Below are 41,225 nucleotides of genomic sequence, written 5' to 3'. Positions count from 1 at the left end.
TGGCCTATTACGATGGCCGCCTTCATTTGTACACCTTAGATATAAAATCATATTTTTTCAGGCAAACGTAAGCACTTTGTTCCGTTTGCCTACTGCACTCGAAGAGGACACGCTGCCTTATCACCGTGTAGTGAACGAGTAAGGGATTGGCAACATGAAACAAGTTGGACCGAAATATGTTTGTGAGGGAATTGATACATACAGCCGGACACCCGCCTGCAAGTTCGGATGTATCCCGATGGTTAAAAAAAGCCGCTGTACTAAAAAATGATTAGTACAACGGCTTTCCTAACAATTAAGTTAGTGTATGAGTCTTTTAATCTGGTTAATTTCTGATCAGGTAATCGAATGCACCGAGAGCAGCGGTTGCTCCTGACCCCATTGAAATGATGATTTGTTTATAGGGACTGTTGGTGCAATCACCTGCGGCATACAATCCGGGAACACTGGTTGCGCCGTACTTATCGACAATGATCTCGCCGACGCGTGTACGCTCAACAGTTCCTTCTAACCAATCGGTATTTGGTACAAGACCGATTTGAACAAATACGCCTTGTAATTCGATATGTGTTTCATCTTGGGTTGCGCGATCAACACAGGTAATGCCGGTTACTTTATCGGTACCGTTGATTTCTTTTGTTTGAACGTTCTTTAAGACGGTAACATTAGGGAGGCTGTAAAGACGTTTCTGCAGCACTTCATCAGCTTTGAGCTCTGGCATGAATTCAAGAACGGTCACATGTTTTACAATACCTGCTAGGTCAATAGCGGCTTCAATGCCGGAATTACCACCGCCGATAACGGCTACGTCTTTTCCTTCAAATAAAGGACCGTCACAATGTGGGCAATAAGCGACCCCTTTGTTTTTGAATTCTTGTTCACCGGGTACGTTAACATTGCGCCAACGTGCGCCGGTGGATAGAATGACGGCTTTACTTTTGAGCACCGCACCGCTCTCAAGTTCTACTTCAAAAAGATCGTTCTTTTTGATATCCTTGGCGCGCTGAAGGTTCATGACGTCGACATCATAGTCCTTAACATGTTCTTCAAGACTGGCTGCGAGTTTTGGACCTTCAGTATGTTTCACACTAATAAAGTTGTCGATACCCAATGTTTCCTGAATCTGGCCACCGAAGCGTTCCGCAACAACCCCTGTACGCAATCCTTTTCGTGCGGTATAAATCGCCGCACTTGCCCCTGAAGGACCGCCACCAACAACGAGTACATCAAAAGGATCTTTATTTGAAAGCGCTGATGAATCGGGTGCGCTGCCTAGTTTGGCAAGAATTTCTTCAAGCGAGATTCGACCGCCGTTGAAGAACTCACCATTTAAGTAAACCGCCGGCACGGCCATAATGTTCTTGCTTTCTGCTTCTTCTTTAAAGGATGCCCCATCAATCATCGTATTTGAGATGTTGGGGTTCAGAAGGCTCATCACGTTTAATGCCTGAATAACATCAGGGCAATTGTGACAGCTGAGGCTGACGTAAGTTTCAAAGTGGTATTCACCGCTTATCTTCTTAATTTGATCAATGACGCCCTGATCAACCTTTGGCGCCCTTCCGCTCACCTGCAACAAGGCCAATACGAGTGATGTAAATTCGTGACCAAGAGGAATACCTGCGAACGTGATGCCGGTATCTTCTCCAGGACGGTTGACACTGAAGCTTGGCGTTCTTGGAAGCGATGCTTTTTCAACCGTGATTTGGGAAGATAAGGAAGCGATCTCGTCGATAAAAGCCAACAGGTCCTTTGACAATTGATCAGATCCGGCACTGACTTTAAGCTGAACGTTACCTTCCATGAGTTGAAGGTATTGGTTTAATTGATTCTTAATAGCTGCTTCGAGCACCATTGGTACACCTCTTAAAGCTTTCCGACAAGATCAAGGCTCGGTTTCAGTGTTTCAGAACCTTCTTGCCATTTAGCCGGACAAACTTCACCAGGGTTCTTACGAACATATTGAGCGGCCTTGATTTTATTAATAAGAGTACTTGCATCACGGCCGATACCGTCTGCGTTAATTTCGGCAGTTTGGATAATGCCGTCCGGATCGACGATAAACGTACCGCGGTCAGCAAGACCTGCTTCTTCGTTTAAAACATCGAAGTTGCGGGAGATTGTTTGCGATGGATCGCCGATCATGGTGTATTGGATTTTTGCGATCTTTTCTGAAGCATCGTGCCATCCTTTATGTGTAAAATGAGTGTCCGTTGAAACGGAATAAACTTCAACACCCAGTTTCTTTAGCGTATCATATTCAGTTTGCAGATCTTCAAGTTCAGTCGGACATACGAAGGAAAAGTCTGCCGGATAAAAGCAAACGACACTCCACTGACCCTTTAGCGTTTCTTCAGAGACGTCAATGAACTCACCATTTTTGTAAGCTTTTGCTTGGAACGGTTGTACTTCAGACCCAATAATGGACATAATTAATCTTCCTCCTAAAAGTGGTTTTGGTTGTATTGATTATAACTGATCTATCTATAATTATTATCAATGTAAATTAATTATTGATTAAGATACGTTCTATTGTCAAGTGAAACACTCTCAGCCTTATTTTTGTTGTGGTAACCGTAATAGATGCTGAAAGAATAAACGGTAGAGGATGAAAAGAAATTTCTTTATTTGTAGCGTGCCACGGATTGAATGGTCGGTAAATGATACCATTGTCAATTACTTGACAAGTTAGCTTATTGCCTGAAATCCAAGACCTTTTCCTTGTTCATAAACAATGTGTACCATAATGAATCTTATTATTCATTCATTGTTTTTTTGACACTTTGGAATTTAGTGATGATGGGTAGAGATATCTGAACGGAGTAAAAAGTGAAGATCACAAATGGAAAAGAGCGGATGTCACAAAAGGTTGTTGAACGTATACTGCGTTCCGGCTGCCGCTTTCCATAGACTTTTAAGACAGCCCCAGGGAGGCAGAAGAAATTGTGCAGGTTCAAAACCAAACAACGATATAGGTCATTGATAACTTTTCTAAATTGGATTACGGTGTTGTAGCTACTGTGAATTTATTTTCATCCTTGGATAGGAGGAGGGATTGGTTAGGTTACACTTAATTGGACAAATAAATTAAGGTCATGTACACTTGGTTCAACTATTTACCGGACATATGAAAAAGGAACGAAGAACTTTTTCAAAAGAGTTCAGAGAAAAGGCAACTCACATGCACCACATCTTTCCTAAAAATCAATTTGAGGAAATAAAATGAAGCGTTAGGTTTAAAGCCCAATGCTTCATTTTGCCTCTTAAATAACTACGGAGAACCGTATCGATATCAACACTGAATTAAGGAGGTAACGTGGATGAATGCACTTTTAGTACTAGATCCTCAAATTGGTATACTTAAAAAGAAAGATTTCTCGGAGGAACTAACCAGAATCAGAACTATTATTAGTGATTTTAAAGATAGGGATCAGTTAGTTGTATTATTCCAACACATTGACTCTGCAGATAAATTCCCTAATAGTCCGCTTGTAGAAGGATCAAAAGGTAGCAAAATATTTCCTGAATTTATTAAGTTAGCTGATTATATTGTTCCAAAAAGAACACCAAGTGGCTTTATGAATACTGAATTACAAAATATTTTGCAAAAATCAAATGTGAATCATGTTTTTGTTGTAGGGTTTAATACTGAATATTGTTGTTTGTTCACATCGCTAGGAGCTTTCGAAAAAGGATTTGATGTCACATTTATTGAAGATGCCACAGGAACTGTTAACGATGAAAAAACATATGAGATGCCTGGATTAGATATTAGAGATATGGTAGGATCAATTCTTAATTGGTCCAGGGTGATTGAAGTTCTATACTATGCTGACTATGTTGAAAAATATGGGCACAAACGAAACCGGTGAATTCGGGTGAGGTCTGATCTCATTGGTTATGGGATGGTCAGCCTAAGCCCCGATCTGAAAAATTGACGGAATAAATTCGCTTAATTAGTAAAAAGGATAAAAACTAGCTTCAATAGACGGAGAGATTCCGCCTATTTACTCGAAAAACGTGAAAATGGGGCTTTTTGCTTTACATAGTCGGAAAACATCCCCTTATATACCCCGAAACAAGCCCCATTCTGCATTTAATCGGAAAACCTCCGCTTATTTAACTTTTTGCTAGTGACTTAATTAAGGACAAAACTTCTTATCTAACATTGCGAGACAGGTTGACTTAGCGTTCTTTTTATATTTCAAAAATCCAAGGGAACCTCATTTTGCTACGTCACGGTTAACCGTTATCATAAATAAATGTGGTTTTACCAAACACAGTCTTGTAAAATCGTTTTGTTACGATACACTTTTTATGAGAGAGACAGTCTTAAATGATGTCCGAGCACGCACGGAGCAAAGTCTAGAAAAAAAACTCAACGAGAACTGCTGGGACATTAGGAATTGTTGTAGATCCCCGTTGCACCCTTAGCTAAATGTGGTTATCGTAAATAAACAAAGTGTTGGAGATGGAATCGTGAGCATAAAAAAACAAAGCCAGCGAACCTGGCTTATCTTGCTATTTGCCATTTTATTAATCTCTGCCTGCCTTCGTGCGCCCTTTACCGCTGTTGGTGCCTTGATTCATCTGATTCAGAACGATACAGGTCTTAACGGAACGCTGAGCGGATTGCTGACTTCGCTGCCCATGTTCGCTTTTGCCTTTATTGCGCCGATCACGCCGCGTTTCGTTCGTCGATGGGGCATGGTGCGTATGCTGTTCGCCAGTATGGCTGGGCTGACGGCAGGCATTCTGGTTCGCTCGCTGGTTCCAGGTGTTTTCGGTTTGTTCATCGGGACAGCACTTTTGGGCGTAGCCATCGCAGCCGGGAACGTTATTCTGCCGAGTTTTATTCAATATCGCTTTCGGAAGCAGATCGGTTTAATGACCGGTGTCTATTTAGTATCCATGGCACTTTGGGCAGGTGTCAGCTCTGGATTCAGTCTTCCGCTTGCTGTAAGCGGGCATCTTGGCTGGAAAGGCAGTCTGCTCATCTGGTGCCTGATGTCCCTGTTTGCACTCATTGCTCTGGCTCCTTTTCTGCGTGAGCGGAATGGAGAATGGAAGGCCTCTTCGCCGGAAAAAGAGAACAGTGAGCTAGCGGGTTCAATCTGGTGCTCTAAGTTAGCTTGGTGCGTGACGCTTTATATGGGCACTCAGTCCATTCTCTTTTATACCGTGTTGGCTTGGCTTCCCTCTATGCTGAACGCACAAGGGCTGTCGATGGATCAGGGCGGTTTATTGCTGCTGGTCATTCAGATTGTTTCCCTACCGACTTCCTTTTTGGCCCCTGTCCTTGCAAGTCGCGCAAAGAGTCAGACAAAGCTTGTTGTAACATCTGGCATCATTTATGTGATCGCGTTTACCGGTTTGCTTACCGGGCATTGGATCCTGCTCTGGTCTATCTTGATTGGGCTTGGCAGCGGCGCTTCGTTCAGTTTTGCCATTTCACTTTTCAATCTGCGGACAAATACGGCAGAAGAAAGTATAAAACTTTCCGGAATGGCACAATCCGTCGGTTATCTGATGGCCGCGGTCGCACCGGTTATCTGATGGCCGCGGTCGCACCGGTTGTCACTGGCTATATCCACGACCTTTCCGGCAGCTGGGAAGCAACTAAAATCTTCCTTCTTATCTGTTCCGTTTTGCTAACCGTGTTGGCTTTTGGCGTCGGTCGAGATCACAAAGTTCATTTGGTTGCACGCAGAAGATCCTGAGGATGGGCACCGTATCATGAGTAAGATTAAATAAAAAATAGAAAGATCTATTTGTATATGCAGTTGTTTTGATACAATTAAAGGTATTGGCATAGGGATATAGAAAAATCATTTTACTACGTCATTGTTTCCTCTGTAATGACCACATCATTCTCCTTTAGTCATGATTTAGCGGTTCGAGATACGGATCAGGTTTCGCTTTTAATAAGACCATTTTTTTTATATCAGTCATTTTCAAGGTTAGGCAGGTGAACAATTAGTGGAAGCACAGCAAAATCAAGTGAACGGCAAATCGATTGCAGCGTTGGTTTTAGGGATTACCGCGATTATCATTCCTTATGTGGGGTTAATCTTGGGTATTCTCGGCATCATTTTTTCAAAGAAAGCACTGAATGAAATTGCTCAATATGGCCAGCAAGGCCGAGGAATGGCCATTGCCGGTTTAGTCACCAGCATCATTTCCGTAGCGATCTATGCACTGATTATCTTTTTTATCGTGATTGTTGCAGGCGTTGCAGCCAATCTAGGGTGAATTCGATGAAAAATCCTTTAGCCACCGATATAGAGGTTTTTTATTCGATCAGAAAGCATCTGATTTTCAGTAAAGCAAAGGGTTGTGAATCAAATGCGTAAGTACTTGAGAGCCTGTAGTCGCGTCGTGTTGATGCGAGCAGTGACATGTTGTTCAAGTGTAAGGGTGATGAACCCAAGCCGTTAGCAGAGTGGTGCTGAGGGACTCGGTTTGCCTGGTTATTCAACTAATGCGAGGGAAGATGAGCGCGCTTATTGCTTTCCTTTCCTTCCTTTTGATTTTTTTCTTTTAAACGAATTAGGGACGAGATGTTGGAGAATTAGGGGGTCGCATGCAAAAAAACGGGCGCAAAGACCAACTTCAATCAATGAAAGCTAAGATTTTTTTGGCGGCGGCGGTTCTGACTGCAGCAGCGGCTGCATGCAGAGTGGCCGGAACAATGGTCGGTAATTATTTTTACCGTCTGGCTATTGCTCGGGAGAAGTCGCCGCGGCGTGAAAATCTTGATCCGGGCGGTGCGAAGGTCGCCGTTCCGCCAGTGATACAGAGCCGCTTAAATGAGCGGGAAGCAGCGAAGAAACAGTTCCTTCGTGATTGCCCGCCGACCGACCTGTTTATGCGATCATCGGATGGGTTGAACCTGCACGCATTCCGATTTGAGCCGCATCCGAACACTCATCACTGGATCATCCTGCTGCATGGTTATATGGATGAGGCTTCGAAAATGTTTTATTATGCTTCTGTTTTTGCTGATCATGGCTATAATGCGCTTGTTCCCAACTTGCGCGGAGCGGGACGAAGTGAAGGGGACTACATCGGCATGGGCTGGAATGACCGTCTCGATGTCGTGGGGTGGATCAATCGGCTTGTTGCGCACGACCCTAAGGCTAAGATTGTCGTTTTCGGCGTTTCCATGGGCGGCGCAACGGCGATGATGACGGCCGGCGAGAAGCTTCCGCCAAACGTTTGCTGCGTGATTGAAGACTGCGGCTATACGTCCGTGGCGGATGAATTTGCCTATGAACTGCGCAATCTGTTTCGGCTTCCTGCCTTTCCCATTTTGCGATTGGCGGATCGAGCGACGCGTTCACGTGCGGGGTATGGCATTTATGAAGCCTCGGCAATCGAACAAGTGAAGAAGGCAAACGTACCGATCTTGTTCATTCATGGCGACAACGACACGTTTGTCCCAACCCCTATGGTGCACAAAGTCTATGAAGCGGCAGCAGGCGAGAAGGAGCTTCTACTTGTGAAGAAAGCGACCCATGCGGCCTCGTCAATTGTCGATCCTGAATTGTATTTTTCAACGATCTTTCACTTTCTTGAAAAGCATATGCCGGTAAACGAATGAATGAGGCGGTCTGCTCCGTTGCCGGACTGTATAATAAATAAGAATAAGCAAACCGCGTGTCGCTATTGGACACGCGGTTACTTTATCATCTTATTTAACAAGCCGATCCCAAATGACGGCTTGTCCGTTTTTCAGAGACCGTTGTACATCAATGATCCGCTGATTTGAGCTGCCGCGGAATTGCAGGGTCAGGTCTTTCTTTGCCAGCTCAAAACGGCCGTCGACGAGAATATCGATTTTTGACAGGAGTTCACGCTTGTCCTCAGAGTCGCGCTGCAGTTCTTCCCATGTGTAGCCGCTCCATGACCAAATATCCTTAGCCTGTCCGTATTCGCTGCGGATTCGGTTCACGAGTGAAAGGCAGACGCCGGTGTTTAAGAACGGCTCACCGCCGAGCAGCGTCAATCCTTGTACATAGGATTGTCCGATGTCGGCAATGATTTGCTCCTCCAGCTCCTTAGTATAGGGCTGTCCGTAACGGAAGTTCTGGGCCGCTTTATTGTAGCAGCCGGGACAGTCGAAAGGACAGCCGCTGACATAGAGGCTGCAGCGCACGCCTTCTCCGTCTACGAAATTGAATGGTTTGTAGCTGGCGATATAGCACCGGCTCAAGCGATCGGCCAGCCATGTTTTTGGGTTCGGGTCGCGTGGACGTTTCCTCTGAGCCGCATCATTTACCAATGGAATGCCTCCCTTTATTGCCGAGCAATCGTGTTGCTGTCGTTACCGAGGCTTAGATGCTTGACGCGCGATGCGATTTCTACATGCCGTCCGTGAATCATCGGTCGCTGCTGCGGGTTGCCCAAGTAGCCGCAGGTTCTTTTTACAACGTCACAGGACTGTGGATCGGTATTGCCGCATTCCGGGCATTCAAAGCCGCGCTCGGTTGGTTTGAATTCGCCTTTGAACCCGCATTTGAAGCATTGATCAATCGGTGTATTGGTACCCAGATAGCCGACGCGATCGTACGCGTAATCCCACACTGCTTCCAGTGCTTTCGGATTTTGCTTCAGATTCGGGTATTCGCAGTAATGGATGAACCCACCGGCGCAATAAGGCGGGAAGTCCTTCTCGAAGTCTAATTTTTCAAATGGCGTCGGTGCTTTGCGTACATCATAGTGGAAGCTGTTTGTGTAGTATTCCTTATCGGTAATGTCCCTCACTTTGCCGAATTTTTCCGTATCTTTGCGGCAGAATTTGTCGGTCAGGCTTTCACTTGGTGTGCTGTATACGCTGAAATGGTAGCCGTATTCTTCTTCCCAATCTTGGCAGTGTTCCCAGAGCTTCTTCACGACGCTGATGGCGAAGTCTTTGGCTTCCGGATTGCTTTCCCATGTACTGCCGTAAAAAACGGTGCCCACTTCATAAAGGCCGATGTAGCCAAGCGAAACGGTGGCGCGGCGATTCTTGAAGAGTTCATCAACCGAGTCCGTACGCTTTAGTCGCTTGCCAAAAGCACCGTATTGATAAAGGATCGGCGCGTTGTCCGGCGTTGCCTGCTTCGCGCGCTCCACCTTAAAGACGAGTGCTTCCTTGCAGATCTGCAGTCGTTCTTGGAGAATCTTCCAAAAGGCTTCCTTGTCCCCTTTTGATTCCAGAGCAATGCGCGGCAGATTAACCGTGACCACGCCGAGATTCATTCGTCCGGAATTGACCTCTTTGCCATTCTCATCATGCCAGCCTTGCAGGAATGAGCGGCAGCCCATGGGTGCTTTAAAACTTCCTGTCAGTTCGACCAGTTTGTCATACATCAGCACGTCCGGGTACATCCGTTTTGTCGCGCATTCAACGGCAAGCTGTTTGACGTCGTAATTCGGATCTTGCGGGTTGAGGTTGAGCCCGCGTTTCAGACTGAATACCAGCTTTGGAAAAATTGCGGTGCGGTGTTCTTTGCCTAATCCGGCAATACGTATACGCAGAATCGCTTTTTGAATCGCGCGTTCAATCCAATTGGTCCCCAGGCCAAAGCCTAAGGTTGTAAAAGGCGTTTGCCCTTGAGAAGAATAGAGCGTGTTGATTTCGTATTCGAGTGCCTGCATGGCATCATAAATATCTTTTTTCGTTTTTTTACGTGCGAAGGCCTGCTGTTTTTCCGTTCCGTCAACCCATTCTTCCGCATCCGTTAAATGCTTGTCATAATTCTTCTTGGCAAAAGGAGCAAGCAGTTCATCTACACGGTCGGCGGAACAGCCGCCATATTGACTGGAGGCAACATTGGCAATAATCTGAGCCATTTGTGCGGTTGCCGTTTGAATCGAATGTGGCGGTTCGACCTCTGCATTGCCGATTTTAAAGCCGTGATTGAGCATTTCGTTGAAGTCGATCAAGCAGCAATTGGTCATTGGGCTGTATGGCTGATAGTCAAGGTCATGCCAATGGATTTCTCCCTTAAGCTGTGCATTGGCTACCTTTGGCGGCAGCATCTTCAATCCAATCGCCTTAGCGACCGTACCAGCAGTAAGATCGCGCTGTGTATTAAAGACGTGGCTGTCCTTGTTCGCATTTTCATTCACGATGGATTGATCTTTATGTAAGAGTTTTCGAATCGTGAAATTGATGTCGGTTGCCTTATTACGGGCAAAGTCACGCTCGGTGCGGTAGTTGATGTACTCTTGAGCAATATCATACTGGTGATGGGTCAGAAGCGTTTGCTCAACAATATTTTGAATCTCATAAATCTTGATGTCTTCATGGAACCGTGATCCGATTTCAGCGAGCACATCATCGGTAATGTCATTGATTAATTGAAACGTGATGGGATCCAAATCGCCAAAAACATGCTTTGCGGCTTTTAATAGAGCTGTTGTGATTTTCTCAGCATTAAAATCTATAATACGACCGTCGCGTTTTAATACTTTGATGGCTGGTGTGTTGGTTGCAAATGGTTGTTTTGTATCGATCATCGTGAACGCCCCCTTGAAAAACTACTAAACTATCATAGGATATTGGCGCATCGGTTTCAATCTATATATGGGATGTAAAACTCGGGAAATATTGTGAAAAGTACTAGATATGGTATTGGGGAAGGGGAAATACGATTTGTGACAAGCTTGTGAAAGATAGAAATACTGTGCGTTTGACGAGGGTGCGGCTCGAACAGGGTTCAAGAGAGGATCGATCAAGTGATGATCTGGTTAGAGAAAAGACGCTAAACGTTAGCCGTTCAGCTCTAGGGCAGTGCACCGTTTATGGTATGATGCATCACGAGATATGTTGAAATCATGTCGTTATTTCGCTTTTGACAGTAAATAAAGAAAATAGGGTGCACCGAGTACGGACACAATGATCCCGGCTGGAAGTTCCGCCGGCTGAAGCATCCAGCGGCCGAGGGTATCGGCGGCCAGAAGCAGAAGTGCGCCGGAAAGCGCGGAGACGGGGAGCAGCCGCAGATGCTGCGCCCCCACAAGGCGGCGGGCCAGATGGGGAGCAATTAGTCCGATAAAACCGATCCCACCGCTGACTGCAACGCAGGCGGCGGCAAGTGCGACTGCGGCAAGAAGCAGCATCCGTCTGTTTTTTTCGATCGCAACGCCAAGGCCGATCACGGTTGGCTCATCAAGTTGCAAAAGGTCCAGCGTCCGTGCATGATACAGGACATAAGAAAAGAGCACGAGAACCCAGGGTAAAAGTGCAAGGACAAAGTGCCAATTCGAGCCCCAGATCGTTCCCGCAAGCCATGTAGACACAAATTGATATTGATTCGGATCGAATTTAAGCGTCAGGATAACCATGAGCGCGCTGATGCCTGATGCGACGGCGATACCTGTTAATAAGAGCCGGGTGGAAGAAAAGCCTTGGTGCTGCCTGAGTGCAAGCGCATAGATGAGTATCGCTGCAGCGGCTGCGCCGATAAGCGCAGCCATTGGGAGCATATAAACCGGTACCGCTTGCCGACTTTGGAAAAAAGAGAGAAACAGTACGATCGCTAGCCCTGCACCGGCATTAATGCCTAGAATGCCCGGATCGGCGAGTGCGCTGCGCGTGACACTTTGAATGACGCATCCGGATACGGCGAGTCCCGCACCGGCCAGTACCGAAATGATGATGCGCGGCATCCGGAATTCAAAAAGAATAAGCGACTGAGCGTTTGTGCCGCCGCCGAATAGGGTCTGAATCACTTCAAGAGGAGCCAGTCTTGTAAATCCGGTATTCATACTGATGACAAAGAGGACAACAATAAGTGCGGTCAGAAGGATCATTATTTGAATGCTTCGATTCCTTTTGTGCCGTTCCGCGGCAGTGAGGCTGCTCATTTAATGGTCGCTCCTTTCCGATCCGGCCAAATAGAGAAAGAACGGAATACCGATTAGTGCGATTAAAACACCAATGGGCGTCTCATAAGGCGGATTGATACTGCGCGCGCCAAGGTCGGCTAAAACCAGCAGCAGGCTGCCGAGAATTGCTGTGCAGGGAATGATTCTTCGGTAATCCGTACCGACAAGATAGCGAGTCAGATGCGGGATAATTAACCCGACAAACCCGATCGCACCGACGACCGACACGGCGGCACCGGCGAGAATAAGCACGATGACGATACTTGCCGTTTTAATGATGCCCGTATGCATGCCAAGCCCGGACGCTATGTTGTCACCGAGGCTGAGAATGGTGATGGATGGTGACAGAAAAAGAGCAGCGAGAAACGCGCAAATCACCCAAGGAAGGATCATCATAAGCTCAAACCAGTGAATGCCGGACGTTCCCCCTGCATACCAAAAGGCAAGATCTTGCCCGATCTGAAAATAAATCGCTAAGCCTTGACTCAGTGCAGTGAGCAAGGCGCTGACTGCGGCACCCGCAAGAACAAGGCGGACCGGTGACATGCCATTTGGCGACAGCGAACTCATTCCATAGACGATGCCGGCACCCACGCCTGCACCGATAAAGGAGCAGATCATCAAATAGAAGAAGGGAAGCGCCGGAAAGAAAGCATAGCAAAGCGCAAGTACAAAAGCCGCCCCTGCGTTAATGCCAAGGATTCCTGAATCGGCGAGTGGATTTCGGGTGACGCCTTGCATCAATGCTCCGGAAACGGAAAAGCAGGCACCGATGATGACGCTGCCGAGTACACGCGGCATGCGCAGTTCCCAAATGATTTTATGCGGCACAAGCTGAGCATTATAGTGAAAGACCGAATCCCAGACGGTTTTCAAGTCGATGTTTGTCGCCCCATAGGAGATGGAAACCCCGATAGCAAACAGCAGCAAAAACGGTCCAACGATTAATAGGGTCGGAAAGGACCACTTTTTCATTCGGCTATTCTTGATCGATTGATTGATGTGTTTGGCTTTTAGCGCTGCCAGTTTTGCCACCGTTCTTTCTCTCAGTTACTTTTCTATGTCTCTTTGGCTTATTTGCTTAATTTTTCCGTGATAATTTTTGCTGTATTCAGCTGTGACATTGGCGTATTGTTAAAAAAGCTGGAATCGACCACGTAAACATGATGATTTTTAAACGCATTAAGCGATTTCCAAATGTCTCCGCTGGTGATTTGTTTCAGACGTTTCTCCGATACTTCCGGTTTCTCATCCTGCTTGCCGGTTTGTACGAAGATGTAGTCAGGATTCATTTCAAGCAACTTCTCTAGTGAGATCGCAGAAAAAAGGTCCTTTGATTCAATGCCGTCAACCGGTGTCAGTCCAAGATCGTGATAGAGCACACCGCCGACACTTGACGGTAAATGATTATAGATACGTACCTGCTTGTCCAGCAGTCTGATGAACACTACTTTTTTATTTTCAACCGTTTTTTTCAGTTTGGCTTTATAAGCATCAACCTGCTTTTGATAGTTGGCTAAATAAGTTTTTGCCTCTTTCTGTTTTCCCATGAGCTGTGCATAGGCCTTGAAGTCAGTACGCCAATTCTCTGTTTCCTTAATCATAATAGACGGAGCGATTTGAGCCATTTTATCGTAAGATTGCGTGTTTTCCCTGACAAAAATCAGGTCCGGTTTTTGAGCCAGAAAACCTTCGAAGTTAAGCGGGGAAGATTCGCCGACAAGATGAAAGCCCTTTTGTTTGTCTTTCGGAAAATAGCTGTAAAAGTTATCGCTGATGGTAGCTTTAGGTGCAATTTTGACGGGAATACCGAGTGGGATCAGGTATTCCATGAGCTGCTGGCTTGTGGCCGCGACCTTTTTCGGCTGTGCAGGAATGGTTTTCTTACCTATCGCATCGGTAATTGTTCTTTGCTTGGTCGATGTATGATCCGTATTTTGGTCACCTTGTTGTCCGGTGCAGGCCGACAGCAAAGTTAACGTCAAGATCAAGACGGCGATTCGTACAAGTACTTTTCGATTATATGAAAAAAAATGCATGGAATTGGCTCCTTTAATTGAAAATGATTATCAATTTCACTAAAATGTTACCAAAATGCGACAATTTCGTCAATCATCAAAATTTTTTGGTAGTTATTTGACGCATCTCTTTTTTCTCATGCTTAGGCGGGTTCAAGTTTTTTTGAAGAGCGGGAATGTGGTCATTTAAAAATTTTCTTGCATAAACAGCTGAATCATTTCTTGTTGCAGATTGGTCAAAAGATGATTTGATCGATAGACGAGCTGGATTAAGAATTCCGGCTGCGGCTGATCGCGGAGCGTCAATACGGCGACCGGATCCTGCGGCAGCAGGGCGGCCGCGCTGAGCAGGCTGATGCCGACACCCTTTGCAACCATGCCTTTGATAATCTGCACATCATTGGTTTGGTAGATGAGTTTCGGTTTAATCTGTGCCTGTCGGCTGAGTTGATTGAAGGCGATGGAATGCACAAAACGCTCGTTTAACTGAATGAAGGACTCTTGTACAAGAGCGTTAAATCGGATTGAACCGTTTTTGGCTAAAGGGTGTGCTGGGCTTGTAATCACTTTAAACGGTTTTCGCGCAAGCAAACATGCGGACAGCTGGTCATCTTGAATAGGCGTGGTAGAGCCAAGTAAGGCGAGATCGAGCTGTCCGTTTTTTAACTGATTCAGGAGCGACTTGGAGCCGTCTTCATGCGTGTCCAGATGGCCAAGCAGATTATTCTGGGAAAGTCTTGCTGAAAGGGCCGGGAACAGCGCGCTGCCGATAATCGGCGGCAGGCCTAGCCGGACGCGTTCGTGTTTGATCGCTGAAATTTCTAACTGTGCTGTCTTTAATTCCTGCAGCATTTGCGTGGCATGCTGCGCAAACTGTTTGCCGCAATCCGTGAAGGTGAGCGCGTTGTGCGATTGGTCGCGAATGATCAGCTGTGCATCGAGCTCTTTTTCCAACCGCTGAATCGCTGCCGTGATCGTCGGCTGACTGACCTTAAAAAAACGAGCAACTTTTGTGAAATTTTTATCCTGACACAGCCGGTTATAATAGTGCAGATCACGTATGTTCATTCGGAATCCTCTCTCATTAAATCGTCTTATCCATTATTCTATCATGTACCGTACGCATGAAAAAACCGCCCAATGGAGCGGTTTTGGATTCCATGATACTAAGTATGAGGATTGAGGACGTTCTGATAAAAGGATCGGCGGTTTTTAATATAGGGTCAGTTCGAGACCTGTAGACCGCTTGAACGGTTAAGAAGCGCGTACTTAGAGAAGTCCAATTAATTTCATCCACAGTGAACCGAGCCCGAGCCAGATGATGAAGTAGACGATGGCGAGCATCGCGTTTAATTTCCACCAGGTTTGTTGCGTGACGTAACCTGATGAGAACAAAATCGGTGCCGGTCCATTGCTGTAATGCGTTGTTGAAGCAAAAAGGTTGCCAAAAAAGCCGAGCATTAGTGCAGCAAGCAATGCCGGAACCCCCGCTGCCAGGGCGACACCGAGCAGCGCACTGTACATGGCACTGATATGGGCCGTCGCGCTGGCGAACAGATAGTGACTGTAAAAATAGGCGAGGATGAGCACGACAAGCACGATCATCCAGTTCATTCCGTGGAGGCCACCTGAAATAAAACGGCTGAGCCATGGAATAAAGCCGAGTGTGTTGAGCTGACCGGCCATCATTACCAGAATGGAGAACCAGACCAGTGTATTCCATGCGCCTTTTTCACCAAGAATATCATTCCAGGAGAGAACCCCGCTAAGCAGCAGCAGCGTTAATGCGATAAATGCGGTTAGTGTTGCATCAATGTGCACTGTGCCGCCAAGCACCCATAAAACCAAAGAGATAAGGAAGATACCACTCATAAATTTTTCCGGACGCGACATTTTGCCAAGTTCTTGCAGTTGACTTTCCGCCCACGCCTTGGCGTTCGGTGTTTCCTTGATTTCCGGGGGAAACCATTTATAGATTAAAAAAGGGACCACAATTAATGAAATCAACCCTGGAATTAAAGCAGCAGTGAACCAATTCATCCAAGTGATGGAAACATGCACCGATCTGGCGAGCGACTGCGCTAATGGGTTTCCGGCCATGGCTGTAAGAAACATGGCCGAGGTAATGATGTTTCCGTGGAACGCTGAAAAAATCAAAAAGGATCCCATTTTGCGCTGCGTATGACGTTCCGGACTGGAATCAAAAGAGCGCGACAGTGAATTGATGATTGGGAACATAATGCCACCGGCTCGAGCGGTGTTGCTTGGCGTTGCCGGAGACAGAACCAGATCGACACCGATCAGTGAATAGGCGAGGCCCAGTGTTTTTTTGCCGAATCGTTTGACAAAATTCAGGGCAATCCTTGTGCCGAGTCCAGTCTTGATAAACCCGCGCGAAATAAAGAACGCCATCGCAATCAGCCAAATGCTGTTGTTGCCAAATCCGGCAATAGCAGTCTCCAGCGGTACTTCTCCAGTCAAAACGCTTAATGTAAAGCCGATCACGGCCACAGCGCCAATCGGCAGTGGCTGGGTGATGCAGCCGATAATGGTGGCGACAAAAATGGCAAACATATGCCAAGCGGCGGGGGAAACCGCTGCCGGTTTAATTGGCGTCAGCAGCCATAAAATGACGCCAACCAATACAGGAATCAGAAATTTCTTGTAGCTGATTTTCTCTAATGTCATCGTTGATCGCCTAGATCTTTGTATTCAGGGAGCCATTTTTCTTTCTCAATTGCCGCGGCAACATGAGTCATTGGTTCCCGGTTCAGATTCTGCGCAACCGCGCATTTGGCCACAGCCAGAGCAACCGTTTGCGAGAAGGCGTCCAACTTGGAAACCGGCGGGAGAACAGCCGCACCCGGTTGATCCGGATCAACAATACCGCCGAGCGAGTGGGCGGCAGCTGAAATCATTTCATCTGTTAATAATCGTGCCGTTGAAGCGATCACGCCAAGGCCGAGTCCAGGATAAACGAGGGCGTTGTTCGCTTGGCCGATGTGGTAGCTGACGCCGTTGTAGCGGACGTCCGGAGCAGGAATGCCTGTCGCAACGAGTGCACGGCCGTCCGTCCACTGAATAAGCTCCTCCGCTTTGGCTTCAGCGAGCTTTGTTGGGTTGGAAAGCGGGAAGATGATCGGGCGTTCGGTATGAGCGGCCATTTCTTTCACGACTTCTTCGGTAAACGTCCCCGGCTGCGTCGAGGTGCCGACGAGAATGGTTGGGTGAATAGCGGCAACAGCAGCTTGCAAGTCCGTTAATTGTTCCGGATTTTCGAATTCCGAACGGTTGCGAGCAAATGGCTTTTGTTCCGGGGTCAGCGTTGGATCGTCATCAAACAGCAAGCCCTGCTTATCCACCATATAAAAGTGTTGTTTTGCCTCTTCTTCAGACAAGCCCTGTTGCAGGAATTCATCATAAATACGCTTGGTGATGCCTGCCCCTGCGGTTCCTGCGCCAAAGCACATATAGATTTGTTCGGTCATTTTCTGTTTAGAGATATTAAGCGCACCGAGAATAGCGGCTAAAACAATGATTCCGGTTCCCTGAATATCGTCATTGAAGGTTGTGATTTTGTCCTTGTACTTGTTTAAAATGCTGGCGGCATGATCACGGCCAAAGTCTTCAAAGTGCAGGTACAGGTTTGGAAACAGCTGCTCCGCAGTTTCAACGAATTGGTCAACGAATTGGGTGTAGCGATCACCTTTGATGCGTTCATGGCGATTGCCGAGATACATGGGGTTGTCCAGCAGCTTTTTATTGTTTGTGCCTACATCCAGTACAACGGGCATCACCTGACTCGGATCAATACCGGCAGCAACGGTATAGACCATCAGCTTGCCAACCGATATATCGACGCCTTGCACGCCCCAGTCGCCGATACCGAGAATGCCTTCAGCATCGGTGACAACGATCAGACGGATGTCACGACCGCCAGCGGCATTTTTTAAAGCATCTTCCATTGCATCCGGATCGTTGATCGACAAGAAAGCGGCATTCTGCGGCTGTACGAACAGATCGCTGTAGTTTTCGATGGTGTCGGCAACCGTCGGATCATAGACAATCGGCATAAATTCAACAACATGCTGACTGAATAACTTAAAGAACAAGACACGGTTCTCGTTAAAAATTTGCATTAAAAAAAGCCGTTTTTCTAAGTTGGATGACTTTGATTTGAATTGGGCATAGGTTTGTTCCGTCTGCTCCGCCAAGGTTTGTACGCGAGGCGGGAGCAGCCCGGCCAATCCATAGTTTCGCCGTTCTTCTTCTGTAAACGCGGTTCCTTTGTTTCGAAAAGGATCATTTAGAATCGATAGTGGGTTCATAGAAAAGGATCTCCTTAACCTTTAGGATGGTTCATGAACATCATAGAAAGGCACGCAGAATATAGTCAAACGTAGCAGAAGCAATCAGATTTATTTATATGAAAGGACGAATTGCGGAATTTGTCCGTCTATTGACATTATTTCCTCTTGAATTTCTTTTATAATGAAGTGAAAATGAATTTTAATGATGATGCATGAGGACAGCGTGAACGATCGTGCGAAAGCATATAGAAAAGGCCGCTGCGTGTGAACCGAGTTTTAATCGCGCTTCCGTGCGGCGTTTCATTTGACTTATTTGGGGAGGAAAGGTTATGAAACCGGACGACTGTAGTTACCAAATTTATTTGAATCTTTTAAAAGAGGAGCTTATTCCTGCGACAGGCTGCACGGAACCGATTTCCGTTGCTTATGCGGCGGCAATGGCAAGAGAAGTACTGGGCGTGCTGCCCGACACATGCACGATTGAGGCAAGCGGAAACATCATCAAAAATGTTAAAAGTGTCGTCGTTCCGAATACGGGGGGACTAAAAGGAATTGCGGCAGCCGCTGTGGCAGGCATTGTCGCCGGAGATGCCTCAAAGAAATTGGAAGTGCTGGGCGCGATCGAAGAGGCGGCGAAGTCTCAGATCAAGGAATATCTTAAAGCGCATACCGTGACGGTACTTCCAGCGCACAACGACATTGTTTTCTTTATTGCGGCAACGGTGAAAAAGGGCAATGACGAAGCAACGGTTGTGATTGAATACGAGCATACCAACATCGTTCAGATCGTGCGAAATGGGGAAACTCAGTTCGAAAAAGGGGACGGCTCTGCTGAGGGCGGCGGCTTGACGGATCGGAACAGTCTAAATGTAAAAGATATCTTAGACTTCGCAGACAGCGTGCGTCTTGAAGATATAGCGGAAATCATTGAAAGGCAAGTCACGTATAACTGTGCTGTATCGGAAGAAGGATTAAAGCACGATTGGGGCGCTAATATAGGGAAAGTGCTGCTGAAAGCATATGGCAATGATATTAGAACGCGCGCTCGCGCTGCCGCGGCGGCCGGATCCGATGCACGGATGAGCGGCTGCGAAAAGCCGGTCGTGATTGTCTCAGGCAGCGGCAACCAAGGAATGACCGCATCGCTTCCGGTGATTGAGTATGCAAAAGCATTACATGTTTCACGTGAAAAGCTTTATCGCGCCCTGGTCTTGTCGAATCTGACGACCATTTACCAAAAAGCGGGCATCGGACGCCTTTCCGCATACTGTGGTGCGGTGAGTGCCGGATGCGGCGCGGGTGCCGGTATAGCTTATCTACATGGCGGCGGTTATGAGGAGATTGCGCATACGATTGTCAATGCACTGGCGATCACATCGGGGATTGTTTGCGACGGCGCAAAGCCTTCTTGTGCGGCCAAAATCTCCTCGGCGGTTGATGCCGGCATTCTTGGTTACCACATGTACCAGAATAAGCAGCAATTTTTTGGCGGCGATGGTATTGTGACAAAAGGTGTGGACGCCACCATTCGTAACGTTGGAGTTTTGGCCAAAGATGGCATGCGGCAAACGGATCGTCAGATTATTGATATTATGCTGAACCGTACCAGCAGTAAGCAATCCGCCGGAAATGAATCTTAAACGCGTGTGAAAAAAGCCCCGCAGCGCTGAAGCAGAATCAGCTGTGCGGGGCTTTTCGTATTTACCTTTACCAGGAGGGTACGACCGAGCCTTTAAATGTTTTTTTGATATAGGCTTTGATTTCATCAGAATGATAGTATTTTTTGATTTGCTTGACCACTTCATCGTTCTTATTTTCGTTGCGAACAACAAAATAATTCGGATAGCGGTTATGCGTGAGCGATTCATGATCAATCGAATCGTCCAAAATCGTCAGTCCGGCACCCATTGCGAAATTGGAATTGATCGCTGCTGCAGTGACTTCGTCCAAATGGGAGGTGATTTGCGCGGGATCCATAGCAACGAACTGAATTTTTTTGGGATTGCTGACGATGTCACGGGTAGATCCGCTTCTTTGCGTTCCTGGTTTCATTTTGATGACGCCTGTTTTTTCAAGAAGGGTCAGGCTGCGCGGCTGACTGGATGGATCGTTCGGTATAGCAATCTTATCCCCTTTTTTGAGGTCCTTGAGATTCTTGATTTTATTGGAGTAGATCCCCATTGGCAAGGCGACCGTCTTGAACACGTCCGTTATTTTATAGCCACGGTCCTTGACTTGTGCTTTTAGAAACGGCAGGGTTTCATAGCTACTTGCATCCAAATCGCCGCCATCCAATGCGGTATTCGGCTGGTTATAGTCGTTGAAGACTTTTAAATGAATGGTGAGCCCATCTTTTTTGGCAAGTTTCGCAACCTGCTCCATAATTTGTTCGTGCGGTCCGCCGGTCACCCCGATGGTAAGCTCTTTTGTGCTGAGTGAGCCGGATGTGCTGGATCCGCATGCGGACAGAGCAAAAATTAGTATAAGAATTAATCCGATAAACACTGGCTTGACGTGACGCTTCATCTGTTTCGCTCCTCTTTTTTTGGTTTGTAGTTTCTTTCTATCTGTTTATATTAGCAAGGATCGACTCATTAAACAAATAAAACACAGATGCTAACTATGTTTTAAGCGGCAACGATAAAAAATTTTTCCATCCTTGGATGCACGGATTCGTGCGCTCATCGCTAAACGAACGGGAAATCATGGGAAAAACACTTTAGTGAATAAACGCGTTGCATTGCGAAACGCGATGTGTTAGAATAGCAACACTCACCATTGATGAAGAAGAACTAGAGAAAGAAAACAGGAGAGGGTGTTGCAGGTGGGAAGAGAAAAGATGACGGTGAAGACTTTTGTAAATCACGTGCTTGTCGGTCATGCGGTTGGAATTGTGGCAGCGTTGGTACCGTCGGCATTGCTCGGTGAATTGAGTAAAGCGTTGATGGGACGGATGCCGGTTTTCGGTACGATTTATCAATTGGTCACAATCTTCATGCTGGCCGTTCCTCTACTGATTGGGGCGGCTGTCGCCTACCAGTTCAAGATGAAGCCGATTCCGATGGCTTGCGTGGCAGCTGCCTCATGGGCCGGATCGGGTGCATTGAAATTCACAGCTAATGGCATCGTCGTTACCGGAATGGGCGATCTTGTGAATACCTTGGTGACAATCAGTGTCACCTGCGCCTTGGTGCTTCTGATCGGCCCTCGTTTGAAATCGTTCGAACCGCTTGTATTGCCACCGGTCATCTGTATCGTTGGAGGCGGATTAGGTGTTGTTCTCTATCCGTTCGTACACAATGTAACGGTTGGGCTTGGACAAGTGATCAATAGCTTCTCCATGCTTCAGCCGATCCCGATGAGCATTTTGATCGCAGCCGTTTTCTCAGTCGTCATGATCTCGCCAATTTCAACCGTAGCCATTGCATCGGCGATTGGTATGAGCGGTATCGCATCTGGAGCAGGCAATTTGGGCTGCGTGGCAGCGGCCGTTGGTATGTTTATCGGTGGGCTGCGCGTCAATAAAATCGGCCTTTCTCTCTCCATCGTGCTGGGGACGCCGAAGATCATGATTGCGGCGATGGTCCGTCAGCCGAAAATTTGTGTTCCCATTGTGCTTAACGCAACCTTCCTTGGCGTCATCGGTGCCTTGTTCCAAATTAAAGGAACGCCAATCAGTGCGGGATTCGGCTTCTCCGGAATGGTAGGACCGATCAATGCGCTACATTTTATGCCCGGCGGCGCGACATTGGCGAATCTGCTGGTTATCGGTTTAGTTTATATAGCCGCACCTTTTGCCGGCGGCTTCTTCTTCGAATGGCTCTGTCGCAGCGTGCTCCATCTCTATGTTTCAGAAGACTACAGTACCGAAATGGCAGAATTTAAGAAAGAAAAGAAGGAACCTAAGACGAAGCTCGTTCTGGAAAAAGCTTAATTTAATAATAATAAACCCCACGTACGTATTACGGAGAACTGTAATGCGAATGTGGGGTTTTCGTGTGCTTAAAACCAAACAACAATTCGGTAGGGGACCGTTTGAGCAGGGATGCTATTTGTCGAGGGGCCATAAATCACGTTTAGATTGCGGTTTGCAGGATATGCGTAAAATCCTGCCCGTTTGTCAGCATGATCTGAGTACCTATGTCGCTTTGCTTGAATCGGTGATTCGTTGCAAGAAACGGCCTATAAAAAAACGTGTTTGGCTGTCCAATCGAAACACGCGTCGCAGAAAAACGAGTGACTTTTTTTCTTTTCAGGTTAAGGCGGGATTTTCAACCTGTGGTTTTTTCTTGTTCCGATTAAATAAAAGCAGTGCCGGAATCATGTAGATGAGCCAAATAATAAACTGCGTGACGCTCAGACGATCCGTATAGCCGATCAGTGCATGCAAAATGCCGCCAACTGCACCACGCTGATTCAGTATCGCTTCTAAGTCATAGAGGTAAGCGACCGGCTGAATGAGCCCTAATTCAATAAATTCATGAACCGCGTTAATGAGCAGACCAGCAGCGACAATGATTAAGAGGTTGCCCATGACCCGGAAGAAGGCTTTGAGATTAATTTTCGTTGTTCCTTGATAGATACCCCATCCAATGAGCGAAGCCAGTAAGATGCCAACCAGTGTGCCTGAGCCAAGCGATACGAAATTATTTTTTCCCTCGATTGAAATCGCAAGGAGAAACATGACTAATTCGATACCTTCGCGAATGATCGTGATAAAGGCTAAAATGACAAGCTGTGAGGTATCGCCGCTGCTTTTCAGTGCCTTATCTATGGTTGACTGTATGCCTTTATGCATGCCGGGACTGTTCTTTTTCATCCAGAAGGTCATATAGGACAGAATACCGACCGCAGCGAGAAAGATTGCCGCTTCCAGATAGATTTGGCCGTGCCATTCCTCTCCGCCTGTCGCAACGTATAGGATGCAGCCGACAAGTACAGATAGAGCGATGGCAATGGCTGCACCGATCCATATGGGTTTGAACGTATCCTTTCGGTTCAGTCCTCGTAAATAAGAAAAGATAATACCTAGAATGAGTGAAATTTCCAGACCTTCGCGTAATGCGACTAGAAATGCAGCGCCAAACATAATCTCGCTCCTTAGAAATGACATTGATAATCATTATCATATATGATCTATATTTTCTGTCAATATCTTTTTCAGTATATTTAGCAAAAGGTATGCACCTTTTTTGAAAATGCCCGCATTCCTTTAGCGGAAGTTCCTTTTGCTCTGTATGCGGTTTTGATTCATCACCTTTGTGCACGAACGCCGCTTCGATTGCTCGCTTGCCGCGGGCGAACCGGAATCCCTCTCGAACACGCATTTTTCCTGCGGTGTCTCGCTGGCACGCATCAACAAGGCGCGATCCCGCAGGCGCCCGAGCGCATGTACTGGGGCTCGTTTCTTCCTTCTTCGGCAACTGCAACCGCTATTTTTTCCTTAGAGACGTCTAAACCTACATATTTTGTGTTATCATTCATAGTGCTAGCTCCCTTTCGTATGATGGCTCTGTTTGAGGATTTGAAAGTCTCTTTCATTTTTCCCCATTTAATCCACGATTCTACAATCAAGGGGGCTAGTTTTGTTCATGATAACTCGTTTCCTTAAATTTTTTTATATACTTTCTTACCAGTGTAAAAAAACAGACCTGAATGCAAAGGTTCGGGTCTGCTGTGTCTGATCGCCTTAATCGGTTAGAATTTGTTCAATTAGATTTAAGGTCTCCGTGCTGAGGGTGATATCGGCGGCTTTGGCGTTGTCTGCTATTTGTTTCGATTTGCTGGCACCTACGACGACACTGGCAACCTGCTCCTGACGAAGCACCCAGGCAAGGGCCAATTGTGCCATGCTGACGCCTAATTCAGCAGCGATTTTCTTAAGTTTGTTCACTTTACTCAAATTGAGTTCGGTCAGATACGTGCGGATCCCGCCTTTATTCTCGGCGGCGCGGCTACCGACTGGGAATTCGCTGATGGAACTGTATTTTCCGGTCAACACACCTTCCGCGAGCGGCGACCAGCAGACCTGACTGACACCATGCGCCGCACTTGTCGGAATTATTTCGGCTTCGATTTCGCGGGACAGCATATTGTATTTAGACTGATTTGCCACGAAATGATTAAGCAGTTTCTGATCGGCAATATGTGCTGCTTCGGTGATTTGAGCCGCCGTCCATTGGCTGACACCGATGTAGTTTATTTTGCCTTGATGAATCAAATCGTCAAACGCACGTAGCGTCTCCTCAATCGGCGTTTCCGGATCAAAGCGATGGCAGTAATACAGATCGATATAATCGGTGTTCAATCGCTTTAGGCTGGCATTCGCCTGTTCCATGATATGTTTTCGGGAAAGACCACGGTCATTCGGTCCATCACCCATCGGAAAAAATACTTTTGTCGAGAGCACGATCGATTCACGTGGGAAGGCTTTAATCGCTTTCCCGACGACTTTTTCCGCTTCACCGCGCATGTACACATTGGCAGTATCAAAAAAGTTGATGCCTAGATCATAAGCTTTATGAATGGTACTTATTGCGTTTTCTTGTGCGACATAACCGCCGTAAGTCAGCCAGCTGCCAAGACTGACGGTGCTGACTTTGACGCCGGTACTGCCGAGATGGCGATACTTCATCAGAAACCTCCTCAAAATACATTTTTTGCGGGACGCCTTCATCAGGCAATCACATGATCTCTTTAATGATAGCTGTCTTTCTCATTAAGCGCACGCAAAGAGAATCGCAAGCCAAGGCTTGTCCAGCTGCAACAAAAAGGACAACCCTATTGCGGCTGTCCGTGAATTTTACTGCATCGGACACCAAACGATGATTTTGTACGGCACGGTTTGAGCGGGGATGCTTTTTGTTGCTGCGCCGTAAATCACAATCAAATCACGATTTGCCGGATTCTGATTGAAGTCCAGGCCGTTTGCCAGCATAATCTGTGTAAACGGCCCCAAGTTTAAGAGTAGTTGACCATCGCGGCTCAAGAGCTGCTCATTGAAAAAATCGACTTTTACATTCTGATCGGAGCGATCTTTTACGAGAATCAGAGCTCGGTATTGCGGCGGATAGATGAGAATAACCGGCGCGTTTCCGTCATAATACCCACTAACCCGGTCGCCAATTCGAATCTTGGCTTGGTCGACCACGTAAGTCATCGGCGACACCACAAAACGAACAACCTGATCGTTATTCTCCAGCGTCATCAGCTTCCAGCAGCCTGAATTCTCACCGCTCGGGCTGGTGATATAATCGTCAATCGCCGTAACAATCCCTTGAAACGATCGCCACTCCATACGCGTCACCCCTCACCTGTTCTTCTTGATGAAGTCACCTATGGTTTTACTGTATGATTTTGTGGCGGATGTGTGCCTAACTCAAAGGGTCCGTTTCCCGCCATTGGCAAAAAATAAGTCTTAGGGCGTAGCGAGATCCGGACTTGAGCGCATTACCCTGGGCGGCTTGGTGCACTATAGTAGGATTATAGAGATGCGGCCGGTCAGGGGATGAACGGCCACATGCATCTTAGTCGAACGGGTCATGAAAGGAACGAACATTATGGGACTTATTTTCGGATTGATTGCAGCACTGATTCTCTTTATTATCTTCATTGTAATCGGCGGTGTGCTGATTACTTCGGTAGTATGGATTGTGCTAGCTGTTCTTGCAATTATTTTCATCATCTTCTTTGGTTTTTTGTTCAAGTGGTTGTTAATTCTCTTGCTGATTGTTGGTATTTTCGTCTTGGTGAAACGCATGTTTAACCGCTAAGCAGGGTTGAATAAAAGGGCAGAGCGAAATTCCCGCCCTGCTCTTTTATTCATCAGTGAACTTCGGGTTTATCGTAACGATGGTGCGACCAATCTTATTGCCGTTGAGCAGGGCGGGTAAGGCGTTTGGAAGCTGGCTCAAGGGAATTTCTTTCTGAGCGATTGCTGCCAGCTTTTCCGGCTTATGCAATTCGGCGAGACGCTGCCAAATGTCCTGGCGTTGCTCCATCGGGCAAGAAACAGAGTCGATCCCGAGCAAGCTGACGCCGCGTAGAATAAATGGAAAGACGGTTGCCGGAAGCTCAGATCCTGCTGCGAGTCCGCAGGCGGCGACATAGCCGCCGTAGCGTATCCTGCCGAGTAATGCGGCAAGCGGCTTTCCCCCTACCGAATCAATCGCCGCCGTCCACAGCTGCTTTTGCAATGGCTTTACCGTTCCGTCAAATACCTCTTCGCGAGTGATCATGCTGCGTGCGCCAAGCGTTTTCAAATAGTTTGATGCCTCGGCGCTTTTTCCGGTACTTGCGACAACGGTATAACCGAGATCGGAAAGGAGTGCAACGGCATGGCTACCGACGCCGCCCGACGCACCGGTGACGAGTACCTCTCCCTTATCCGGCGCAATCCCTGCCTGTTCCAGGCGAAAAACAGACAGTGCTGCGGTAAAGCCGGCGGTTCCAATCATCATGGCTTCCTTGAGTGTCAGCGCTGAAGGCAGCGGAACGATCCAATCAGCGGGGATCCGTGCGTATTCACTAAATCCGCCAAAATGGGAAACACCAAGGCCGTAGCCGGTTGCGATGACCGGGTCGCCTTCTTTGAAACGCGGATCCTCTGAGGATACGACAATTCCCGACAGGTCAATACCGGGGACAAAGGGGTAGTCTTTCAAAATATGGCCGTTAGGAATTGCTGCAAGACTGTCTTTATAATTGATCCCTGAGTAGCAAACGCGTAGGAGCACGCCTGCTTCAGGCAGATCGTTTAATGTTAAGGATTCAATCCTGCGTGAAAAACTTTGCTCGATTTTGTTAACCACAAGCGCATGGAAACTTTTATTCAAGCATCTCACCTACTTTTCATTCAGATCACTTAGCGTTCTCATAGATTATAATTAGCGAAAGGATGCCGAAAGCCCTTCAATTTGGCGCAACTTTTTTGAACGCAGCCAGTTATAAGGGTTATTGAGGCTTGCCACGCTTTTTGCAAAGTTCGATACAACCATGGCTGCATTTCTACGATTTGATGAACGTTTGATACGACTTTTCTCTGAACATAAAGTAAAAAAAGGGAAAGCACCGTCGGCTTTCCTTTTTTCATTAGAAATTTATGCGGCACTCACTTAACAGAAAGTTATCAACCTGTGGATAACTTTCTGAATGGTGAATGTGCACTGTGGATAACATGCGCATGCAGTTTTTATCTTCTTGTGAGCATCCGCTGGTAGGCCAGCCGTTTGCCGTTCGGCATATCGAGGTAAACGACCCCGCGATACTCAAAACCGGCTTGCTTGATTACGTGCTGCATGCGCGGGTTTTCCGGATGAGTATCGATGCGCAGATCAGTATAGCCTTTAAGTGCTGCAGCGCTAATCAGGTGATCCATCAGCACTGAAGAAAGGTGACGGCCACGAAAATCGGAGGAAAGTGCGATGCGGTGTATCGACACATACGGAACGCCAGTCTGTACCCAAGCACCTTCTTTGATCGCTTCATAAGCCGGTTCGAGTTCTTCAAAAAGAACACCATAACCGGCAATTTGATCATCGGTGATCAGGACAAAGCCCCTTTTCTGTTCAAGGTCATGATGCAGGACAGTGTCGTCCGGATAGCCGTCCTGCCATTGATCAATGCCGTCTGCTTTAAGCAATTGTTTTGCCTGATCAATGATTTTTTGTATACCGGAAAAGTCATGCGGAGTTGCTTGGCGTAAATAAGCGGTCAAAAGAGGTCCCCCCAATCTATTGATATTGCAGGCTTAAAGGTAACTTGTGATGATGTAAGTAATGATTTCATTATATTATAGAATCCGAGAGTCAAGCAATCACGGTGTGTGCGGCGGCGTTTGGCTGATGAAACGGTGAAAGAGCATGCACTGATTTGAAACATTGGATAAGTCGTTACCATGCATAAATGGCTTTAAATGAATACAATGCAATTTAAATTTCAATCCTTTAGGAGGGGCACGTATGTTATTCGGTGGGCGCTTGAAGCCTATTATCTTGCCCAGGCAGTCGTCAGCTATACTTTGGTGCTGCGACCGGAGCAAATCATTCTCGCCGGGTTGCTATTGGCGAAAAAGCACTTAAAAAATGAGGTTAAAAAAACAAATCCCCCTGACCGGAACGGCAAGGGGGATTTAACGTATTTAACGCAATTTCAGTGCAGCGGTGTCCACTGCCAATTGGAAACTTCCGGGAGATCTTGTCCTTCATCGCGAATGAATCGGTGATGCTTGGCAATCATTCGATCCATTTCTGCGATAAATGCATCGCGTTTTTCTTCATAAGCCGGTTGAATCATGACGGCGGTCTTAGCGAGATGGAACCGGTCGAGATGGTTTAAGACGCGCATGTCAAATGGCGTGGTGATATCGCCGTCTTCACGATAGCCGTGAACCGTTAACTTGTTATTATGACGACCAAAGAACAAGCTTTCGATAAGGTCTTCGTAGCCGTGGAAGGCAAAGAGAATCGGCTTGTCTTTGGTGAAATAATGGTCGAAGGCTTCATCAGAAAGACCGCGTGCACTTTTCTTTGGACTTCTGAGTTTGAGCAGATCAACGACATTGACAAAGCGAATCTTCATTTCCGGAAACGCGTCATGCAAGAGCTGAAGCGCGGCGAGCGACTCAAGCGTGGGTTCGGTTCCGGCGCTGGCAATGACAAGGTCTGGTTCCAAGCCTTGATCGGTACTTGCCCAGTCAATCATTCCAAGTCCATTCGCAACAAGTTCCGAAGCTTCTTCGATTGAAAACCATTGCGGGCGTGGGTGTTTGGACGTAACCACTAGATTGATTTTATTACGGCTTTTGAAAATCTTATTTGCAACGGCAAGCAAGGTATTGGCATCCGCCGGAAGATATTCACGGATAAACGCAGGTTTCTTCTCAGCGAGATGCGTCAGCATACCGGGATCTTGATGCGTATAGCCGTTATGATCCTGCTGGAAAACGGTCGATGATGCAATCACGTTTAAAGAAGGATAGGAACTTCTCCATGTGAGTTCACTTGCTTTGCGTAGCCATTTGAAATGCTGTGTCAGCATCGAGTCAACGATTCTGAGAAACGCTTCATAGCTGGCAAAAAATCCGTGTCTGCCGGTTAATGTATAGCCTTCAAGCCATCCCTCTGCCTGATGCTCGGAAAGCTGTGCATCGAGGACGCGGCCGGCGGGTGCGACGAATTCATCACGCGGTTCGTCGACCTCGCCGAGCCATTGCCGGCTTGTGGCTTCAAAAACCGCGCCCAAGCGGTTTGATGCCGTTTCATCCGGACCAAAAATACGGAAATTTGTTGGATTCAGCTTAATCAAATCGCGGGCGTATTCGCCAAAGATGATCATGTCTTGTGCCAGCTGTCTGCCACGTACTTTCGTGTCTGTCGCATAGCTGCGATAGTCAGGTAAACGCAGTTCGCGCGGATCTACGCCGCCGTTTGTGATTGGATTCACGGCCATTCTTTTGGTGCCCTTAGGAATGACTTGAGCGATCTCGGATTGTAATGATCCGTCCGCATTGAACAGTTCTTCCGGCTTATAGGACTTGAGCCAGCGAACCAATTCATCGCTATGCTCCAGATGGTTTTGATCGACCGGAATTGGAATCTGATGCGACCGGAACGAGTCTTCAACTGGTTTCCCTTCCCATGTTTTTGGTCCGGTCCATCCTTTGGGGCTGCGGAAAATAACGACCGGCCAATGCGGCATGGTTGGATCATCGTTTTCACGTGCTTGCTTTTGAATCGCTTGAATTTTTTCAATCGCTTGATCGAGCGCGCTTGCCATTTTCGGATGAACCTCTTGCGGATCATTTCCGGAAACAAACAGCGGATTCCAGCCGAGTCCTTCAAAATAGTGCTGCAAATCTTGATCGGACGTACGCGAGAACAAGGTTGGGTTGCTCAATTTATAACCGTTAATGTAAACGATCGGCAGAACGGCACCGTCATGAATCGGATTGATAAAATGGTTGGACTGCCAGGAAGCGGCAAGCGGTCCGGTTTCAGCCTCTCCATCGCCGACAACAACTGCGGCAATTTGATCCGGATTATCGAGAATGGCCCCGACACCATGGGAAATCGAATAGCCCAGTTCGCCGCCTTCGTGAAGCGATCCGGGCGTAATCGGGGCTGCGTGTGAGGCCACGCCGCCAGGCCAGGAGAACTGTTTGAACAACTTTTGCATGCCTGCTTTATCCTGCGTGATGTCCGGGTAAATTTCGGTGTAGCTTCCATCGAGATAACTATTCGATACCATCACTTGGCCACCATGTCCCGGTCCTTCGATATAGAACATGGTGACGTCATATTTGTTAATAATACGGTTCAAATGAGCATAGATAAAATTTTGTCCGGAAATCGTTCCCCAATGACCGATCGGATGCACTTTGACATCGCTCGCTTTAAGCGGACGATCCAGCAATGGGTTGTCTTTCAAATAGATTTGACCCACAGACAGGTAATTGGCCGCTCGCCAGTATTTATCCAATAAATCGAAGTATGCTTTTGAAGAATAGTCGCTTGCTTTTTCAGTTGATTGATTCATGCTGCAACGTTCCTTTCTCTTGCAAGATGCAATGCTGCTGATGCGCCACCCTTAATTATTTAGAGTGTTTGTTAAATGGACGAAAAAAATGAGTCGGCATTGATGAAAAGCAGAACGACGCGTTCAAGTAGGAGAAAAACGATTTCAAAAATGTTTGCCGTTCGTTTCAACAAGCGCTCTCTATTTCTTTTTCCCCAACACTCTTGATAATTCCTTTATTTTCTAAAAAAATTTTTCACAATGAAGCGGAAAGAACGGAACTTTTCTACTCGTGGTTGATTTGATTTTTGACTGGAACATCAAATCAAAGACAAATATAATAGGAAGAAGTAAACGATTCATTTGCCGCTTCTCTTAATGAGATTTATGGAAACAAACGGTGTGAATGGGACGAATGATTGTTTGGTGAACGTATCGTTTGATCGTACACTGTTACATTAACGATGAATGCGTATTGGAGGTTATTTCAGTGAGTGTTGAAGAACTGAAACTAAGCTATTTCTTTGAGAATACGGAAAGCTTTGCTGTTCCTGAAGTTTTTGAAGGGGTTGAGTACCCTTGGGAAGCTTTGCAAAAAGCAACACAGATTGTTGACGAACGGGTTGAAGAAAAGAAGCTGCAAGTCAATGAAGGCACTTTAGCCGAGGGCAGTTATCTGCACGGCAACTATTTGATCGGAAAGGGCACGCAGATTCATTCGCAAGTGACGATTGAGGGCCCGGTGATCATTGGTGAAAACGTGACGATTCAGTCCGGCGCGTTGATTCGTCCCTACACGGTTATCGGCAATAACTGCGTGATCGGTCACGGCTGCGAAGTGAAACATGCGATTGTCGGAAACGGCGCGAAGGTGCAGAGCTTCACGTTTGCAGGCGATTCGGTGCTTGGTCAAGGTGCACGTGTCGGTTCCGGTACGATTATTGCTAATCGCCGCTTCGATCAAGGCATCATCGGCGTCAAAGTCGGCGACACCTATACCAAATTTGACACTGATTTCTTCGGTTGCGTGCTCGGCGACTTCAGTCGAATTGGCGCCAACTCGGCGACACTTCCGGGAACATGCATCGGACCATATACGTGGGTATTCCCGCTGACCCGTGTTCATGGCTTTGTGCCAAAGGAAACGCGCGTATCAACAAGCAAAGCACTGAACTTTACCCCGAACAAGAAAATGAAACTGAAGCCGTAAAAGTAAATGAAAAGCATGTGATTTTGCCCTGCGTCAAAAAATGGATGAGACCGGTATTTGCTAGCGAGATTGGAATATCGCGATAAGGCCGCAATCGAGCAGCAGCGAAACTTTGAATCACGGGACCTTCTTTAGGTCATGCTATAATGAACTTAAAAGTAACCGATTTCACCCATTATAGTGATGGGGCAGGGGGGATAGATGTGATGCGAACGCAAAAGGCAACATTTGCCGGTGGTTGTTTTTGGTGCATGGTTCAGCCCTTTGATCAAGAACCGGGCATTATCAAGGTGCGCTCGGGCTACACCGGCGGCCATACGGAAAATCCAAGCTATCGTGAGGTCTGCTCCGGAAAAACGGGACATGCAGAGGCGGTGCAAATTACGTTTGATCCTGATGTTTATCCGTATCGCAAGTTATTGGAACAGTACTGGCAGCAGATTGACCCGACCGATCGTCAGGGTCAGTTCCATGATCGCGGCGACCAGTACCGAACGGCCATCTTTTATCATAATGCTGAGCAGAAACATCTTGCAGAAGCGTCAAAAAAAGAACTGGAGCAAAGTGGACGTTTTCGTGAGCCGATTGTGACGGAGATTGTCGCGGCAGGTCCATTCTATCCGGCAGAGGAGTCGCACCAAAACTATTATCGAAAAGATCCGGGCAGCTATCGGCGCTATCGCCGGGGCTCCGGTCGGGATGATTTTATCGCGAAACATTGGGGTACAAAGAAAAACCACAAGCAGTTAAAAGAGCAGCTGACACCGATCCAGTATGAGGTGACGCAGAAAAGCGGTACGGAGCCGCCGTTTCAAAACGCCTATTGGGACAACAAAAAGCCCGGTATTTATGTCGATCTTGTCTCCGGTGAACCGTTGTTTTCGACTACCGATCAATACGATGCAGGCTGCGGCTGGCCAAGTTTCACGCGGCCAATCAGCACCCATCGACTTGTGACACACCCAGACAATACATTGGGTATGTTTCGCACCGAAGTACGCAGCAAGCTGGGCGATGCGCATCTCGGCCATGTTTTCACTGAACCGACCGGAACACGGTTCTGCATCAATTCAGCAGCACTGCGTTTCATTCCAAAAGAAGATTTGGAAAAGGAAGGCTACGGGGAGTATTTGGCGCTTTTTCAACAAGATGCACAATGAGCGGGTTTTTAACCGCTCTTTTTTTCTGCGATTGAATCCGCTACACTGAAAGATAACGGGAAAAAGGGAGTGCACAAAAATGCAGCAAGCGAGTCACGTTCAACATGACCATAATCAGGCAGTATTCAAGCTCTCGCCATTCAAAAAGTTATCGGAGCAGCAGAAAAAGCTGAAGCAAAGCATTGAAGCTTTTTGCCGGGTTAACGTGCAAATTCCCGGTCCGGCGCTGTTCGTCATTCAGGGTGATGCGGGCACAGGAAAGAGTGTGGTGCTCAGTTCCGTCTTCAATTCGATTCAAAGCGCATCACGCAGCGGCGCGGCAGACGATCCGCTGGCGCAAACGGAGAATTACCTGATTGTCAATCACGCGGAAATGATTAAACTGTACAAAGAGATTGCCGAGGAACTGCCGTATGTGCGCAAAAAGGACTTTATTCGTCCCACCTCGTTTATTAACCAAATGCACAAACGCGGGGAACGTGCGGACATTGTCTTTGTCGATGAGGCGCATCTGCTGCTCAGCAAAAGTGACCGCTACAATCGCTTTAATCAGGACAACCAGCTTGAGGAGATTTTGAAATGCAGCCGAGTGGTTGTGATCGTCTTTGATGAAAAACAGGTACTGAAACTCAAAAGCTATTGGAATCACGTGGCCGTCAAACGGTTTATGGACGGCATCCCAAGCGAAATCTTTCATTTAACCGATCAGTTTCGGGTGCGTGCTGCTGCGGATGTCTCGGAATGGATCAATGCCTTCGTCCATAAGCATGTGCTGCCGCTGCCGCACAAGCAGACCTTTGATTTTCGCATCTTCGATGATGCAGGAGAACTTTTCCAAGTGATCAAAGCGCGCAACAGTCACGATCATTTGTCTCGTCTGCTTGCGACTTATGATTATCCGTATGCGCTCGACGGCAAGGACTATTTTATCGATGAGCCGAATTTCCATGTGCGCTGGGACCGCTCGAAACCGACCGACAAGCAGGCGTGGGCCGAGCGTGCCGATACGATTGATGAAGTTGGATCGGTGTATACGATTCAAGGCTTTGACTTGAATTATGCGGGCGTCATTCTCGGTCCGACCGTTACCTATGACGAGCAGAACGACCAGCTTGTGATTCGTCCAGAAAACTACCAGGATGGTGCGGCATTCGTCAAACGCGATGATCTAGATCATGTCGATACAATTAAAGAGCAGATCATCCTGAACTCGATTAATGTATTGATGACGCGCGGCGTTTATGGGCTGTATCTGTACGCTAGCGATCCGAAGCTGCGGCGCAGGCTGATGGCGCTTCAGGAAAAAAGGCGTTGAAAAAAGCACGCGGCTACTTGCGAAAGAAGCTGCGTGCTCAACCTTGTAAAAACTGATAGATGCGACAGGCCATGGCGAGGTTCATCCAGTCTTCGCTATGAGAAAGCTTAACCGATAAAATGGATTCAATCTGGTTGATTCGGTAATAGAGCGTATTGTGATGGATCGTCAATGCCTCGGTTGTTTCCTGGAGATTACGATTATGCTCCAAATAGACGAGGAGTGTTTTTAAGAGTTCTTTATGCTTGCGTGCATCATACTCCAGCAGCAGGCCCAGATGATCCTCAACAAAAAGCTTCAGCTCATCCGGGTCATGATTCATGAGCAAATGATCAATCCCGCCGCTGGAAAAACGGTACACTTTGCCACTTTTTTTCTTTTTAAGCAAGCGGATGCATTGCCGGGCGTCGTTGTAGGATTGATTAATTCGAATAAATCCCTCCTCCAAACGGCCGATGCCTACTTTGATCGCCCCCGGAAATTGATTAATGCGGGTGCTGAAGCGCGTCAGTTTCGAATCAATGGTTCGTTTCTCAGCATCAGATGGGAAGGATAAAAAGGCGACAATGGCTCCTCTTCTGTGGGCAACCAAGCCTTTAATCGTCACTTCCTTGAGTGCTTGTTCCAGCCACTTCATGCAGGCTTCACTGGCAAATTGCTCCTGAATTCCCGGAGTTGCTGTTTGAGTGTACTCGCAGATGAGCACGGTGTAGAGGTCCTTCTCATTCAGATCTAGATTTTTTGCCTGCTGAAGCATATTCTCGTTAAAGGTATTACTCAGCACCTGATCAAAGATATCGCCGAACAGCTGCCGCTTTGTCTGCTCAACTGCCTGCCGTTTCATGGACTCAAGTCCAAGAAATGAGGCACTGTACTCAAGCAAGGTCCGGTCACTGTCGTTGAACGTATTTTTATTGATCCAGGCGCAGAGAAATCCGATCACGCGTTCAGCACCGACTACGGGGATGATTAACAAAAGTTCATCCTCTGTCAGTTTGAGCAGCTGCCATTTTTTCACGCGTACGGAGTAGCGGGCTTCCCGTGTTTTTAAAAAATGGTCCGGCAGTACGTGCTGCGCGCTGGTTCCGCACGAGGCAATAGGAAAGAGCAGTTCATCATAATAGACAATCGGCGTATGTGCGGTGCTGTACATCGCGCTCATGATTTCATTGATGCCTTTGTTATTGCGACTCAATGCAGTCAGAATGTTATATAAGTCGAGCGTTTTTCGCAGCTGCGAGTGCTCGGTGCGAAGCGCGCGATAGGTGATATCCAGTTCACGCTTCGTCTTTTTCGCTTCGCGCTGGTTCTTATAACGACCGTATAATAATGAAATATAGTTTAGAACGTTCTGCAGTGTATCAACGATTTCCGGTGAAAAACAGGAGCCGTCGCTGAAACCAAACAGAACAACGGCACCAAAGGATTGCTGGTTGTTGATAATTGGAAAAGCAAGCGCCGTGCTGGGCATCCGCTTCCACTGTGCTGCCTGAATCAGATAGTCCCGGTTTTTCGGCGACAGGGATGCCATGGCTTGTTGAAGAGCTGTTTTCGTGTTATAAACCAGCAGTTCTTGTTTAGAAAAGGCGGTGCCGGCGAGCGACTCATCGGATGAGAGCTGAATGCGTTGATAATATTCATGATCGAATCCGCTGCCGGACTCAATGACCAGTTTGCTTGTCCGCTCGTTATTCAGTAGCAATAAGCCGGCCTCGGCACCAGGGAGACCTGTAATCAGCGTGTCCAGCAATTTTGTGTAAAAGGAGTCGTCAACGTCATTCAATACCTCCCCGCTCAGACCGAGCCAAAGCTTTTCTTCAACGCTGCGCTTCTCTAAGGCTAATGCCGCTTCAAAGCATACAGGCAGAAATGTACGGCACTGCTGCAAATAGTCACGAAAAACGGCCGTTTTTTCCGTATCGAAGACAAGCAAAAAATGATCCGCTACAGAAACGCAGTCCGCTTTCTTTGGCAACGCGGCGATATTATCCTGCTGAGGAAAGGCCCAGATGCAGTGCTTTCTGTCTCCGACCTGTTCCCATAATGAGAGATGGGTCAGCGCAAAACGACTGCACCAATTGTGAAGCGTTGCTGTGACAAAATGACGGTTATCCTGTTGTTTCTGGTTGCGGGTTCTGATCGTCAAAGGATTATCCTCTTTCTTTTTTCATCGCTGCTTGGCGATCCTGAAGTTTTACGCCTGCCCGGACTGCATCGATCCATTCATAGTATTCATCGATGAGCACATGCTTATTATTCTTGTAAATGGCGTTCAATTCCTGAATGGGCTCAGCTGAATCATCAACACGAAAGTCGACATAAGGAAACCCCTCCTCAGCCACTACTTTGATCGCAGCCGCTTGTTTTCCACGCGCGTCTCCGCCGATCTTGTCTCCGGCAAGCATCGCAGCAAGCAGCCGTTCCTGTAGTGGTCCGTTGGTTCGTTCAAAGGTTTCCGCTACGGCGTAGAGTACATCCAGACTGGTCAGAATATTGCCTTGAACGGCAAATTGATCGCCGATAATATGCCCTTTGGCATCATCATTTTCAACACCGGTATAAACCGCGCTGTTTCCAAAATGATCCATGACGATTAATTGACGCAATTCTCGGCCCGGATCTTTCATGAGCAGCGTATTTAACGTTTCATTGGCTGTTTTGCCCGCTTCCAGGTATTTGATTCCAATTGGCCCCAAAGTGGGGTTGACCCATCCCTGGGAAGCGATAATTCCGATATTGGCTTTAATGGTCGGTGAATAGGCGCCGATACCTGGAAAGCATGAGGTTACCGCTGCACCGAAATACCCGGTTTCTTTACATTTGGCGACAATCGAATAAGTCATTGGTGCGCCTCCTGAACAACATGACATGCGACATAGTGACCTTTTTTCATTTCAACCCACTCCGGTTCTTTTTCTGCACAAATCGCTTTGGCGAACGGGCATCGCGTTCGGAAATGGCATCCGGACGGAGGATGGACAGGACTTGGAATTTCGCCCTTGAGCATGATTTTGTTCTTAGATCGTTGTGGTTCTGCAATCGGGATTGCCGAGAGCAGAGCCTGGGTATAAGGGTGCAGGGGTTCTTGATACAACGCATCCCGATCTGTTAATTCTACCATTTTTCCAAGATACATGACGCCGATGCGGTCACTCATATAATCGATCACACTCAAATCATGAGAGATGAAGAGATACGTATAATTGAAAGCGTGCTGAAGTTCCTTCATTAGATTGAGAATCTGCGCCTGAATACTCATATCAAGTGCAGCCACGGGCTCGTCGGCGACCACAAATTTAGGTTTCAATGCGAGTGAACGGGCAATGCCGATCCGCTGTAACTGCCCTCCGGAGAATTCATGCGGATAGCGATTCAAGTACTGGGACGGGATCCCAACCGCATCGATAAGCGTTTTGATTGTTTCGCTGCGCGTCCGCTTATCTTCGCCGTAAGCTTTTAGCGGCTCATGAAGACTGTCTTGAATGGTCATTCTCGGATTAAGCGCGGCGTACGGGTCTTGGAAGATGAATTGCATCTCCCGGCGTTTTTGCCACAGCGCCTGCTTCGACAGCTGCGTTAAGTCCTGACCGTCGAAAAAGAGTGATCCGGATGTCGGCGTCAGCAAGTGCAGCAGCAGTCGGCCGGTTGTTGATTTTCCACATCCGGATTCGCCAACAAGGCCAAGTGTTTCACCTTTATCGATTGAAAAAGAGACATCATCGACGGCTTTTACGTATTGGCTGTTTTTTCCACGCCAGTTTTTAGCAACTGGAAAATATTTTTTTAGATGATCGACACGAATGAATGGTTTATAGTCACGGTTCAAAAGGAATTCATCCTCTCACTTGATAAATGACAAGCAGACTGATGATTTTCTGCGATTTTATGCAGCGGCGGTTCGACATTTTTGCAGCGGTCAAAAGCGAAGGGGCATCGCTCTTGAAACAGGCAGCCGCCCTGCATTTCATAGAGATTTGGCGGATGGCCGCTGATCGGTATCAGTTTTTTTCTTGAGCCGATTTTCGGCATCGATGCCAGCAATCCTTTCGTGTAGGGATGCTGGGGATGATGAAACAGTTCGTCAACAGGTGCCTGCTCAACGATTTTCCCGGCGTACATGACGGCGACGCGGTCGCATACTTCTGCGACAACGCCTAAATCATGGGTGATGAGCAAAACCCCTGCTTGCGTCTCGTCTCTGAGCTTAACCATCAGGTCAAGAATTTGTGCTTGTATCGTGACATCAAGCGCAGTTGTCGGTTCATCGGCAATAAGCAATGATGGATTTCCAGCAAGTGCCATGGCGATAACTGCGCGCTGCTTCATACCTCCGCTGAATTGATGTGCATATTGTTTGGCACGGGTTTCGTGATCGGAAATCCCTACTTTTTGCAGCATCTTTAAGGCGATCGACCAGGCTTTATTTTTTGCTGCGCGCTGATGCATCTGCGGGACTTCCGCGATCTGATTGCCAATGGTAAAGACAGGATTGAGCGAAGACATTGGATTCTGTGCAATAAAGCCAATTTTGTTGCCACGGATCTTCTGCATTTGTTTGTCGCTTTTTTTGATCAGATCCTCGCCCTCGAAGAAAGCTTCTCCTTCAAGGTACTCCTTTCTTTGATTACCGATTAAGCGGAGCAGTGCCTTTGTCGTTGTGCTTTTTCCGCATCCGGATTCACCAACAAGGCCGAGAATTTCGCCTTTTTTTAAAGTGAAGGACAGATCATCGACCGCCTTCACGGTACGTTGTTTTGATCTAAAATATGCTTTGAGATGCCGAACATCAAGAAGCAGGTCGTCATTCATCGTGTTCTCCTCCCATCGATTAGTTGCCTGTGCCGGTTCTTGGATCAAGTACATCGCGCAAACCGTCTCCGACGCTATTGAAGCTGAACACCGCAAGCGTGATTGCGATCCCCGGGAATACAGCCGTCCACCACGAAAGTTCCATCCAATCTTTTGCGCTGCTGAGCATGATGCCCCAGGAAGGGGTGTCCGGCGAGACGCCAAGTCCTAAGAAGCTTAGCGCAGCTTCCGATAGGATGGCGAAGGCAAAGGAAAGGGTGACTTGAACGATCAGCGGCGAGAGGATGTTTGGCAGAATATGATGCCATAAGATCTTAATCTTCTTAACGCCCATTGAATAGGCGGCTTCAATATATAAGGAATCTCTGATATTTAATACGGCCCCGCGTGCGATGCGCGAGAAAATCGGTGTATAGACAATGCCGATTGCCAGCATCAAATTGTTTAGACTCGGACCGAGAATCGCCATGATCACGAGCGCCAGAAGAATATCCGGAAGCGCAAACAGAACGTCTGTAATTCTTGAAATCAGTGAATCGACCCAACCGCCACTGTATCCGGCGATTACCCCCATAACCGTGCCGACAATGAAGGAAAACCCAACGGCAATGATTCCGACTTGAAGAGAAATGCGCGAACCATAAATGATTCTGCTAAGAATATCTCTGCCGAATTGATCGGTGCCGAACCAATGCGAGCTGCTTGGACCTGTAAGCCGAGCCGCTGTGCTCATTGTATATGGATTATGCGGTGCGATTTGTCTTGCAAAGATGGCGATGACGATCAGCAGAAGAATAAATGCGAGGCCGCTGACTGCCAAAAGGTTGTGCCGATAACGATTCCAGACTTTTAACATGCGTGAATCACCTCATTTTACTTACTAAGTGCGCACTAGCTCATCGACATTTATTTATATCGAATTCTTGGATTAATCCATCCGTAAATCACATCAATCAACAGATTAATCATAATGAAGGTTACGGCAACAAACAAAATGGTTCCTTGAAGCAGGCTGTAGTCGCGGTTGGATATGGCCTGCAGGGCAAGCCGGCCCATACCGGGCAGCGCAAACACCTGTTCAATGATTACTGATCCGCCAAGCAGATAGCCGATCTGGATGCCGACGACAGTCATAACCGGTACCAAGGCATTACGAAGCCCGTGTTTCCATATAATCCTTGCGGTGCTGGCACCTTTCGCTTTTGCCATTTTGATGTAGTCCTCATTAAGTACATCAAGCATTGCTGAACGTGTGGAACGCATGGTTACGGCGGCAACCGCTGTGCCTAGAGCGATAACCGGCATCAGCAATGATCTTAGATTTTCACCGATACCTGCGCTCAGCGGCTGGTATCCGCCGGAAGGAAGCAGATGCAAGTGCAGTGAAAAGATGAGAATGAGCAAAGTGCCCAGCCAAAAGTTTGGAACGGAGATCCCGAACATGCCGAATGTTCCCGAAGCATAATCGGCTCTGGTGCCGTGTTTGCACGCGGCGAGCACACCTAGCGGGATCGCGATGATCAGGGCAACAACCAAGCTGAGCAGTGCCAGCTCCAGCGTGATCGGAAGCCGTTCCATAAGGGCTGAAAGCACCGGCTGTCCCGTAAATGAAGATGTACCGAAGTCGCCTATAAAGACGTGTCCGATCCAAATTAAATATTGAAGGATCACCGGTTGATCCAGTCCCATTTCGCTGCGCAGTTTATGCGCAAGTTTCGGGTCGTAATTGGTTCCGAGAATGGCTGTTACCGTGTCTCCCGGAACAAGCCGGATCAAGAAGAACGTTAAGATCGATATGCCAATAAGTATAGGTACAGCGATTATTAATCGGTGAAGAATGTATTTACCCATAAGCTCGCCCCTACAAAATTAGTATGTAATGAAAAAGACAAGGGCTGTCTTGTCTTTTTCGCAAGAAAAAAAGTATATCATTCGTCATAACCTAGTGTCGTGGCTAGGAATCAAAAACGCAGGTCTATTAGCAGGGCCAAGGAGGCTCGCGGTGCGCCCGCG

Annotated in this window: 34 protein-coding genes; 10 read left to right on the top strand and 24 right to left on the bottom strand. The window is 47.3% G+C overall.

The features are described 5' to 3' along the window. Window positions 1-325: 325 nt before the first annotated feature. The gene (gene ahpF / locus SIN01_RS06380) at window positions 326-1,855 is read right to left on the bottom strand and encodes an alkyl hydroperoxide reductase subunit F (protein ID WP_010025845.1); all 1,530 of its coding nucleotides are present in this window, start codon (window positions 1,853-1,855) and stop codon (window positions 326-328) included. 11 nt (window positions 1,856-1,866) lie between these two features. Beyond that, window positions 1,867-2,430 carry an alkyl hydroperoxide reductase subunit C gene (ahpC, locus tag SIN01_RS06375; RefSeq protein ID WP_010025844.1) on the bottom strand — a complete coding sequence of 188 codons (564 nt, stop codon included), beginning with the start codon at window positions 2,428-2,430 and terminating at the stop codon, window positions 1,867-1,869. An 890-nt stretch (window positions 2,431-3,320) separates the two neighbouring features. On the opposite strand from ahpC, the gene SIN01_RS06370 reads away from it, so the two are divergent. From SIN01_RS06370 to SIN01_RS06355, 4 genes are all read left to right on the top strand, one after another. Then, entirely contained in the window at window positions 3,321-3,872 is a 552-nt protein-coding gene (locus SIN01_RS06370; protein WP_010027561.1) for a cysteine hydrolase family protein, read from the top strand. A gap of 607 nt (window positions 3,873-4,479) precedes the next feature. Then, entirely contained in the window at window positions 4,480-5,556 is a 1,077-nt protein-coding gene (locus SIN01_RS06365) for an MFS transporter (protein ID WP_052766807.1), read from the top strand. A gap of 423 nt (window positions 5,557-5,979) precedes the next feature. Continuing rightward, window positions 5,980-6,252 carry a DUF4190 domain-containing protein gene (locus tag SIN01_RS06360; protein WP_010026946.1) on the top strand — a complete coding sequence of 91 codons (273 nt, stop codon included), beginning with the start codon at window positions 5,980-5,982 and terminating at the stop codon, window positions 6,250-6,252. A gap of 331 nt (window positions 6,253-6,583) precedes the next feature. After that, entirely contained in the window at window positions 6,584-7,603 is a 1,020-nt protein-coding gene (locus tag SIN01_RS06355; protein ID WP_141306020.1) for an alpha/beta hydrolase, read from the top strand. 90 nt (window positions 7,604-7,693) lie between these two features. Here SIN01_RS06355 and nrdG read toward each other — a convergent pair whose 3' ends face one another. From nrdG to SIN01_RS06315, 8 genes are all read right to left on the bottom strand, one after another. Further along, complete coding sequence (gene nrdG / locus SIN01_RS06350) at window positions 7,694-8,284, bottom strand: anaerobic ribonucleoside-triphosphate reductase activating protein (RefSeq protein WP_010024097.1); 591 nt, start codon at window positions 8,282-8,284, stop codon at window positions 7,694-7,696. Between the two features lie 14 nt (window positions 8,285-8,298). Continuing rightward, the gene (gene nrdD, locus SIN01_RS06345; RefSeq protein ID WP_010024099.1) at window positions 8,299-10,506 is read right to left on the bottom strand and encodes an anaerobic ribonucleoside-triphosphate reductase; all 2,208 of its coding nucleotides are present in this window, start codon (window positions 10,504-10,506) and stop codon (window positions 8,299-8,301) included. Window positions 10,507-10,830: 324 nt separating this feature from the next. After that, window positions 10,831-11,856, bottom strand: coding sequence for a FecCD family ABC transporter permease (locus tag SIN01_RS06340; protein ID WP_010024101.1), 1,026 nt, complete (start codon window positions 11,854-11,856; stop codon window positions 10,831-10,833). Continuing rightward, window positions 11,857-12,852 (bottom strand): FecCD family ABC transporter permease, encoded by a 996-nt coding sequence (locus SIN01_RS06335; protein WP_047034745.1) that lies wholly within the window; start codon window positions 12,850-12,852, stop codon window positions 11,857-11,859. Between the two features lie 98 nt (window positions 12,853-12,950). After that, window positions 12,951-13,916 carry an ABC transporter substrate-binding protein gene (locus tag SIN01_RS06330; protein WP_010024104.1) on the bottom strand — a complete coding sequence of 322 codons (966 nt, stop codon included), beginning with the start codon at window positions 13,914-13,916 and terminating at the stop codon, window positions 12,951-12,953. 165 nt (window positions 13,917-14,081) lie between these two features. Continuing rightward, a complete protein-coding gene (locus SIN01_RS06325) occupies window positions 14,082-14,963 on the bottom strand; it encodes a LysR substrate-binding domain-containing protein (RefSeq protein ID WP_047034739.1) in 882 nt (293 codons plus the stop codon). A gap of 201 nt (window positions 14,964-15,164) precedes the next feature. Further along, window positions 15,165-16,583, bottom strand: coding sequence for an anion permease (locus SIN01_RS06320; RefSeq protein ID WP_010026829.1), 1,419 nt, complete (start codon window positions 16,581-16,583; stop codon window positions 15,165-15,167). Beyond that, the gene (locus tag SIN01_RS06315) at window positions 16,580-18,223 is read right to left on the bottom strand and encodes a malolactic enzyme (protein WP_010026831.1); all 1,644 of its coding nucleotides are present in this window, start codon (window positions 18,221-18,223) and stop codon (window positions 16,580-16,582) included. Before SIN01_RS06315 ends, SIN01_RS06320 begins: the two co-directional genes overlap by 4 nt. A 311-nt stretch (window positions 18,224-18,534) precedes the next feature. On the opposite strand from SIN01_RS06315, the gene SIN01_RS06310 reads away from it, so the two are divergent. After that, the gene (locus tag SIN01_RS06310) at window positions 18,535-19,845 is read left to right on the top strand and encodes an L-cysteine desulfidase family protein (protein ID WP_010026832.1); all 1,311 of its coding nucleotides are present in this window, start codon (window positions 18,535-18,537) and stop codon (window positions 19,843-19,845) included. Window positions 19,846-19,912: 67 nt separating this feature from the next. On the opposite strand, the gene SIN01_RS06305 is transcribed toward SIN01_RS06310, so the two are convergent. Beyond that, complete coding sequence (locus SIN01_RS06305) at window positions 19,913-20,731, bottom strand: MetQ/NlpA family ABC transporter substrate-binding protein (RefSeq protein WP_010026834.1); 819 nt, start codon at window positions 20,729-20,731, stop codon at window positions 19,913-19,915. Window positions 20,732-21,044: 313 nt separating this feature from the next. On the opposite strand from SIN01_RS06305, the gene SIN01_RS06300 reads away from it, so the two are divergent. Then, window positions 21,045-22,139: a PTS sugar transporter subunit IIC gene (locus tag SIN01_RS06300; RefSeq protein WP_237760103.1), complete on the top strand. Its 1,095-nt coding sequence runs from the start codon at window positions 21,045-21,047 to the stop codon at window positions 22,137-22,139. 318 nt (window positions 22,140-22,457) lie between these two features. On the opposite strand, the gene SIN01_RS06295 is transcribed toward SIN01_RS06300, so the two are convergent. The 4 genes from SIN01_RS06295 to SIN01_RS06285 all read right to left on the bottom strand — a co-directional run bounded on the left by SIN01_RS06295 (window position 22,458) and on the right by SIN01_RS06285 (window position 25,502). Further along, window positions 22,458-23,294 carry an FTR1 family iron permease gene (locus tag SIN01_RS06295; RefSeq protein ID WP_010027576.1) on the bottom strand — a complete coding sequence of 279 codons (837 nt, stop codon included), beginning with the start codon at window positions 23,292-23,294 and terminating at the stop codon, window positions 22,458-22,460. Between the two features lie 266 nt (window positions 23,295-23,560). After that, the gene (locus tag SIN01_RS15555) at window positions 23,561-23,689 is read right to left on the bottom strand and encodes a hypothetical protein (RefSeq protein WP_272947196.1); all 129 of its coding nucleotides are present in this window, start codon (window positions 23,687-23,689) and stop codon (window positions 23,561-23,563) included. Between the two features lie 205 nt (window positions 23,690-23,894). Then, window positions 23,895-24,839, bottom strand: a complete 945-nt coding sequence (locus SIN01_RS06290) for an aldo/keto reductase family protein (protein ID WP_010025886.1) — start codon at window positions 24,837-24,839, stop codon at window positions 23,895-23,897. Between the two features lie 168 nt (window positions 24,840-25,007). Further along, window positions 25,008-25,502, bottom strand: a complete 495-nt coding sequence (locus SIN01_RS06285; protein ID WP_010025887.1) for a hypothetical protein — start codon at window positions 25,500-25,502, stop codon at window positions 25,008-25,010. 262 nt (window positions 25,503-25,764) lie between these two features. Between SIN01_RS06285 and SIN01_RS06280 the strand changes: the two genes are divergently transcribed. Next, window positions 25,765-25,977, top strand: coding sequence for a hypothetical protein (locus SIN01_RS06280; protein ID WP_010025888.1), 213 nt, complete (start codon window positions 25,765-25,767; stop codon window positions 25,975-25,977). Window positions 25,978-26,022: 45 nt separating this feature from the next. Here SIN01_RS06280 and SIN01_RS06275 read toward each other — a convergent pair whose 3' ends face one another. The 3 genes from SIN01_RS06275 to SIN01_RS06265 form a co-directional block, all read right to left on the bottom strand. Continuing rightward, window positions 26,023-27,039 (bottom strand): oxidoreductase, encoded by a 1,017-nt coding sequence (locus SIN01_RS06275; RefSeq protein WP_010025889.1) that lies wholly within the window; start codon window positions 27,037-27,039, stop codon window positions 26,023-26,025. A 356-nt stretch (window positions 27,040-27,395) separates the two neighbouring features. After that, window positions 27,396-27,920, bottom strand: coding sequence for a GNAT family N-acetyltransferase (locus SIN01_RS06270; RefSeq protein WP_010025890.1), 525 nt, complete (start codon window positions 27,918-27,920; stop codon window positions 27,396-27,398). 434 nt (window positions 27,921-28,354) lie between these two features. Then, complete coding sequence (locus SIN01_RS06265; protein WP_047034741.1) at window positions 28,355-30,739, bottom strand: phosphoketolase family protein; 2,385 nt, start codon at window positions 30,737-30,739, stop codon at window positions 28,355-28,357. 469 nt (window positions 30,740-31,208) lie between these two features. Here SIN01_RS06265 and SIN01_RS06260 point away from each other — a divergent pair, with 469 nt between their 5' ends. The 3 genes from SIN01_RS06260 to SIN01_RS06250 all read left to right on the top strand — a co-directional run bounded on the left by SIN01_RS06260 (window position 31,209) and on the right by SIN01_RS06250 (window position 34,403). After that, complete coding sequence (locus tag SIN01_RS06260; protein ID WP_010023575.1) at window positions 31,209-31,928, top strand: LbetaH domain-containing protein; 720 nt, start codon at window positions 31,209-31,211, stop codon at window positions 31,926-31,928. 206 nt (window positions 31,929-32,134) lie between these two features. Next, a complete protein-coding gene (msrA, locus tag SIN01_RS06255) occupies window positions 32,135-33,088 on the top strand; it encodes a peptide-methionine (S)-S-oxide reductase MsrA (protein WP_010023574.1) in 954 nt (317 codons plus the stop codon). A 79-nt stretch (window positions 33,089-33,167) separates the two neighbouring features. Next, on the top strand, window positions 33,168-34,403 hold the full coding sequence (locus SIN01_RS06250) for a DUF2075 domain-containing protein (RefSeq protein ID WP_010023573.1): 1,236 nt from the start codon (window positions 33,168-33,170) through the stop codon (window positions 34,401-34,403). A 37-nt stretch (window positions 34,404-34,440) separates the two neighbouring features. Here SIN01_RS06250 and SIN01_RS06245 read toward each other — a convergent pair whose 3' ends face one another. The 6 genes from SIN01_RS06245 to SIN01_RS06220 are packed head-to-tail and all read right to left on the bottom strand — an operon-like array spanning window position 34,441 to window position 41,063. Continuing rightward, window positions 34,441-36,549, bottom strand: coding sequence for a helix-turn-helix domain-containing protein (locus SIN01_RS06245; RefSeq protein ID WP_010023572.1), 2,109 nt, complete (start codon window positions 36,547-36,549; stop codon window positions 34,441-34,443). A 4-nt stretch (window positions 36,550-36,553) separates the two neighbouring features. Next, entirely contained in the window at window positions 36,554-37,246 is a 693-nt protein-coding gene (locus SIN01_RS06240; RefSeq protein ID WP_010023570.1) for a DUF1028 domain-containing protein, read from the bottom strand. Then, complete coding sequence (locus tag SIN01_RS06235; RefSeq protein ID WP_047034742.1) at window positions 37,243-38,229, bottom strand: ABC transporter ATP-binding protein; 987 nt, start codon at window positions 38,227-38,229, stop codon at window positions 37,243-37,245. The genes SIN01_RS06240 and SIN01_RS06235 overlap by 4 nt, the downstream gene beginning before the upstream one ends. Beyond that, window positions 38,226-39,212: an ABC transporter ATP-binding protein gene (locus SIN01_RS06230; protein WP_047034743.1), complete on the bottom strand. Its 987-nt coding sequence runs from the start codon at window positions 39,210-39,212 to the stop codon at window positions 38,226-38,228. Before SIN01_RS06230 ends, SIN01_RS06235 begins: the two co-directional genes overlap by 4 nt. 19 nt (window positions 39,213-39,231) lie before the next feature. Beyond that, window positions 39,232-40,068 (bottom strand): ABC transporter permease, encoded by an 837-nt coding sequence (locus SIN01_RS06225; RefSeq protein WP_010026526.1) that lies wholly within the window; start codon window positions 40,066-40,068, stop codon window positions 39,232-39,234. Window positions 40,069-40,118: 50 nt separating this feature from the next. Further along, complete coding sequence (locus SIN01_RS06220) at window positions 40,119-41,063, bottom strand: ABC transporter permease (protein WP_010026525.1); 945 nt, start codon at window positions 41,061-41,063, stop codon at window positions 40,119-40,121. Between the last annotated feature and the right edge of the window lie 162 nt (window positions 41,064-41,225).

This window comes from Sporolactobacillus inulinus (assembly GCF_006539285.1).
GTDB lineage: Bacteria > Bacillota > Bacilli > Bacillales > Sporolactobacillaceae > Sporolactobacillus > Sporolactobacillus inulinus.
This window is presented reverse-complemented; position numbering and strand designations above follow the sequence as displayed.

What these genes read in the sequence shown, in the direction of transcription:
- SIN01_RS06315 (WP_010026831.1), bottom strand. Translation starts at nt 18,223, where the DNA reads ATGAACCCACTATCGATTCTAAATGATCCTTTTCGAAACAAAGGAACC.
- SIN01_RS06285 (WP_010025887.1), bottom strand. Translation starts at nt 25,502, where the DNA reads ATGGAGTGGCGATCGTTTCAAGGGATTGTTACGGCGATTGACGATTAT.
- nrdD (WP_010024099.1), bottom strand. Translation starts at nt 10,506, where the DNA reads ATGATCGATACAAAACAACCATTTGCAACCAACACACCAGCCATCAAA.
- SIN01_RS06250 (WP_010023573.1), top strand. Translation starts at nt 33,168, where the DNA reads ATGCAGCAAGCGAGTCACGTTCAACATGACCATAATCAGGCAGTATTC.
- SIN01_RS06230 (WP_047034743.1), bottom strand. Translation starts at nt 39,212, where the DNA reads ATGAATGACGACCTGCTTCTTGATGTTCGGCATCTCAAAGCATATTTT.
- SIN01_RS06355 (WP_141306020.1), top strand. Translation starts at nt 6,584, where the DNA reads ATGCAAAAAAACGGGCGCAAAGACCAACTTCAATCAATGAAAGCTAAG.
- SIN01_RS06290 (WP_010025886.1), bottom strand. Translation starts at nt 24,839, where the DNA reads ATGAAGTATCGCCATCTCGGCAGTACCGGCGTCAAAGTCAGCACCGTC.
- msrA (WP_010023574.1), top strand. Translation starts at nt 32,135, where the DNA reads ATGCGAACGCAAAAGGCAACATTTGCCGGTGGTTGTTTTTGGTGCATG.
- SIN01_RS06310 (WP_010026832.1), top strand. Translation starts at nt 18,535, where the DNA reads ATGAAACCGGACGACTGTAGTTACCAAATTTATTTGAATCTTTTAAAA.
- SIN01_RS06295 (WP_010027576.1), bottom strand. Translation starts at nt 23,294, where the DNA reads ATGTTTGGCGCTGCATTTCTAGTCGCATTACGCGAAGGTCTGGAAATT.
- SIN01_RS06225 (WP_010026526.1), bottom strand. Translation starts at nt 40,068, where the DNA reads ATGTTAAAAGTCTGGAATCGTTATCGGCACAACCTTTTGGCAGTCAGC.
- SIN01_RS06265 (WP_047034741.1), bottom strand. Translation starts at nt 30,739, where the DNA reads ATGAATCAATCAACTGAAAAAGCAAGCGACTATTCTTCAAAAGCATAC.
- SIN01_RS06280 (WP_010025888.1), top strand. Translation starts at nt 25,765, where the DNA reads ATGGGACTTATTTTCGGATTGATTGCAGCACTGATTCTCTTTATTATC.
- SIN01_RS06325 (WP_047034739.1), bottom strand. Translation starts at nt 14,963, where the DNA reads ATGAACATACGTGATCTGCACTATTATAACCGGCTGTGTCAGGATAAA.
- SIN01_RS06305 (WP_010026834.1), bottom strand. Translation starts at nt 20,731, where the DNA reads ATGAAGCGTCACGTCAAGCCAGTGTTTATCGGATTAATTCTTATACTA.
- SIN01_RS06300 (WP_237760103.1), top strand. Translation starts at nt 21,045, where the DNA reads ATGACGGTGAAGACTTTTGTAAATCACGTGCTTGTCGGTCATGCGGTT.
- SIN01_RS06370 (WP_010027561.1), top strand. Translation starts at nt 3,321, where the DNA reads ATGAATGCACTTTTAGTACTAGATCCTCAAATTGGTATACTTAAAAAG.
- ahpC (WP_010025844.1), bottom strand. Translation starts at nt 2,430, where the DNA reads ATGTCCATTATTGGGTCTGAAGTACAACCGTTCCAAGCAAAAGCTTAC.
- ahpF (WP_010025845.1), bottom strand. Translation starts at nt 1,855, where the DNA reads ATGGTGCTCGAAGCAGCTATTAAGAATCAATTAAACCAATACCTTCAA.
- SIN01_RS15555 (WP_272947196.1), bottom strand. Translation starts at nt 23,689, where the DNA reads ATGAATGATAACACAAAATATGTAGGTTTAGACGTCTCTAAGGAAAAA.
- SIN01_RS06320 (WP_010026829.1), bottom strand. Translation starts at nt 16,583, where the DNA reads ATGACATTAGAGAAAATCAGCTACAAGAAATTTCTGATTCCTGTATTG.
- SIN01_RS06240 (WP_010023570.1), bottom strand. Translation starts at nt 37,246, where the DNA reads ATGACTTATTCGATTGTCGCCAAATGTAAAGAAACCGGGTATTTCGGT.
- SIN01_RS06330 (WP_010024104.1), bottom strand. Translation starts at nt 13,916, where the DNA reads ATGCATTTTTTTTCATATAATCGAAAAGTACTTGTACGAATCGCCGTC.
- SIN01_RS06340 (WP_010024101.1), bottom strand. Translation starts at nt 11,856, where the DNA reads ATGAGCAGCCTCACTGCCGCGGAACGGCACAAAAGGAATCGAAGCATT.
- SIN01_RS06335 (WP_047034745.1), bottom strand. Translation starts at nt 12,852, where the DNA reads ATGAAAAAGTGGTCCTTTCCGACCCTATTAATCGTTGGACCGTTTTTG.
- SIN01_RS06220 (WP_010026525.1), bottom strand. Translation starts at nt 41,063, where the DNA reads ATGGGTAAATACATTCTTCACCGATTAATAATCGCTGTACCTATACTT.